This is a genomic window from Gemmatimonas sp. (genome assembly GCF_031426495.1).
Classification (GTDB): Bacteria; Gemmatimonadota; Gemmatimonadetes; order Gemmatimonadales; family Gemmatimonadaceae; genus Gemmatimonas.
Map to the genome: position 1 here is coordinate 1 of NZ_JANPLK010000001.1, position 57,671 is coordinate 57,671.

At 66.2% G+C, this 57,671-nt stretch carries 55 protein-coding genes and 1 other RNA gene (1 of these 56 running past the window's edge); 28 read left to right on the plus strand and 28 right to left on the minus strand.

From position 1 onward, the window contains the following. On the plus strand, positions 1–849 hold an 849-nt coding region (locus RMP10_RS00005), incomplete at its 5' end, for a Gfo/Idh/MocA family oxidoreductase (protein ID WP_310568488.1). Positions 850–915: 66 nt separating this feature from the next. On the opposite strand, the gene RMP10_RS00010 is transcribed toward RMP10_RS00005, so the two are convergent. From RMP10_RS00010 to RMP10_RS00020, 3 genes are read right to left on the minus strand one after another with little or no spacing between them, the layout of a single operon-like run. After that, positions 916–2,553: a beta-N-acetylhexosaminidase gene (locus tag RMP10_RS00010; protein WP_310568489.1), complete on the minus strand. Its 1,638-nt coding sequence runs from the start codon at positions 2,551–2,553 to the stop codon at positions 916–918. A 13-nt stretch (positions 2,554–2,566) separates the two neighbouring features. Continuing rightward, a complete protein-coding gene (locus RMP10_RS00015) occupies positions 2,567–3,226 on the minus strand; it encodes a copper homeostasis protein CutC (RefSeq protein WP_310568490.1) in 660 nt (219 codons plus the stop codon). A 9-nt stretch (positions 3,227–3,235) separates the two neighbouring features. Continuing rightward, positions 3,236–4,456, minus strand: coding sequence for a nucleoside permease (locus RMP10_RS00020; protein WP_310568491.1), 1,221 nt, complete (start codon positions 4,454–4,456; stop codon positions 3,236–3,238). Positions 4,457–4,594: 138 nt separating this feature from the next. On the opposite strand from RMP10_RS00020, the gene RMP10_RS00025 reads away from it, so the two are divergent. From RMP10_RS00025 to RMP10_RS00035, 3 genes are all read left to right on the plus strand, one after another. Continuing rightward, positions 4,595–4,981, plus strand: a complete 387-nt coding sequence (locus tag RMP10_RS00025; protein WP_310568492.1) for a rhodanese-like domain-containing protein — start codon at positions 4,595–4,597, stop codon at positions 4,979–4,981. A gap of 144 nt (positions 4,982–5,125) precedes the next feature. After that, positions 5,126–5,383, plus strand: a complete 258-nt coding sequence (locus RMP10_RS00030; RefSeq protein WP_309670430.1) for a GlsB/YeaQ/YmgE family stress response membrane protein — start codon at positions 5,126–5,128, stop codon at positions 5,381–5,383. A 121-nt stretch (positions 5,384–5,504) separates the two neighbouring features. Beyond that, positions 5,505–6,047, plus strand: a complete 543-nt coding sequence (locus tag RMP10_RS00035; protein ID WP_310568493.1) for a YfiT family bacillithiol transferase — start codon at positions 5,505–5,507, stop codon at positions 6,045–6,047. Positions 6,048–6,054: 7 nt separating this feature from the next. On the opposite strand, the gene RMP10_RS00040 is transcribed toward RMP10_RS00035, so the two are convergent. Continuing rightward, positions 6,055–8,130, minus strand: a complete 2,076-nt coding sequence (locus tag RMP10_RS00040) for an Ig-like domain-containing protein (RefSeq protein ID WP_310568494.1) — start codon at positions 8,128–8,130, stop codon at positions 6,055–6,057. A gap of 110 nt (positions 8,131–8,240) precedes the next feature. Here RMP10_RS00040 and RMP10_RS00045 point away from each other — a divergent pair, with 110 nt between their 5' ends. Together RMP10_RS00045 and RMP10_RS00050 are read left to right on the plus strand one after the other, a co-directional pair. Continuing rightward, positions 8,241–10,244 carry a M28 family peptidase gene (locus tag RMP10_RS00045; protein ID WP_310568495.1) on the plus strand — a complete coding sequence of 668 codons (2,004 nt, stop codon included), beginning with the start codon at positions 8,241–8,243 and terminating at the stop codon, positions 10,242–10,244. 26 nt (positions 10,245–10,270) lie between these two features. Continuing rightward, on the plus strand, positions 10,271–11,152 hold the full coding sequence (locus tag RMP10_RS00050) for an Ig-like domain-containing protein (RefSeq protein ID WP_310568496.1): 882 nt from the start codon (positions 10,271–10,273) through the stop codon (positions 11,150–11,152). 81 nt (positions 11,153–11,233) lie between these two features. On the opposite strand, the gene RMP10_RS00055 is transcribed toward RMP10_RS00050, so the two are convergent. The 14 genes from RMP10_RS00055 to RMP10_RS00120 all read right to left on the minus strand — a co-directional run bounded on the left by RMP10_RS00055 (position 11,234) and on the right by RMP10_RS00120 (position 25,588). After that, complete coding sequence (locus RMP10_RS00055) at positions 11,234–12,544, minus strand: DUF1501 domain-containing protein (protein WP_310568497.1); 1,311 nt, start codon at positions 12,542–12,544, stop codon at positions 11,234–11,236. 31 nt (positions 12,545–12,575) lie between these two features. Continuing rightward, positions 12,576–14,102: a DUF1800 domain-containing protein gene (locus RMP10_RS00060; RefSeq protein ID WP_310568498.1), complete on the minus strand. Its 1,527-nt coding sequence runs from the start codon at positions 14,100–14,102 to the stop codon at positions 12,576–12,578. A gap of 207 nt (positions 14,103–14,309) precedes the next feature. Continuing rightward, positions 14,310–15,599 (minus strand): type II secretion system F family protein, encoded by a 1,290-nt coding sequence (locus RMP10_RS00065; protein ID WP_310568499.1) that lies wholly within the window; start codon positions 15,597–15,599, stop codon positions 14,310–14,312. After that, positions 15,596–17,131 carry a GspE/PulE family protein gene (locus RMP10_RS00070; protein WP_310568500.1) on the minus strand — a complete coding sequence of 512 codons (1,536 nt, stop codon included), beginning with the start codon at positions 17,129–17,131 and terminating at the stop codon, positions 15,596–15,598. Before RMP10_RS00070 ends, RMP10_RS00065 begins: the two co-directional genes overlap by 4 nt. After that, entirely contained in the window at positions 17,128–18,933 is a 1,806-nt protein-coding gene (locus tag RMP10_RS00075; RefSeq protein ID WP_310568501.1) for a secretin N-terminal domain-containing protein, read from the minus strand. The genes RMP10_RS00070 and RMP10_RS00075 overlap by 4 nt, the downstream gene beginning before the upstream one ends. After that, the gene (locus RMP10_RS00080) at positions 18,930–19,505 is read right to left on the minus strand and encodes a hypothetical protein (protein WP_310568502.1); all 576 of its coding nucleotides are present in this window, start codon (positions 19,503–19,505) and stop codon (positions 18,930–18,932) included. The genes RMP10_RS00075 and RMP10_RS00080 overlap by 4 nt, the downstream gene beginning before the upstream one ends. Beyond that, positions 19,502–20,062: a GspMb/PilO family protein gene (locus RMP10_RS00085; protein WP_310568503.1), complete on the minus strand. Its 561-nt coding sequence runs from the start codon at positions 20,060–20,062 to the stop codon at positions 19,502–19,504. Before RMP10_RS00085 ends, RMP10_RS00080 begins: the two co-directional genes overlap by 4 nt. Then, the gene (locus tag RMP10_RS00090; RefSeq protein ID WP_310568504.1) at positions 20,059–21,192 is read right to left on the minus strand and encodes a PilN domain-containing protein; all 1,134 of its coding nucleotides are present in this window, start codon (positions 21,190–21,192) and stop codon (positions 20,059–20,061) included. Before RMP10_RS00090 ends, RMP10_RS00085 begins: the two co-directional genes overlap by 4 nt. Beyond that, entirely contained in the window at positions 21,189–22,046 is an 858-nt protein-coding gene (locus RMP10_RS00095; RefSeq protein WP_310568505.1) for a type II secretion system protein GspK, read from the minus strand. Before RMP10_RS00095 ends, RMP10_RS00090 begins: the two co-directional genes overlap by 4 nt. Beyond that, complete coding sequence (locus RMP10_RS00100) at positions 22,043–22,651, minus strand: prepilin-type N-terminal cleavage/methylation domain-containing protein (protein ID WP_310568506.1); 609 nt, start codon at positions 22,649–22,651, stop codon at positions 22,043–22,045. Before RMP10_RS00100 ends, RMP10_RS00095 begins: the two co-directional genes overlap by 4 nt. Beyond that, entirely contained in the window at positions 22,648–22,941 is a 294-nt protein-coding gene (locus RMP10_RS00105; protein WP_310568507.1) for a hypothetical protein, read from the minus strand. Before RMP10_RS00105 ends, RMP10_RS00100 begins: the two co-directional genes overlap by 4 nt. Continuing rightward, positions 22,938–23,348: a hypothetical protein gene (locus tag RMP10_RS00110; RefSeq protein ID WP_310568508.1), complete on the minus strand. Its 411-nt coding sequence runs from the start codon at positions 23,346–23,348 to the stop codon at positions 22,938–22,940. Before RMP10_RS00110 ends, RMP10_RS00105 begins: the two co-directional genes overlap by 4 nt. A gap of 98 nt (positions 23,349–23,446) precedes the next feature. Beyond that, positions 23,447–24,202 (minus strand): hypothetical protein, encoded by a 756-nt coding sequence (locus RMP10_RS00115; RefSeq protein ID WP_310568509.1) that lies wholly within the window; start codon positions 24,200–24,202, stop codon positions 23,447–23,449. A 126-nt stretch (positions 24,203–24,328) separates the two neighbouring features. After that, complete coding sequence (locus RMP10_RS00120) at positions 24,329–25,588, minus strand: S41 family peptidase (RefSeq protein ID WP_310568510.1); 1,260 nt, start codon at positions 25,586–25,588, stop codon at positions 24,329–24,331. Between the two features lie 443 nt (positions 25,589–26,031). Between RMP10_RS00120 and tal the strand changes: the two genes are divergently transcribed. The 8 genes from tal (at position 26,032) to RMP10_RS00160 (ending at position 35,172) form a co-directional block, all read left to right on the plus strand. Beyond that, positions 26,032–27,192: a transaldolase gene (gene tal, locus RMP10_RS00125; RefSeq protein ID WP_310568511.1), complete on the plus strand. Its 1,161-nt coding sequence runs from the start codon at positions 26,032–26,034 to the stop codon at positions 27,190–27,192. Beyond that, a complete protein-coding gene (gene pyk / locus RMP10_RS00130; RefSeq protein ID WP_309670449.1) occupies positions 27,179–28,684 on the plus strand; it encodes a pyruvate kinase in 1,506 nt (501 codons plus the stop codon). Before tal ends, pyk begins: the two co-directional genes overlap by 14 nt. Before the next feature lie 46 nt (positions 28,685–28,730). Next, the gene (locus RMP10_RS00135; protein WP_310568512.1) at positions 28,731–29,522 is read left to right on the plus strand and encodes an MBL fold metallo-hydrolase; all 792 of its coding nucleotides are present in this window, start codon (positions 28,731–28,733) and stop codon (positions 29,520–29,522) included. 60 nt (positions 29,523–29,582) lie between these two features. Further along, complete coding sequence (locus RMP10_RS00140; RefSeq protein ID WP_310568513.1) at positions 29,583–30,971, plus strand: glucose-6-phosphate isomerase; 1,389 nt, start codon at positions 29,583–29,585, stop codon at positions 30,969–30,971. 184 nt (positions 30,972–31,155) lie between these two features. Then, on the plus strand, positions 31,156–32,574 hold the full coding sequence (locus RMP10_RS00145) for a class II fructose-bisphosphate aldolase (protein ID WP_310568514.1): 1,419 nt from the start codon (positions 31,156–31,158) through the stop codon (positions 32,572–32,574). Between the two features lie 90 nt (positions 32,575–32,664). Continuing rightward, positions 32,665–33,186, plus strand: coding sequence for a YtxH domain-containing protein (locus tag RMP10_RS00150; RefSeq protein ID WP_309670453.1), 522 nt, complete (start codon positions 32,665–32,667; stop codon positions 33,184–33,186). Continuing rightward, positions 33,104–34,129 (plus strand): YihY/virulence factor BrkB family protein, encoded by a 1,026-nt coding sequence (locus RMP10_RS00155; RefSeq protein WP_309670456.1) that lies wholly within the window; start codon positions 33,104–33,106, stop codon positions 34,127–34,129. The genes RMP10_RS00150 and RMP10_RS00155 overlap by 83 nt, the downstream gene beginning before the upstream one ends. Further along, entirely contained in the window at positions 34,126–35,172 is a 1,047-nt protein-coding gene (locus RMP10_RS00160; RefSeq protein WP_310568515.1) for a threonine aldolase family protein, read from the plus strand. The genes RMP10_RS00155 and RMP10_RS00160 overlap by 4 nt, the downstream gene beginning before the upstream one ends. 69 nt (positions 35,173–35,241) lie before the next feature. On the opposite strand, the gene ffs is transcribed toward RMP10_RS00160, so the two are convergent. After that, positions 35,242–35,338, minus strand: an RNA gene (ffs, locus tag RMP10_RS00165) — signal recognition particle sRNA small type. 66 nt (positions 35,339–35,404) lie between these two features. On the opposite strand from ffs, the gene dnaX reads away from it, so the two are divergent. The 12 genes from dnaX (at position 35,405) to RMP10_RS00225 (ending at position 46,622) form a co-directional block, all read left to right on the plus strand. Next, a complete protein-coding gene (dnaX, locus tag RMP10_RS00170) occupies positions 35,405–37,264 on the plus strand; it encodes a DNA polymerase III subunit gamma/tau (protein ID WP_310568516.1) in 1,860 nt (619 codons plus the stop codon). Positions 37,265–37,282: 18 nt separating this feature from the next. After that, the gene (locus RMP10_RS00175) at positions 37,283–37,597 is read left to right on the plus strand and encodes a YbaB/EbfC family nucleoid-associated protein (RefSeq protein ID WP_309673359.1); all 315 of its coding nucleotides are present in this window, start codon (positions 37,283–37,285) and stop codon (positions 37,595–37,597) included. 10 nt (positions 37,598–37,607) lie between these two features. After that, positions 37,608–38,198: a recombination mediator RecR gene (recR, locus tag RMP10_RS00180; protein WP_309673358.1), complete on the plus strand. Its 591-nt coding sequence runs from the start codon at positions 37,608–37,610 to the stop codon at positions 38,196–38,198. Between the two features lie 353 nt (positions 38,199–38,551). Next, complete coding sequence (locus RMP10_RS00185; protein ID WP_171225074.1) at positions 38,552–39,040, plus strand: roadblock/LC7 domain-containing protein; 489 nt, start codon at positions 38,552–38,554, stop codon at positions 39,038–39,040. Between the two features lie 13 nt (positions 39,041–39,053). Beyond that, positions 39,054–39,731, plus strand: coding sequence for an ADP-ribosylation factor-like protein (locus RMP10_RS00190; RefSeq protein WP_309673357.1), 678 nt, complete (start codon positions 39,054–39,056; stop codon positions 39,729–39,731). A gap of 45 nt (positions 39,732–39,776) precedes the next feature. Further along, the gene (locus RMP10_RS00195) at positions 39,777–40,451 is read left to right on the plus strand and encodes a CDP-alcohol phosphatidyltransferase family protein (protein ID WP_310568517.1); all 675 of its coding nucleotides are present in this window, start codon (positions 39,777–39,779) and stop codon (positions 40,449–40,451) included. 302 nt (positions 40,452–40,753) lie between these two features. Next, positions 40,754–41,560, plus strand: coding sequence for a PEP-CTERM sorting domain-containing protein (locus RMP10_RS00200; RefSeq protein WP_310568518.1), 807 nt, complete (start codon positions 40,754–40,756; stop codon positions 41,558–41,560). 87 nt (positions 41,561–41,647) lie between these two features. Then, positions 41,648–42,928 carry a competence/damage-inducible protein A gene (locus tag RMP10_RS00205; RefSeq protein WP_310568519.1) on the plus strand — a complete coding sequence of 427 codons (1,281 nt, stop codon included), beginning with the start codon at positions 41,648–41,650 and terminating at the stop codon, positions 42,926–42,928. An 86-nt stretch (positions 42,929–43,014) separates the two neighbouring features. Then, a complete protein-coding gene (locus tag RMP10_RS00210; protein WP_310568520.1) occupies positions 43,015–43,569 on the plus strand; it encodes a nucleotide exchange factor GrpE in 555 nt (184 codons plus the stop codon). A gap of 13 nt (positions 43,570–43,582) precedes the next feature. Beyond that, positions 43,583–44,725 carry a DnaJ C-terminal domain-containing protein gene (locus RMP10_RS00215; protein ID WP_310568613.1) on the plus strand — a complete coding sequence of 381 codons (1,143 nt, stop codon included), beginning with the start codon at positions 43,583–43,585 and terminating at the stop codon, positions 44,723–44,725. Beyond that, a complete protein-coding gene (locus tag RMP10_RS00220) occupies positions 44,725–45,267 on the plus strand; it encodes a hypothetical protein (protein WP_310568521.1) in 543 nt (180 codons plus the stop codon). Before RMP10_RS00215 ends, RMP10_RS00220 begins: the two co-directional genes overlap by 1 nt. A gap of 47 nt (positions 45,268–45,314) precedes the next feature. After that, positions 45,315–46,622 carry a dicarboxylate/amino acid:cation symporter gene (locus RMP10_RS00225; protein ID WP_310568522.1) on the plus strand — a complete coding sequence of 436 codons (1,308 nt, stop codon included), beginning with the start codon at positions 45,315–45,317 and terminating at the stop codon, positions 46,620–46,622. 135 nt (positions 46,623–46,757) lie between these two features. Here RMP10_RS00225 and mnmA read toward each other — a convergent pair whose 3' ends face one another. Together mnmA and RMP10_RS00235 are read right to left on the minus strand one after the other, a co-directional pair. Continuing rightward, positions 46,758–47,918, minus strand: a complete 1,161-nt coding sequence (gene mnmA / locus RMP10_RS00230) for a tRNA 2-thiouridine(34) synthase MnmA (protein ID WP_310568523.1) — start codon at positions 47,916–47,918, stop codon at positions 46,758–46,760. Positions 47,919–47,926: 8 nt separating this feature from the next. Further along, complete coding sequence (locus tag RMP10_RS00235) at positions 47,927–49,117, minus strand: cysteine desulfurase family protein (RefSeq protein WP_310568524.1); 1,191 nt, start codon at positions 49,115–49,117, stop codon at positions 47,927–47,929. A 19-nt stretch (positions 49,118–49,136) separates the two neighbouring features. Here RMP10_RS00235 and RMP10_RS00240 point away from each other — a divergent pair, with 19 nt between their 5' ends. After that, entirely contained in the window at positions 49,137–50,207 is a 1,071-nt protein-coding gene (locus RMP10_RS00240) for a hypothetical protein (protein ID WP_310568525.1), read from the plus strand. A gap of 14 nt (positions 50,208–50,221) precedes the next feature. Beyond that, the gene (locus RMP10_RS00245) at positions 50,222–51,289 is read left to right on the plus strand and encodes a hypothetical protein (protein ID WP_310568526.1); all 1,068 of its coding nucleotides are present in this window, start codon (positions 50,222–50,224) and stop codon (positions 51,287–51,289) included. 10 nt (positions 51,290–51,299) lie between these two features. Here the strand turns inward: RMP10_RS00245 and RMP10_RS00250 are convergent, their stop codons facing one another. The 7 genes in view from RMP10_RS00250 to hemA are tightly spaced (at most 50 nt apart) and all read right to left on the minus strand, a layout consistent with a single transcriptional unit that may run on beyond the window. After that, positions 51,300–51,941: a cyclase family protein gene (locus tag RMP10_RS00250; protein WP_310568527.1), complete on the minus strand. Its 642-nt coding sequence runs from the start codon at positions 51,939–51,941 to the stop codon at positions 51,300–51,302. A 31-nt stretch (positions 51,942–51,972) separates the two neighbouring features. Next, on the minus strand, positions 51,973–52,737 hold the full coding sequence (locus RMP10_RS00255) for a tryptophan 2,3-dioxygenase family protein (RefSeq protein WP_310568528.1): 765 nt from the start codon (positions 52,735–52,737) through the stop codon (positions 51,973–51,975). 29 nt (positions 52,738–52,766) lie between these two features. Beyond that, a complete protein-coding gene (gene bshB1, locus RMP10_RS00260) occupies positions 52,767–53,489 on the minus strand; it encodes a bacillithiol biosynthesis deacetylase BshB1 (RefSeq protein ID WP_310568529.1) in 723 nt (240 codons plus the stop codon). Positions 53,490–53,539: 50 nt separating this feature from the next. Next, positions 53,540–55,024 (minus strand): protoporphyrinogen oxidase, encoded by a 1,485-nt coding sequence (gene hemG, locus RMP10_RS00265; RefSeq protein ID WP_310568530.1) that lies wholly within the window; start codon positions 55,022–55,024, stop codon positions 53,540–53,542. 3 nt (positions 55,025–55,027) lie between these two features. Continuing rightward, positions 55,028–56,056, minus strand: coding sequence for an oxygen-dependent coproporphyrinogen oxidase (hemF, locus tag RMP10_RS00270; protein WP_310568531.1), 1,029 nt, complete (start codon positions 56,054–56,056; stop codon positions 55,028–55,030). Beyond that, positions 56,026–57,153: a uroporphyrinogen decarboxylase gene (gene hemE, locus RMP10_RS00275; RefSeq protein WP_310568532.1), complete on the minus strand. Its 1,128-nt coding sequence runs from the start codon at positions 57,151–57,153 to the stop codon at positions 56,026–56,028. The genes hemF and hemE overlap by 31 nt, the downstream gene beginning before the upstream one ends. Continuing rightward, a protein-coding gene (hemA, locus tag RMP10_RS00280; RefSeq protein WP_310568533.1) for a glutamyl-tRNA reductase crosses the window boundary here: on the minus strand, positions 57,150–57,671 show its end. Its footprint extends 867 nt past the window's final position; the window shows 522 of its 1,389 coding nt (coding positions 868–1,389); its start codon lies beyond the right edge, outside the window; it ends in the stop codon at positions 57,150–57,152. The genes hemE and hemA overlap by 4 nt, the downstream gene beginning before the upstream one ends.

Sequence of the window (57,671 nt, forward strand, 5' to 3'; positions counted from 1 at the left end):
ACCGGCTACCTCGAGAATCAGGTCTTCGCTCCGCAGGTAGAAGCCGGGCACGCCTTGCTCTGGGCCCGCGGCGCCGCAACCACCGGGCGTCCGTACCTCGCCCGCGCCGGCGAAGAGCACAGCGGCCCGCACATGCCGTGGTTCTGGCGGGGGGAGCTTCAGGGCGGCGGCGTCCTCAATGACATGATGTGCCACTCGGCCCTGCTCATACAGCATCTGCTCACGAAACCGGGCGAGCCGCTGTCGTCGGTGAAACCCAGACGCGTCACGGCGCACATCGCGAGTCTCAAGTGGTCGCGCCCCGAGTACGCGAAGCGCCTTCAGAAGATGATGGGCAAGGAAGTGAACTACTCGAAGCATCCGTCCGAGGATTACGCCAGCCTCCACGTGGAGTACGAGACGGCCGATGGCCATACGGTTCACGGCGAGGCATCGACCTCCTGGAGTTTCATTGGCGCCGGGCTTCGTCTTTCCGCCGAGCTCCTTGGCCCGGAGTATTCGATGCAGTGGAATTCGCTCGATGCCGGGCTGCGGCTCTTCTTCAGCCGCGAAGTGAAGGGGCGCGCCGGAGAGGATCTCGTTGAAAAACAGAACGCCGAGATGGGACTCATGCCGGTGGTCGCGAACGAGGCAATGGCCTATGGCTACGAAGCCGAAGACCGCCACTTCGTGCGCGCGTTCCTGGGCAAGGAGAAGCCGGCGCTCACGTGGCACGATGGACTCGATGTCGTGAAGCTGCTCATGACCGCGTACATGAGCGCGGAGCAGGGCAAGACCATCGAGTTCCCGCCCCGCAATATCGACAAGTTCGTGCCGCAGGTGGCACAAGGCACTTGGAAACCGCGATGAAAACGACGAAGTAGGGAGTAAGAAGTAAGGGGTATGGGGTACTCCCTACCCCTTACTCCGTACCCCTTACTGCCTTCGGTAGTTCACGTCCAGCGCATCCAGCCGCGCAAGGTGAGTCGGTAAACGCGATTTGAAGTTCGCAAAATCCCGTCGCACCTTCGCGCTCCAGAGCACTTCCGACAACGCCACCATGCGCGGGTAGGCCATGTACTCCACATGCTTGGCATTCGGCATGTACTCGGCCCACAGCTGCGCCTGCGCGCCCAGAACATGCTTGGCTTCGTCGGCGGTGAGCTGCGGTGGCACTGGCTCGAAGGCATACACGCTATCAATCGGCGTGAAGCCGCCGATCGCGAGCGGCTCCTTGGCTTTATCGCGCGACTGATAGTGATCGAAGTACGTGTGACTGCCCGGCGCCATCACGACATCGTGATTCGCCTTGGCCGCCGCGATACCACCGGCCATGCCGCGCCATGACATCACCGTGGCGTTCTCGGCGAGACCGCCCTCGAGAATTTCATCCCAGCCGATCATGCGTCGGCCGCGCGCGGTGAGGAAGGTGTCCATCTGTCGGATGAACCAACTCTGCATCTCGTGCTCATCCTTGAGACCGAGTGCTTTGATGCGGGCCTGAATCTGCGGATTCGCCTTCCACTGTGCCTTGCCCGCTTCGTCGCCACCGATGTGGATGTACGGGCCAGGGAACAGCGCCAGCACCTCGGTAAGCACGTCCTGCATGAAGGCGACGGTGCTGTCGGTGGGGTTGAGGATGAAATCACTTACGCCCCACACCTGCATCACGCCGGGGCTCGAGTCGGGGCGGCTGGAGAGTTGCGGATACGCGTGGATCGCCGCCTGGGCGTGCCCCGGCATTTCGATCTCCGGCACCACGGTGATCATGCGATCGGCGGCGTACGCCACGACTTCACGCACGTCGTCCTGCGTGTAGAAGCCACAGTGCCGCTTACCGTCGAAGTTGCTCGGCTTCGGATTCGTGATGTACGGACCGACCAGCGTCTGCTCCCGGCAGGAGCCAAGCTCAGTGAGCAGCGGATACTTCTTGATCTCGATGCGCCAGCCCTGATCTTCCGTAAGATGCCAGTGAAAGCGATTCATCTTGTGACGCGCCAGCAGATCGATGTACTTCTTGACGAACTCCTTCGACTCGAAATGCCTCGCGACATCGAGGTGCGACCCACGCCACGCGAAACGCGGCGCGTCTTCTACGTGCACCGCGGCGGCGCGCCACATGGTGTTGCCGAGCGGTGCCTCACGGTAGATCGCGGCAGGCAGCAGCTGCTTGAGCGTTTCAAGACCATAGAACGCGCCGGCCGGTGCGCTGGCTTTGATCACTACACCCGCGGGCGTCACATCGAGCGTGTACGCTTCGGGGCCGAGCGCCGGCGTGCGGATCAGTGCGATGCCACCGGCCACGGCGCTCCCTGCCGTGGCGCGACGGACGACCGTGAGATCGAAACCCGTGGGGTCCGCGACATCCCGTGCGAATCGGCGCGCGACGCCGGTGAACGCGGGGTCGGCGTGCACGACCGTGCGCGCCGTGAGCGTGAATGCGCCCGACTTCGGTGTCAGGACGACCGGTCGCGGAATGATCGCGTACGTACTGCTGTCGGCTGGCATCGCGCGGGCGGTGGCCGCTCCCGTGGTGGGAAGCGCGACGAGCGCGGCCAGGATCAGATGACGCATGTCGTTCCTTTGGCTAACGGGTGGCCAATGCCTGCACGACGTCACGGACAATCGTGGGATCGGTGGCGCGGGCGTGCACCTCACGCACGTGGCTCAGCTCAATAATGCGATGCACGTTCTCGGCGCGCACGTGGCCGCCGGCCAGCACGACGAGCTGATCGCCGGCCCGTGCTTGAAGCGCCTGCAGCGTCGCCGCGCCATCCAACGCCGTGCGGCCATGCCCCGACGTGAGGATGTAGTCGACATCGAGTCTCAACAGCTGCTCAAGCGTTTCCAGCGCGTCGGGTGTGCGATCAAACGCCCGGTGAAAGGCGACCTTCATCGGGCGGGCCAGCGTCACGAACGCGGCGAGCTGGCGGGTGTCGACCGTGAGGTCACTGTGGAGCGGCCCGAGCACGATGCCGTCCACGCCGAGCGTCTTCGCGGCCACGATGTCGTTGCACATCACGTCCATGTCGTCTTCGTCGTACAGAAAGCTGTTCGTGTGCGGGCGGATCATCACGTGCAGCGGGATCGTGATCTCATTCCGGCATCGCGCGATCAGTCCGAGCGACGGCGTCGTGCCGCCTTCGCCCGGACCACACAGTTCCACCCGACCGGCGCCGTACAGCTGTGCGGCGCGCGCCGTGCGCACGGAATCGCAGCACGCTTCCACCAACGTGGGCGGAGTCATACGCAGGCCTCAGTGTGCGGCAACCGCCGCGCGGTCCGCGCTGGCGGACGGACGGAAGAGAAAGAGAAATACCGCGAAAACGGCCACGGCTCCGATCGCAGCCGTTTGCCAGACTTGCAGCCAGTCGTGAGAGACCACGCCGGCCGTCTTGGTGGCGTACCGGTTCACCACGCTACCCGACACCGACGCACCGACGAAGTAACCCACGCCGTTCGTCACGAGATTGAGAAAGCCCTGCGCCGCGGCGCGCACCTTGGGGCCGGCTATGTCGTCGGTGTAGATCTGCCCCGCTACGAAGAAGAAGTCGTAGCATACGCCGTGAAGGAGAATGCCGGCGTAGATGAGCCACATACCGGCGCCCGCGTCGCCGCGGCTGAAGGCGAAGTAGCGCAGTCCCCACGCCAACATGCCGACCAGCATGATCCACTTGATCCCGAGCTTCCGCAACGCGAAGGGCAGGAGGAGCATGAAGCCCACTTCCGACGCTTGGCCGAAGGACATGATGCCGGCGGCGTTCGGCACGCCGATCTCGTTCATAAAGGGATTCGCGAACGCATAGTAGAACTGCAACGGGATGCACAGAAAGAACGAGCCGACCAGGAACACGACGAAGTCGCGACGCCCGAGCAGCTTCAGGGCATCGAGGCCGATGGCATCGCGCACGCTGAAGGGTGCACCGGCAGCGCGTGGGGGCGTATGCGGCAGCAGAAATGCGAAGAGTCCGAGGGCGACCGAGCCGGCCGCCGAGATCTGCATGGGCACCGCGAGCTTATCGGCGTGCAGGACGAAGCCAACGAGGAGGCCGGCAACGATCCACCCCACGGTGCCGAACACGCGGATAACGGGGAAGTCGGTCGTGGAATCCGTGACGTTGTGCAATGCAATCGAGTTGGTGAGCGACAGCGTCGGCATGTAGCACAACGCGTACGCCAGCAACAGCGGATAGAAACCGCTCCACTCAGATTGCTGCGACATCAGGTACATCAGCGCCGCGCCGACGAGATGCAGCACCGCCAACAGCTTCTCGCTCGGGAAAAACCGGTCGGCGATGATACCCATGAAGAACGGTGACACGATCGCCGCGATCGCCGTCGCGCCGTACGCCGCGCCGATCTGGGTGTCCGTGACGTGGAGCGTCTGACCGAGATACGTGCCCATGGTCACGAACCAGGACCCCCACACGAAATACTGGAGGAACATCATAATCGACAGGCGTCCCTTCGTTCCCATTACGGCAGCTCCCGGAGGCGGATGTTTCGGAATGCGATGCGGTGGCCGTCATCCTGCCCGGCGCTGCTGTCCCGCCTAGCGCGACCAAATTGTAGGTCCCATGCTGGATATGCGGAAGGTACGAGGCCAGCTTGAAGCATGGACCATTCCCCTGGATTTCTCGCCCACGTAGAGGGCCGTCGCCCGAACGTGCATGAAGTGTCGATTCCGGATACGCTCGCGACGCTGCAGGCCGACCGTGCCGCCGTGTTGATTGATGTTCGTGAAGACCGCGAATGGAACGCTGGACATGCGTCACAGGCAATCCATGTCGCGCGCGGCGTGATCGAGCGGGATATCGAGAAGCTCGTCCCCGATCCTGCGACGCCGTTGTACCTGTATTGCGGCGGTGGATTTCGCTCCATTCTGTCGGCCGACTCGCTGCAGCAGATGGGCTACACTAACGTGCACTCGGTCATCGGCGGCTGGCGCGGGTGGCAGGAGCAGGGCGCACCGGTCACGATGCCGGGTTCCGACACGCCGTAACGCGATTTCCGGTCGCCGTAGGCGCGGTCCCAGCACCGGCTGACCGCAGCGGCGCATCGCCGTGGCACCGGACATGCAAGTGTACGAGGGCAGCGCGGCGTAGTCGCGCGACGTCCCTACGTATCCTGTTTCGGAGCCATCATTATGTCACTACTTTGGACTGCTATCATCGGCCTTATCGCCGGCGCGCTTGCCAAGGCGATCATGCCCGGCCGTGATCCCGGCGGACTTATCATCACCATGGTCCTCGGCGTGGCCGGTGCGATGCTCGGCACGTTCCTCGGCCGTACGGTGGGTTGGTATCAGCCCGGCGAAGCGGCCGGATTGATCGCTGCGGTTGTGGGTGCCATCGTCCTGCTATTCATCTATCGTAGCATTGTCGGCCGGCGCTCCGTCAGCTGAGGCGTACGTGATGTCGATGTAGGCAGGGGATAAACGCGCCGACGCTGCACTGTGGATAGTTTCACACTGTCCACGGTGTGGACGCGCTGTTCCCGTATCCGCCTTCCATTGGAGTCTTGATATGCCCGGCACGCCTGACGTCGCCACCGACGCACAACGCTATCCCATCGGTCGCTTTCAGCGACAGGCGGCGTTCTCCGCCGAACAGCGTTCCGAACACATTGCACGGATCGCGGCGCAGCCCGCCAATTTGTCGGCGGCTATGAGCGGGCTGGGCGCGGATGACTACGCGGCGCCGTATCGTCCGGGCGGCTGGAGCGTACGGCAGCTCGTGCACCACATGGCCGACAGTCATGCCAATGCGTACATCCGCCTGAAGCTGGCGCTGACCGAGCAGGATCCGACAATCAAGCCGTACGATCAGGATGCCTGGGTCGCGCTCGCCGACAGCGAACTCGTGTCGCCGCTCGTGTCGCTCACGATGTTCACGGCGATCCATGAACGGCTCGTCGCGGTGCTCCAATCGCTGGAATCTGCCCAGTTCGCGCGCACGCTGGTGCATCCGGAAAACGGCCCGATGACGATTGACCAGTTGGTCGGGCTCTATGCGTGGCACGGCGATCACCATGTGCGGCACATCCAGCTTTTTCGCGAATCGCGCTAGGCGCGTCTCACGGCTGGCCTTCCACGATGCGTGCCCCTTCGCCTACAAGTGCGAGCCCGGCGGAGTTGGGGATGCCGAACATCGCGTAGATGAATCCGCGCGCGGGGGTGGTCAGCGTTTGCCACCCCGCGCCGGTAAATCGCAACACGGTGCCGCTATCGCCCGCCGCGTACACTTCGGTGGGGCCGCGCCCCCAGAGCGTGCGTAAGTCTCGTGTGGTCGGGGCGGTGAATTTTTCCCACGCCACGCCGTCATAGCGAAGCGCGGTGCCCGAGTCGCCTACCACGAAGACGTCGTTCGCGCTCGTGCCCCACACTGCGCGGAGTCGGTTGGTGGACGGCACGATCAACGACTGCCATCGGCCGCCGTCGAAGCGAAGCACCGTCCCGCCGTCGCCGACGGCGTACACATTCGCTGGATCGGTGCCCCAGACTCCGCGCAGGAACTGCTGTGTGCCACTTTGCTGTGGTGACCAGCCGGCGCCGTTCGAGCGCAGAATCGTGCCGCGTTCGCCCACGATCACGTGCTGCCCACCACCACTCCACACGGCACGCAACAGCCCCGTGGTCGGCGCGGTCTCTCGCGTCCACGCGCTCCCATCAAAGCGCAACACCGAGCCGGTGTCGCCCACGGCGACGATGTCCGACGGACCGTTGCCGCTGATGCCGTACAGATCGTTCACCGACGGCACCGCGTCCTGAAGCCACGAGGCTCCGACACGACGATACACCGCCCCACCCAAGCCCACCGCGAACATCGTGCTGTTCCCCGCGCCGTACACCGAGAGCAGGGCAGGATCGGAAAGCTCGGTCGTGGCGGTCGCGGTGGCGGCGGCTCCGCGCAACGTGACGACGGTGCCCCACCATCCCGCCAGTCGCAACGTCCCGTCACCGCGCGGCGCAATGGCCCGCAGGTTCTGCCCCGAGCCGATCGATAGCGCACGCCAGGTCAAACCGTCGAAGTGATACGTCGCCCCGCCATTGCCGACGGCATAGACGTCGTTGAACGCACGACCGCGCATCGCGAAGAGATTGGCGCGCCCCGGTGCCGGCATCGTGCTCCACTGCACGCCGTCGAAGCGAAGAATCGTGCCGAAGATCCCGACGGCGAACACGTTGCCCACACTCGTGCCCCACACGTCGAAGAGCGGATTCCCGTTTGGTGTCGTCATGCGCTGCCATGTGGTGCCGTTCGAGCGCAAAATCACACCGTTGTTGCCGACCACGAATACGTTCGTGCCGTTCGCTCCCCAGATACCCCAGAGATCTTCGGTCACCGGTGTGGGCTGCGGGCTCCACGCGGTCCCGTCAAAGTGCAGAATCGTGCCGCGATCACCGGCGATAAACACGTCGTTGGCGGCGAGTCCCCACACTTCGAGCAGCGTGGTCGTCGTGCCGCTCGACACCGGCGTGAAGCGCACGCCGTCGCCGTGGTACAGCACGCCACCGGCCCCGACGATCCAGAGATCGGTGGGCGACGAGCCCCACACGCCGGTCAACGTTTCGGTCGTGTTGAGCGAGATCACTTCCCACGGACCATTCGCCCGCGACCGCAGCATGATGCCGCCCTGACCGACGGCGTAACTGCTCCCGGCACCGTCGTCCCATAGGCCAAGTATAGTGACGTCGGAAACACCCGGACGCGCGATTCGCCACTGTGCGATGCCGGGTGCGGCGCCGCTCACGGCAACCTGCACCAGCGCGCTGATCGATCCCGACGTCGCGGTAATCCGGGCGATGCCCGGCGCGACGGCACGTATCCCCCCCGACGCATCGACCGTCGCGGTGGCGGGTGCATCACTGCGCCAGACGATCGGTGGGTTCGCGACGAGCTGTCCGGTGCTGTCGCGCGCGATCAGGTCGATGCTGCGCTGCTGTCCCGCTTGCAGGTTCAGCGATGCCGGTGATGCGATCAGGCTGCTGATCCGCGGTCCACCGGTTGGTGGCGTCACGGCCATCGGGCCGTCGTCGCGGCAAGCACCCAAGACGGGCCACGCCGCGCCGAGCGCGACCAGCACCATGCTGCGCTGCGCCGCGCGAATCAGCGTGCGGAAGACATCCGAGCAAGACAGGAAAGGCCCCATGGTACCGATGACGCTAGCCGCCCGCGCTATGCGGACGCAACGGCCAGTCCGTAGCTTTCACTAATCTCTCCGTGGTCCGTGATGCGCGCACGCCTGTCCTGTGGCTCTCTATGACTTTTGTCACACTGTTCCGCCGCTCGTCCCTCGTGTCGACACTGCTGGTCGGGGTCGGGGTGGGGGTCGGGCTCACCCCGTCGTCCCTCACGCACGCGCAGGGTGCACCATCGCGGCCAGCCGACCGATCGGCGGCACGATCGGCGCCGGCCGATCCCGACGTCTATCTGCTGCCGCTCATTGGCCGCGGGGCCGCGCTCAAGATCGGCGTGCCGGCCAACGTGTCGCGCCGTGCCGGCTACGACAATCAGCCGGCGTTCCAACGCGACTCGCGCGCGCTGTACTTCACATCGAACCGCGGCGACGGGCAGAGCGACATCTACCGCCATGACTTCAGTACGGGGCTCACCGCCCCGCTGCGCGCCACGAAGCCGGAGAGCGAGTACTCGGCCATGCCGACGTTCGATGGCAAATCGGTCACGGTCATTCGCGTGGAGGCCGACTCTACGCAACGGCTGGCCCAGTTCCCGGTAGATGGCTCGGCGCCGACGGTGCTCTTTCCGGCCATCAAGCCCGTCGGGTATTTCGCGCAAGCCGATGACAGCACATGGACCATGTTCGTGCTGGGCTCACCCGCCACGCTGCAGCTGGCGCGCACCGGCGCCGGGCGAGAACAGACCACCGGCGAGGTGATCGCGAGCAATGTGGGGCGGTCACTGCATCGCATTCCAGGTACCGCGCATGTGAGCTACGTGCAGAAGGGTGGGGCGTCGTGGTACGTGATGCGGCTCGACCCGGTCTCACGTCGGATCGATACGCTGATCGCGTTGCCGAAGGGCAGCGAAGATGTGGCCTGGGTGGACAGCGCCACGTTGGTCGTGGGCAGCGGTACGCAGCTGCTGCAGTGGCGTCGTGGCACCACGGCGTGGAAGTCGCTCGGCGATCTCGCGTTCGCGCATCTCGCAAACATTACGCGCCTGGCGGTGAGTCCGAATGGACAATGGCTCGCGCTCGTAGCCGAGCCGCAAGCGCGCACGGCGGCGCCGTCGGCGGCCGCCGCGAAGCTGCCGGTCGACCGCATCGATGCGGCGTCGGTGAAACGCAACATCGAAATTCTCGCCGCCGATTCGATGGAAGGACGCATGACCGGGTCTCGTGGCCAGGAGCGCGCCGCGATCTGGCTCGAGCGGCAGTATCGCGCGGCGGGGCTCACGCCGGCGGGAGACTCCGGCACGTTCCGCCAGCACATCCCGCTGCGTCTCGCGCAGGGACCAGCCAATGCGCCGGGGCGCACGCGTCCGGCCCCCGTCGCCTCGTGGGCGGCGTGGGATTCGATCCCCGCCGATGAGAGAATGCGCACGTCGAACGTCGCGGCCATGATCCGTGGCAGCGATCCGGTGCTGCGCGACGAAGTGGTGCTGGTGACCGCGCACTATGATCACATCGGGATCCGCGAGCCGGTCGATGGCGACTCGATCAACAACGGCGCCGACGACGATGCGTCGGGCAACGTGGCGCTCATCGAGATGGCGAAGGCGCTTATGAAGGGACCGCGCCCCAAGCGCACGATTCTGTTCATGTCGATCACCGGTGAAGAAGTGGGTGGGTTCGGCACCAGTTGGTACATCCGCCACCCGTTGTTGCCCCTCGAACAGACGGTAGTCGATCTCAACGTGGAGATGATCGCGCACGTTGACTCGCTCGCTGGCGGCTTCGGGAAAGCATGGCTCACCGGCTACGAGCGGTCTACGTTGGGGGACCTGCTGGCGGACAACGGCATCCCGCTCGTGCCGGATCCGCGGCCGGGCCAGAACTTCTTCTCACGCAGTGACAATGCGGCGTTTGCGCGCATCGGCATCCCCGCGCATTCGTTGTCATCGTACAACCTCGTGACTCCGTACCATTCTCCGAAGGATGAGGCATCGATCGTGAACGTCGAGCATATGGTGCAGGTGATCACCGCCACCACGAAGGCGGTGCGACTCTTGTCGGACGGTCCCTCGCCCACGTGGCATCCGGGCGGCCGCCCTGATGCACCCGCGCCGCGGCCTCCACGATGAAGACCGTTACGTGGTCGCTTTCGAGTATGGTCGCGGGCGCCGGCGTCGCGCTACTGGCGGCGTGCGGTGACGGTTCGTCCGGCGTGACGCCGCCCGCCGTACCCGTGGTCTCTCGCGTCGATGTGTCGGCCGCCACCACGGCGCTCACGCCGCAGCAGACCGTGCAGCTCTCCGCCGTGGCGCGGACCTCGAGCGGCACCGTGGTGGGCAGTGCGCAGCCAGTTTGGAGTTCGACGGCGCCGACGATCGCCACCGTGAACGCCTCCGGCCTCGTGACCGGCGTTGCGGCTGGTTCCGCCACGATTCGCGCCACCGTGGGATCGGTCAATGGCACGCTCGATGTCACGGTCACTTCAGGGGCTGGCGTGCTCGCGACGGTCGTGGTGAATGCGCAGGATCTCTCCATCCAGCTCGGCCAACTCACTCAGGCCACGGTGAGCGGTCGCGACGCGACGGGGGGAGCCGCCGCACTCGGTACGCGCACGGTCACCTGGAGCACCAGCAACGCATCGATCGCGACGATCAATTCGGCCGGCGTCGTCACGGGGGTCGGCGTGGGCACGGTCAGTGTGCAAGCGTCCGTCGCCGACGGCGCCGCGCCGAAGACCGCCACCGTGCCGTTGACCGTGACCGGCATCCCCAATGCACCAACGACCGCCGACGTGGTGATGCCGGGACTGCTCTTCAGCCCGACGGAAACGGTGGTGAAGCAGGGAGGAACGGTGCGTTTCGTCTTCCCCCCGTTGGCGCACAACGTGATCTGGGACCCGCGACTCGCCGGCTCTCCGGCCGACATCAACACCACCAGCAGTGTGACCGTGTCCCGCGCATTTCCCGCCGTCGGCGTGTTTCCGTTCAAGTGCACGCTGCACCCCGGCATGGACGGCACCGTCATCGTGAGTCCGTAACGCTGACACGATGCGGCACGATGCACAAAGGGCGCACCGCGGTGTCGGGTGCGCCCTTCGTATATCGTGCCGTGCGCACTGCTACGCTTTCGTGACGTTCCGGAAGCGCGGTGTGTAGTCGGGAAATACGACTGACAGATTGTTGTTGCCGAGCCGGTTCTGCACGATCTCGGCAAAGATGTCGCGATGGTCGAGCGTGACGCGGAGATCCTGTCCGTTTTCGAGATTCTCCCGCGCCAGTCCTGGCCAGCCGTTGGTGAGCACGCGGCCGCCATTGATCTTCTTGCCCATCGCGAACGCGACATTGCCGCGGCCGTGATCAGTGCCGCGATTGCCGTTCTCACGGGCGTTGCGGCCGAACTCGGAAACGATCATGACGGTTACGCCATACGGTGTGGTCCCCTGAATGACGTCGGCATGAAACGCGGCCAGCGCACTGGCGAGGTCGAACATGCGGTTATGCATGCCGCCGCCGTCCAGCGTGATGACCGGGCCCTGATTGGCGTGCGTGTCCCAACCACCGTTGAACGCGTGGATCGCCTCGATGCCCACATCCGCCTTGATGAGCGCAGCCGATGAGCGCAACGCCTGCCCGAATCCGCTGTTGGGGTACACCGCACCGTTCGCGGCCGCGTAGCCCGTAAAGTTGATCCGCTGCAGCAACGCGATGGTGTTGGTCGCGTCGAGCGCATTCGCCGCCACCGGATTGACCGTGCCAGCATGATTGGCGGCCAGCCACTGCGCACGATCCGTCGCCGTCGTGCCACTGCCACCGATCGTGAAGTTGGCAGGATTCGGAATGGGCAAGGTTTTCGGGCCCTCCGCCAACGTTCGCGGCAGGCCGGCGGTAAAGCTCATTCCGCGCAGCGGCGCGTTGGCCCGCATCGGCGTGCTGGTCGCCAGATGTCGGCCGAGCCAGCCCCCGCTGATACGTGCGTCGCGCGGCTTGCCCACTTCCATGTACCGTTGCGCATCGAAGTGCGAACGGGAATTGTCGACCGATCCCGTGGCGTGCGCCACCAGCAGGTCGCCGTTCGTGTACGCGGGCATCAACGGCGCCATGCCTGGCGAAAAACCGAAGAAGTTGTCGAGTGCGACCGCCTTCGGTCCGGTGCCCGCCGCATCAGGACGGGCGATCGCGATGTTCGGACGCCCCGTGTAGTAGTCGGGATCGCCGAACGGCACGACTAACGACAGACCATCGGTTCCACCGCTCAGGAACACCGAAACGATGATGTCGCGGCTGCCGTTGGACGTTTGCGCCAGCACGACTTTGGGCAGCCATGTGGGCAGCAACGCGCTCACGCCCACACCACCCGCCAACGTCAGGAAATCACGGCGCGCCAGCTGCTGATATTCCTGGCACCCACCTTCGGTCGATTCATCACTCATGCGGCGACTCGGCTCATGTGGAAAGAGGGCATCAGAACCACTGGTACTCCTGCGCGCTGCCGGCCAACGAAATGGTCTCGCGAACGCGGGCATCGCTGTAGGTACCGGCGCGCAGGTAGGTAAGCAGCTGCGTCCGGAGCGCCGGTGAGAGTTCCCCACCGAACATGCGGGTGGCAATCTGCGCCACGACGCCGTCTGCGGTGTCTGGCACGCGGAATGCCGCCGAATCCACTCGCGTCGTGGTCGCGCTGTTCTGCGTCGACAGATACTGCATGTACGACCAGCGTGTGATCACCAGGCCGCTCCACCAGTCCACGCGATCGGGATAGCCGTTCGGCTGTTCCCACATGAACACGGGCATGCCCATCTGATCGGCGCGCTGGCGGGCGGCGCGAATGTTTACCACCTCCGCACCCATGCCGCGCAACGACGAGACGGCAAGGTGGAACGGTCGCTTGTACTTGGCCGGCGCGGCCATGAGGTTCTTGCCCGACAGGATCGTGCGGATCATCGCCTTGATGTCGCCGCCGGTCGCGACATACGTCGCAGCGGTCGCGTCCACGACAGCCTGAGGCGGCTCGTATGCCAACAGCCAGCGTGCCATCTTGAGGGCGATGTACGCGGCCGTACTGGGGTGTTCCACCAGCATCTGAATCGCCGCCTCTCCTTCCGCCTTCATCTGCGTGTCCGTCGCGGTCGCCAGCATGGCTGGGAACGAGCGACCCAGGAACGTCTTCGCGTTGCGATCGTGAAAATTGCGATTGAACGCAAACGTGCCGGCGCCCGCGGTGGTCCATCCCGTAAGAATCCGCGACAGCTCCGCGACGTCGGTCTGCGAGTAACCGCCATCCACGCCCAGTGTATGGAGCTCCATGATCTCGCGGGCGTAGTTCTGGTTCGGCGTCGGAGTACGACTCAGGTTCTGGTCGAGATACCGAAGCATCGCGGCGCTTTGCGATGTCGCGCGCAACAGCTCGGGAAACGTCCCCAGCGCATTCGCACGGATCACATCACGGTCGTCGACCAGCTTGAGGTAGCCGACTTTGTTGAGACTGATCGTGAAGTGGTCGGTCCAGAATTCCACCATCCGCTCGCGGAGCTGTGCCTTCGAAAACGCGGCGCGATACCACGTCGCGTCGGCCAGCTGATTGTTGACCTCATTCCCATCCTGGGTCGCCAGCATCGCCAGCGGCATCTGCGTCATCGGCAGTCGCGATGCCACGAGCGTCTCAATGGCACTGTCGTCGATGACCGACGCCCGGAGCTGATAGTCGAGGTAGCCGGCGTATCCCAGCTGACGGGCGAGGACCACTTCCGACGGACTGACCCCCATCGTGATGCGCCGCACCAGGCGGAGCACCGGGTCGCTCCACGCCGCCGAGGGATCGGGAGCGTTGCTCGTCGGTTGACCGTTGGGAAAGGGGCCGGCGCCACGGCTCTTCGGGCGTTGGGCTTCGAGCGTCTGCGACGCAGCCAGTCCGACCGCCGCCGACGCGCCAAGCGCAAAGAAGCGTCGGCGAGAGGAACGAGGCTCGTCGAGCGTAACGGGTTCGCTCACAGGTTCCGGATGATCAGCGTTCGTCGACATGTCGGTCTTCGGAAGGGGCGACTGGGAGGAAACGGCTGCCGAGCCGCGTACGTGCACGTGAGCCAGACTGAATGCTCGGGATTCGCGGCGCCGCTGTCAATGCAAATTCCGGCTGAGACTGCATCCCGTTTGTACCGACTGCAGCCAATGTGCGACACCGGGCCCAGAATGTGACGGTCAGAAGCTGCTGGCGTTAATCCCGTAGATCGCCTGGAGTAGTGCCAGGGCCACGAATCCCACCACCCCGCCGAAGCCCAGAATCATGATCGGCTCGATCAACGCCACGGCGCTCGTGATCACCCGCTGCACCTGGTCCGCGGCCGCCGTCGCGGCGCGGCGGGCCAACGGAGCCAGCGCGCCGCCCTGCTCACCGGCTTCGAGCAGCCGCGTCGCGAGCGGCGTGAGCGAGCCGGCCAGCGCCAGCGAGACTGAGCCACCATCACGCACCGCAGTTTCCGCACCAGCCAACCGCTCCGACAGCGCCTCGTTCCCCACGGTCCCGCGCGCCAGCGCCATCGCGCGCAGCAGCGGCACCCCCGATTCGAGCGCCACTGCCAACGTGCTGAGGTAGCCGGCCGCCGCCTGCTCGCGCTCGAAGCGACCCACCAACGGCCAGCGCAGACGGGCGGCGTGCCAGCGTCGCCGCCGTGCGGCATCTTGCAGCGCCTGACGCACCGCGGTGCCCGCGAGAAGCACCGCCACCACTGCCAGCCACCCGAAGCGCGAGAGCAGGGCACTGAGGCCGATCAGCAGCCGGGTGCTGGCTGGTACCGCTCCGCCCGCGCCGGCAATCAGATCGGCGAAGCGCGGCACCACCACCACCAGAATGACCAGGGTGCCCACCGTTGACGCCAGCGCCAACAGTGTGGGGTAGACCAGTGCGGCACGCACACGGGCACGCAGCTGACTCCGCGCCTCGAGATCATCGGCGAGCCGGGCAAACGTGGCCGCCATGTTGCCCGAAGCCTCGGCCGCGGCCAGAAGCGGGGCGTAGGCGCGCGGAAGCGCCTCGGTGCGACCCGAAGCCTCGGAAAGTGATTCGCCGCGTGTGACGGCCGCCTGGAGCCCGGCAAAGATCTGTTGCCATCGTGCGTCCGTCTCGCCGCTTGCCGCGAACGCCAGCGCGCGCTCCAGCGGGACGCCCGCCTCCAGCAAGGTGGCGACCGACCGCGTCAGGATCGCCAGCGACTCGCCGCCGTCGGTGGTCCAGCGTGACACCCGATCGAACACGCCGGCCGCCGTCGGCGAGACGGTCGACGCAGCGGACGACGCGGCGGACGACGCGGCGGACGACGCCCCGGCCGTCGGCTCGAGATCGATCACCCACAACGCGCGCCGGCGGAGCAGGTCAACGGCCTCCGCCGCCGAGACCGCCTCGAGCTCACCGCGCGACATCGCCCCCTGCGCATCGGCTGCCTGATAGCGCCACCGGGTCGTTCCCGCTGATGCGGCCGGGCGCTCGCTCACGCGTCGTCGTCCTCGCTCACCATGCGCACCACTTCGTCGATCGTGGTCTCGCCCGCGACCACACACCGCCAGCCATCTTCGCGCAACGACGGCACGCCACGCGCACGGACCATGGCCCGCAACGCCACGAGCGACGCGCCCTGCGTGAACGCACTGCGCAGCGCGTCGTCAAGCACGAGCAACTCGGCAATCGCGACGCGGCCGCGATACCCGGTACCGGCGCACGACGCGCACCCGGCGCCGGCACGGAGCTCCGTAATCGGTACGCGCGCTTCCGCGACGCGAACCTGCTCGTGCGGCGTCAGCGCGCGCCACACTCCGCACTGCGTGCACACGCGACGCACCAGCCGCTGCGCCAGCACGCCCTGCAGGGTCGCACTCAACAAGTACGGCGGCACGCCCATTTCCTGCAATCGCGCCAACGCCGCCGTGGCATCGGTGGTGTGCACGGTGCTCAGCACCAAGTGGCCCGTGAGCGCGGCCTGCACGGCGATGTCGGCCGTTTCTGCATCGCGCATTTCGCCGACCAGAATCACGTCGGGGTCGTGTCGGAGTATCGCCCGCAGCGCATTCGGAAAGCCGAAACCCGTGCGCGCGTTCACCGGCAACTGCACGATGCCGTCGAGTCGATACTCCACCGGGTCTTCCACCGTGACCACCTTCACGCCGGGCGTGCTGCGCTCACGGAGCGCGGCGTATAGCGTCGTGGTCTTGCCCGAGCCCGTCGGACCGCTCACCAGCAGCAGGCCCGACGCACGCTGCAGCAGCGCGCGCCATCGCGTCAGTGCGTCGGCGCTGAAGCCCAGCGACTCGAGCGACGATGGCTGCTCGGCATGGCCGCCATCGAGCAGTCGCAACACCACGCTCTCACCATGCAGCGCGGGTAACGTAGACACACGCACGTCGAGCTCACGATCGCCAACTCGCACGCGGGCGCGGCCGTCCTGCGGCAGACGCCGTTCGGCGATATCGAGACCGGCCAGCACCTTGAGCCGCGAGATCACCGCCGAGCGGAACTCGGTGTCCAACTGCTGCGCGTCGCGCAACACGCCGTCGAGGCGCATACGCACCCGCAGCCCGTCGGGGCGCGATTCCACATGCACATCGCTGGCACCGGCACGCGACGCCTCGGCCAGCATCGCGTTCACCACCTGAATGACCGGCTCGCGCGAGGCGAGTGCGCGCAGATCGTCCAATGATTCCGTGAGCTCGCCACGCAGGAGATCGCCGCCACTCATTCCCGTGTTCGAGGCGTGCAGCGCCTCGCGCGGCACCGAGAGGATCGCGGCGCGAATGTCTCCGGCGCCGTGCGGCACGACCCGCACCTCGGCGCTGAAGGCGCGCTCTAGCGCATCCTGCACGATGGGCGCCATCACGCCGTCGGCGGCAACCACGAGTGTGTCGCCGTCGAGTTCGAGCGGCAATACGGCATGCTCTTCCAGCCACCGCGCCGGCAGGCGCGCCGCCAGTACACCGGCTGCCGCCGCCCGCAGGTCACGGGCATCCCCGCTGTGGCGGGCATCCCCGCTCATGCGGGCGGCTTCCGGGTGAGCGGCGTGCCGTCGAGCGCGCCCGGCGAACGGTCTTCCAAGCGCATCTTCACGCGTTCGCGGATCGCATCGGCATCGGCGTCGGAGCGCACGAGATATGGCGTCACGAAGATCGCCAGCTCCGTGCGCTGCCGCGTGGTGGATTGCCGCTTGAACAGCGCGCCGAAAAACGGGATGTCCTTGAGCAGCGGAATCCCCTGCTCGAGCGTCTGGCGCGTCTCGCCGATCAGGCCGGCGATCACCACCGTCTGGCCGTCACGAAGAATCGCCCGCGTCGACGCCTCGCGCGTGGAAATCACCGGCGCGCTCTGCGCCGCGGCGACGGTCTGCGAGGTGAGTGAACTCACTTCCTGTAGCAGCTGCACCGAGATGTAGCCGTCGTCGTTGATCGTCGGAATGATCGACAGCTTCGTGCCGACATCCTGATACTGAATCGCGCGGTCGATCGAGATGTCGTTGCCGAGTCGCGTCGACGCCACGAACGGCACCTTGCTGCCCACCAGGATCGACGCTTCGCGGTTGTTGGCGGCGATGATCTCCGGCGTGGACAGGACCCGCACATCACTGGTAGAAGCGATCGTGCGGAGCATCGCGCGGACCCCGGTGCCATCCAGTCGCACCAACCGTAGCAGCGCCGACGTCGATCCGGTGTCGGGAATCTCGGGGTTGCCGAACTGCGCCTGCACATCCCCGCCGCGGTTCACGGCCGACCAGTCGACACCGAACTCCGATCCGCGCCCCAGCGCGATCTCCGCCACGGTGACTTCGAACAAGACCTGCGACGGACGCGTGTCGAGCGCGTCGATCGTTTCACGCAACAACGGATAGTTCGGCGGCGCCGTCCGGATGACCAGCGCATTCGTAGGCGCGTTGGCCACGATGGTGGTGCGCCCCACCAGCAGTCCCGAGGCCGAGTCGCGTGGCGTGCCTGCCGACGTGACGTTGTTCTGCGGCGTCATGCCATTCGCGCTGCTCATGCCCCCCGAATTCCGTGACCGGAACGTCTCGGCCTCGCGGGCGCGGAACGAATCGAGCGCGCGCGACAGCGACCGGTCGGCCAACGAACCGCCGCCGCTGTTCGCCACTTGCGCGCCATACAACTGACCCAAGGCACCCGCGAGATCGTCGGCGGAGGCATACTTGAGATTCACCACATACGTGCGAAGCCCCGATTCACCGGCCGGTGCGGCGTCGAGCGTGCGGAGCAACTCGAGATAGCGCGCCACGTTGGCGCCGCGATCGGTGATCAGCAGGGCATTCGATCGCGTGACCGTCTCGATGCGCGCCCCTTTGCCCATCAACGCCCGCAGCGCGTCGGCCCCCTCGTCGGCGCGAATGGATTGCAGCGGCACGAGCTGTGTCACCAATCCCAGCGGCGGCGGATCGGGAAACGCGAATCCGGTGCGCAGCGATCCGGTGGCCGGCGCCTTCGCCGTGGGCAGTACCTGCGCCACCGTGCCACTCGGCACCAGCATCAGCTCGTGCGATTCCAACAGCGACTCGAGAATACGTTCGAGCTCCGCGGTGTTCAGCGGCGTCGGCGTGGCGAACGTGACGCGTACATCGGGAATGTCACTCATCAACACCGTGCGGCCCAGCATCGTGGCCAGCGTCCGAATCACGTCGGCGAGCTTCGCGTTCGCGAAATCGAGCGTGTTGGTGCGCGACGTGGACATCGGCGTCTGCGCCTGCAGCGCGTGGCTGTTGAGCGACAACGCGACTGGGCCAAGCAATACGCCGAGCGCAGCGCAGCGCCAGCGACGTGGAAGCGGTAGGACGATCACGGCACGTTCTCGCTGGAATCCGACACGACGCGGGACAGGCGCAGAGTGCGCGTCCCGCTGGAACTTGAAATCACGACGCGATCACCGGTGATACGCCGCACGCGTACACCGCCGAACGATTCTCCCTCACCAAGCAGACGTGGCGGATCAGCCGACGTACGCAGTTGCAGCAACGCCCGCTGGGTACCACCAACCGACACGATGCCGAACAGTATGGGTCCGTCGTCGAGGTCCGACGGGCCGAACGCGTTGACTCCCGGCTCAGACAGCGGGGCTGCTGGCGCGGGCTCCGATCCCGGGGCCACAAAGCGCGCCCGTGGCTCCTGCCGGCTCGCACTGAACGCGTTGGTGCGGACGATCGCGCGGGCGAGGGAATCGACCGCCGCTTGCATCGCGGCCGTCTGGCCCATCGAGTTCTCGGCGGGTCCGCCGGTGGTGCGGGCGACGCGCAGCGTCACTGGTGCCACGGTTGGTGATACGGGCAACAGCAGCAGCACCAACGCGATCGCGGCGCACGCCGTCGAGCACACGTCCAGCGCCTGATACCCGCGCCATCGGGTCGCCGTACTCATTCCATCACCATCGGTGCGCGTACACCCAACGTGACGCGCAGTACGTCCGGCGCGCCGCGCAGCGCGGGATTGATCTGTACGGTGAGGCGCTCGACCGCCGTGATGCGCGGTGCGCTGGTGAGCTGGGCCAGCAAGGCAGCCAGTCCGTGAATGTCGCCGTAGGCCGACAGCGTGGCCGTCAGATCGCCCTCGCTCGTGAGATCGGGACTGACATCGACCCGATCGACCACGAGTCCACTGGCGTCGGCCGCACCTTGCAGCAACGTCTGCAGCGCGCTCGCTCCCAGCGCACTGGACCGCGCGTGTATCACGCGCCGTGCGCCACCGGCCAGTCGCCCTTCCGCGAACGCGGCGGCCGCTTCCAGTTCACTCGCCTGCAGTTGCAGGCTTTTCAGGTGCGCGACCTGCTCCCGGGCGCGATCGAGCTGAATCTCCCGTTCCCGCCACCGCGTCACAGCGGGAACCGCACCGTAGGTGACCAGCAGCGACAGCGCGAGCACGAGGATGCCGCCGATCACGACACGACGCTCCCGCGACAGGGCTGGTGCGATCGTCACTGGCCACCTCGCGTCGGTGCCGGCGAGCCCGTCGTGTGGAAGACGATCGAGAACGAGCTGCGCGAGCGACCGTTCTCGAGATAACGCGTGCTCGGGGCGGCCGCGCGCACGCCGACGAGTTGCGCATCGGCATCGAGGAGCGGCACCAAGGCCGCGGCGTCGGTCGCGCTGCCGTCGATACGCCACTCGGTGCCATTCCACTCGAGTCGCTGCATGAAGGCATCGCGGGGCAGGAGTGCACCCAGCCGCGCCAGTACCGCTGGTGGTGCGTCGCCCAGCGCGGCGCGACGATCCGCGACGGCGATCGCTGCCTGTTCGCCCTGCGCGCGCTGCAGTCGCTCCTGCGCGGCGCGCGCGCTGGCGGTGGTCCGCTCCAGCGTCTGCGCCTCCTGCTGGAGTGCGTGCAGCTGCCGTTCGCGCCAACGATCGACGCTCCACCCCAAGAGCAGCAATGCCCCCGCAGCCATGGCGGCCGATTGCCACCAGCGCCGCGCGCGTTGCCGATGCCGGCGCTCGCGCATATCCGCATCGAGCAGCTGCAGATCGAGTGCACCGGTCGATGCCCGCCACGCGCCCCCCGACAGTTCGGCAATCGTAAGCGTTCGCTCGGCCGCCTCACGACTCGCACGCCGACGACGGGCACGTTGCACGCGCCCCTCGCGAATCGTGAGCTGTCCGGTCGATCCCGCACCGGCGTCCACTGCCCATTCGCCGTCGAGCCCGTTCAGGACGGCCGCCGTCGCCACGGTCACCACCGCGCGCACTGGACTCCACGCCGAAAGCGCCTCGAGCCACGACGCCAACAGCGCGCTCGACATCGCAAACGCGACGCTGCCGTCACTAGCCACCGCCGCCGACTCCCGCAGGGCGAAGTAGCGATCGCTGTCACGCTGCAGCATGCGCACGCGCACGTCGTTCGGGACCGGCGGCAGCTGCGGCTCGGCGATCTCTAAAAACGCGAGACCGACGATGATAACCAGCGACGCGGGGGCCCCGAACTCCGCGCGCAGTGCCTCCACCATCGGCCCCGGTGCCTCGGGACGCCACGCCACGCGCGTCGCTGTCGCCCCGTCACGGGGCAGCGCGGACACGAACGCGCCATCCAGGAGCAGGCACAAGGGGCGGCTCATCGATCCTGCTCCCGCCACCGCACGAGTCGCAGCTCGGCGCCGTTCACGTCGAAGACCGCCTGAATCTCGCGGGTGAGCACGTGATCGCGGCGCCAACCGCGCGAGACCACCAACAATCGTGACGGACGATCCACCAGCGCACCCGCGGCCGCCGCGAGCACGCGACGCGAGGCCGTGCGGCGATTCACGCGGCCGTCACCATCGACCGTGAGATCGGCGGCGAGTGCGTCGAGCCACGCCGCCTGCATGCCGGGCACCGTGAGCAGTTCGTCGAGCGACGTGAACGGTTGCATGGCGCGCAGGGTCTCCTCGCGCCCGAGCAGCGCCACGGCCACGGAATCGCGTTGACGGCGCTGTTGCATCGCCTCGCGGTTCGCGTTCGTCGTCTGAACCGCATCGCCGCGCACGTGCGCCTCGATCGCGTCGGCCACCCGGCGGGCGTCGCTGGGCGGCGCCACCGTCTCCAACAGTTGCTGGAGGCCGTCTGCACCCGCCGTGTTCACGTCGAGACGTGCACTGACATCGATCACCGCCGTCGCGAAGATACCGTCGCCCACGGTGTCCTGCACCGGAGCACCACCATCAGCCGTGAGCGCGTCGAAGACACCGTCGACCCGCGCCGAGTCCGTACCGGCTTCACGAAGACTCGATTCGAGGCGTGCGCGCATCGCCAGGACACCGCTCTCCGCCATCGCGCGGGCCGTGATCTGCGAACGCCGATTGTCGACGACCGACGCGGCGCGTCGCGCGTGGCTGCTGGCGATGGCGGTCACGCTGGCCAGCACGGCAATGGTGACAAGCGCGACCACCAGCGCGGCGCCGCGTCGCGCTCGATGCACTCGTGCGGTCGTCATGAACGCGGCCGATCCAACGGCGCCAGCACCACGCGCAGCGGCATGGCGCTCCGGTCAGATTCGTGGTTCCACGTGAGTTCGATGGCGCGAGGACGGTCCTGCGCAATCGGCCAGTCGGCGCGCCACGTGGGTGACGACATGGCGGTGCCATGTTCGAGCACGCGCACGTCCAACCGCGTGACCGGCGACAGCGTCGCGACGAGCGGTGACGCGCCGATATCACGCCCCGTCGGCGTCGCGCGCACCTCGAGGGTTGAATCGCGCAGGGCGACCTCGACCTGCCACACGGCGCCGGTGCCATACGGCTCACGAACGCCGGTGGAGAGAAAACGGAGCGACGGCGCACCGTTCGCGCGATCCACCACCAGCAGCGGCGCATCGACCTGTTCGGTCAGCGGCGCGTGACGCAACATGTCGGTCAGGAGCGCCCGCACGCGACTGTCGGCTTCGGTGCGCACCTCATGTGTCTGAATGCGCGCGGCCGTATGGCAGGCGGCCGACAACGCCATGCCGGCCGTCGTGAGCGCGAGGCCCGTCACCGTGATCGCCACGATCACTTCAAGCAGGGTGAAGCCGCTGCGCGAGCGACTCTGCGCCCGCATCACGGCGCACGCTCCACGAGTCGCGTGAGCCGGAAGGTCGCCCCTCCCGCCATCGGCACCTCGACCTCGAGCCGATCCAATCCGTCGCGCCACGGACGGCGCGCGACGCGCGTGCCGCTCGAGGGCAGACCTCCGCTGCTCACCGTCGCCAGTTCGGCCTCCGCCTGCGCCACGGCCTGTGTCCACGCCACGCTTCGCTGCTGCAAGGCGGCCGCTCCGCGGGTCGCATCAAGGCAGACGACGGCAGTGACCGCCAGCAGCAGGCTGGCGATGATCGACTCGAGCAACGTCACGGCGTCGCCCCCGTGGGAGAGGCGCCGGGAGCGGCGATGGAGAGAAATCGGCAGCCGAGCATATCGAACGATACGCCGGAAGCCGCATGGCCGGTGGCTGCGATGTCGCCACCAGGGCGACAGGTCCCAAGGGCGTCGACTCGTAGCGACACGGGCGCCGTGGGTGCGGCGATCCGCCCCGTCTCGAGCACGTCGGTGCCCTCGCGGGCCGCTAGCACCCAGGCGCCATCGGCGTCCACGCGCAAGCGCAATTCCTCGCCGCGGCGGATGGCTGCACGCCGCGCCGTCTGCGTCAGGCCGTCGAGCGCGCTCTCACCGGTGGCGCGCGGCGACCGCCACGCCAACGGCACAATGGCGGTGGTGATCGCGAGAATCACGAGCACCACCAGGAGTTCGAGCAATGTCAAACCCGCTCGGGGATGGGGCAGGAGGGCACGCACAGTGCCTCAATCTCGGAGGCGATCGGGGGAAGTCAACAAAAACCACCTCCCCCGGGCGCGTTCCGTCACTTCTTGATCAACGGCTTGACGGCATCAGGGATGTCGAACGCCGTCGCCGGCGCGCCGTTGATCACGACGTTCGTGATCGTCATGAGCAACTTGTTGGCACCCATGTTCACTTCGGTCTTGGTCGGGAACTTCACGCCGCCGAACTCCTTGTAGTCGGAGAGCGTCGACGACACCTGCATCGTCCCCATCTGCGACTCCTGCACCGTTTCGGCGCCCACGATCAGCCCCGTCGCCACGGAGAAGTATTGCGTCGTCTCGCGCCCTGAATCCTTGCGGACGAGCTTGAGCTTATAGCTCTTCTCGCCGTTGAAATCGGCGACGCCCAGATTCTCCATCTTCGAGAAGCGGTCCGCCGGGTAGAGCATGTTGCCGTAGAAGTCCGCGCCTTCCAGCGTCTGGGCGAGTTCCTTGTCGCTCAGCAGCCGCGGGCCCTGCATCGGATTCGCATCCCATGCTATGACACCGTCGGTGCCCTGCAGCATCTCGCCGACACCGGGGATCGTGCTCTTCGTGGCCATCTTGTTCGGCGCGGCCTGATACGCCTCCACATCGGCCGTCAGCCCCATCGCCGGCACCTTCATGGTGGACGTCTGCTTGAGCGACGTGATCTTCATGATCGCATCCTTGCCGCCGATCGCGGTCACGTACTTCGCGAGCACCTCGGCGGCCGACGGCGTGGCCTGCGCAGAGAGCGAGGCCGATGACAACACCAGCGTCGCCGCAGCGACCGCAAACGAGCGTAAAGCCTTCATGTGCAACATCTCCAAACGAGGGAGGTGAATAGCGAACTGGTTGAGTCCAACGCGAGCGACATCGCCGTACTCCATACTTCGTACCCCATACTCCATACTCCGTACCCCCTACTCCCTACTCCGCCGTTACCGCCTACCCTTCTGCACGACCGCCCACGCGATCGCCGCATCCAGCGCCGGATCGCGACCCTGCAACAAGGCCTGACGCGTGAGCGGAACCACCCGGTCGGGCGTCACGCCCGCCCCCTCCAGCGGCTTGCCGAACGGATTCACAAAGTCGGCGATCGCGTGATACAAGATATCGCCGTTGGGCAGCCGCTCGGGCACCGACGGCAGCGCTTGTCCCGACGTTTGTACCCCGAACACCTGCGCGCGGCCGAGCGCCTGCATGCCGCCCGCAAAGATCTCTGTCGTGCTGATGGAGAGTTCGTCCACCACGATCGCGAGGGGGCCGGCGTACGGCGAGACGCCCTGCGATCGCGTGTTCACCCGGCGCGGGTTGGCTACGAACTTGAGCGTAGCCCCCCGCTGGATCATCGTGCCGATCGTCCGCGTGCTGTCGAAGAAGTGGCCGGCAATGCCCATCGACATGCCACCCACACCGCCGAAGTTCCCGCGGATATCCAGCACGATGGCGTCGGCATCGCGCAAGGCATCCACCGCCGCATCGAACTGGGGCGACAGGATCGGCATCCAGATGTTGAACCGGATGATGCCGACCGTCTTGCCGGCCGACGTGACCCGATCGAACGACAGCTGGGCGTTCATGGCGGGCAGATTTCCGAACTTGGCGACGACGCCTGGCTCCGGCGCCCGCGCCACGCGTATCGTCCGGTCGCGTCCGCGCTCGTCGGCGAATACCACCGTCGCGCTGTCGCCCACGGCGCCGGCGAGTGCCTGCGTGGCAATGGCGTACGCCGTGAGGGCCTCACGCCGCGCGTCAGGCTCCTTGGGCATCCGCGATAGTCGCGCGGACATCGGGCACCCATTCACCGATTGCACCCGCCAGCCGGTCTGGACGCCGGCTCGGGCCGCCGGTCCGTCGCGATCGATCTGCGCCATCACGATGCTGCCGTCGAGGTAACGCACCTCCGCGCCGATCGATCCGCTGCGGTCGGGAGCGGGCGCCCCGCCGGAGCCAGTTCCGGAGCCAGTCCCGGTCGCGTCGGCGATCTCACGCGGAATGATCGAGAAGTGGGACTGCTTCAGGCGCGCCACCATATCGGACAGCACCGCCCGTAACTCGCCGGTCGTCGTGGCTGCCGCCGCCTTGGGGCGCAGTTCAGCCCGAAGCGCCGCCCAGTTCACGCCGTTGTAGGTCGTGTCCCAGTGTGTGCGCCCGATAATGCTCCAGGCGCTATCAAAGGTCACGAGCGGATCGGACACCGGAGACGAGGCCAATGATGTCGAAACGGCTCCCGCCACTGGGCCGCAGGCCGCCGGCATGGGAATACGTGTCGTCGAACTCGCTACCGACCCGCCTGGCGCGGGACTTTGCATGGCAGGCGCGACCGTACCCCGGCATGCCCCGAGCAGTGCGGCGGCCATCAGGAGCAGCGGCACGTCGCGCCGGAGGGGCGGGAGTAGGCGATCGAAAGCGATGAGTCGCACAGTCTCGGGAACAGGGTGGTCAGGCACTCTGGACGAATACGACCAGAGGTGAGCGGCGTTTCATGAAAATGAGTTTTCTGAAAGTGGGAATGCGACCGCAGGCACACGAAATCGTGACGAACCAACATCCGGCGTCCCGCGGCCTCGCCGGGGAGCGGTGTAGCACATTACCATGAACGGTTGTGCGGTCACTCTATGTTCGCGCCTCATACAATACCATGTCTACTCGTCTCCACGCGTTGCACGCGGCCGGGCAGTCGCCCTGGCTTGACTATATCGATCGGGCCATGCTGTCCAACGGCGATCTGTCGCGACGTATCCGCGAAGACGCCCTCACCGGGCAGACGTCCAACCCGACGATTTTCGAGAAGGCGCTCGCGGAAGGCGCCGCATACGATGCGCAGCTGGCCACGCTCGACGGGTCCCGCTCGGATCGCGAGGCCTTCGAACTGGTCGCCACGACCGACGTGCGCGACGCCTGCGACGCCTTCCGCGTCGTGTACGAGCACACCGACGCCATCGACGGCTATGTGTCGCTTGAGGTCTCTCCGGATCTGGCGCGCGACTCCCATGGCACCGTCGCCGAGGCCCGACGTCTCTGGCAGATCGTCGATCGGCCCAATCTGATGATCAAGGTGCCCGGCACACCCGAGGGCGCCGAAGCCATCCGGCAGCTCATCGCCGACGGCATCAACGTCAATGTCACGCTGCTCTTCTCGATCGACGCGCACGCCCGCGTCATCGAAGCTTTCATTGCCGGTCTCGAAGACCGTGCCACGGCCGGCCAGCCGGTCGCGCGCATCGCGTCGGTCGCCAGCTTCTTCATCAGCCGCGTCGACTCCGCGATCGACAAGCAGCTCACCGCCATGGCCGCCGCGAATCCGTCCGCCGCCGAAACGCTCAACGGGCTGCAGGGTCGCGCCGCGATCGCCAACGCCAAGCTCGCGTACCGGCTGTTCACGGCCAGCTTCGCCAGTGCTCGCTGGGCCGCGCTCGCCGCGCAGGGCGCGCAGGTGCAGCGTCCGCTGTGGGCCAGCACCAGCACCAAGAACCCGGCCTACCGCGACGTGATCTACGTCGAGGAATTGATCGGCACCAACACCGTGAACACGCTGCCGCCGGCCACGCTCGAAGCGTTCCGCGATCATGGGGACGTGCGCGCCTCCGTCACCGAGAACGTCGCGGATGCCGAGCGTGTGTTGTCGGCGCTGGAGTCGCAGGGCGTGTCGGTGCAAGCGGTGACCGATACGCTGCTGGCAGAAGGGCTGGCCTCGTTCGAGCATTCCTTCGTCACGCTGTTGTCCGGCTTGAATCGTAAGCGCGCCGCGCTCGCGAACATTGCGTCCTCCACCGGAGCACCCGCTGTTGCCAGCCTCTGATGATGTCCTGACCATCCCGCGCACGGGACCTGAGCGCGCTGCCGCGACGACGTCCGAAGGGTCTGCTCCGTCGGCGTTCCGACGCGTGCACGTGCCGCGCACGAAGATCGTCGGTACGCTCGGACCGGCCAGCAATTCGGCCGAGGGCGTGCGGGCGCTGATCGAGGCGGGTCTCGATGTCGCACGTATCAACTTCTCGCACGGCACGCACGAGCAGCATGCACGAACAATCGCGACGGTGCGCGAAGTCGCCGAGCAGCTCGGCCGTCCCGTCGCGATTCTCGGCGACTTGCAGGGCCCGCGTATTCGCATCGGTGTCCTTCCCGAGAAGCGTGAGCTCGAACCCGGTACGTCGGTCGTCTTGGTGCCTGAAGAGATCGCCGCTGGCGACGAAATCCCGATCACGTACGCTGATCTTTGCCACGACGTGTCGCCGGGGAATCGCGTGTTGATCAACGACGGCCTTTTCGAGCTCGTCGTCACCAAGGTCGAAGCGCCGCGCGTCACGGCCACGGTGGTCCACGGCGGATTGCTGTCCAGCAACAAGGGGATGAACCTCCCCGGCATCGCCGTGTCGGCCCCGTCGCTCACCGAGAAGGATCGTGCCGATCTCACGTTCGCGGTGGAGCACGAGCTCGACGCCGTCGCGCTCAGCTTCGTGCGCAAGGCGCAGGACATCGAGGAACTCCGTGAGCTGATCCCGAAGTCGATGCTCATCTGCGCGAAGATCGAGAAGGACATCGCGCTGCAGAACATCGAAGAGATCATGAAGGCTACCGACGCCGTTATGGTGGCGCGCGGCGATCTCGGCGTGGAACTGCCGTACGAGCAGGTGCCGAATGCGCAGAAGGACATCATCGCGCTCGCCAATCGCATGGGCCGTCCCGTCATCACGGCCACGCAGATGCTCGAGTCGATGATCGACAATCCGCGCCCCACGCGCGCCGAAGCCAGCGACGTCGCCAACGCGATTCTCGACGGCACCGATGCCGTGATGCTCTCCGCCGAAACGGCGGCGGGGCACTACCCGCGCCTCGCGGTCGAAGCGATGCGCCGCATCATCACCGAAATCGAGACCCACCCGCGTCCCGGGATCGCCAATCGCGCCGACCGTCGCACCACCAGCGGCGTGAATACCGAAGAAGCCATTGCTGCCGCGACCGTCGCCGCCGTGCGCATGCTCGAATCGCCGCTGGTGGTCGTCTTTACGAAGAGTGGTTTCACGGCGCGCATCGTGTCGTCGCACCGTCCCAGTGTGCCCATCCTGGCGCTCACTGATGAGCCGCGGGTCTGCCGCCAGCTGTCGCTGGTGTGGGGCGTCGTGCCGCGCCTGGTGCCCACCGCACGCGGGTATGATCACATGGTGGCCATGGCGTTGCGGGAGGCCCTCGACATGGGTCTCGTCACGAAGGGTGATCGCGTATTGGTCACCGCTGGCGTGCCGTTCGACGTACCGGGCACCACCAACTTGCTCAAGGTCGAAACGGTGTGATCCGGCGTTCCGACGTCTCGCACGGGTGCCGTTGCTGAACGCATCAGTGAGCACATCCGCGCGCCTCACCTTTCTGGGAACCGGCACAAGTTTCGGTGTGCCGCAGATCGGCTGCGTCTGCGCGGTATGTCGCTCCACCGATCCGCGCGACAAGCGCACCCGGTGCGGTGCCGTGATCGAGACCGCGAGCGGTACGCGACTGCTTATCGATACCCCGCCCGAGTTGCGCCTGCAGCTCGTGGCGGCCGGTATCGGCGACATCGATGCCGTGTTGTACACGCATGAGCATGCGGATCACATTCACGGCATCGACGACCTGCGCGCCTTTACCATCCGTCGCGCCACGTCGCTGCCGTTGTACGGCGAAGCAGCCACCCTGCACACGTTGCGCGAGCGCTTTCCGTACATCATGGACGAGCAATTTCGTCCGTTGCCCGGCACGACCCGCCCGGAAGGCACGTTGATGCCGATTCAGGCAGGCGTGCCGTTCACGGTGAAGGATACCGACGTCCTTCCGATCGCGGTGCCGCACGGACGGGCCTCGGTGGTCGGGTACCGCGTCGGCGACATCGCGTACATCACCGACGCCAAGCTGCTGCCCGACACCGCGCGCGCCGCACTCGTTGGCGTGCGCGTGCTGGTGCTCAACGCCCTGTTGCGCCATCCGCATCCTACGCATCTCTCGATCGCCGAGGCCGTGGCGGTGGCGCAGGAGATCGGCGCTGAGCGCACCCTGCTGACGCACCTTACGCACGACAACGCGCACGCCGCGCTTGCCGCCGAGTTGCCTGCTGGTGTCGAGCCCGCGTACGACGGTCTGGTCGTGACCTGTTCATAAGTCCGTCGCACGCTTCGTTCGTTTCGTTGTAGCTCTCACGCGTTGTCGGAGTGACTTGCCATGTCGTTGTCGCTTGATTTCACGAACATGATGGGTGCGGCGCTGCCGCACGGCGCCGGTATCACCGCCGCGCAGCTCACCGACGCGGCCGGTGCGTTTGCCAAGGCGCACGCGCGCGTGCACGCGATGCAGGCCGAACTCGGCTTCCTCACGCTCCCGGTGAACGACGCGCTGCGCGACGCTACGCTGGCCGCGGCCGAGCATGCCCGCGGCCGGTTCGACGACGTATTGCTGCTGGGTATCGGCGGCTCGGCGCTCGGTCCGATCGCGCTGCGTACCGCGCTGCGCCCGCCGGCGTGGAATACGCTGAGCACCGAGGCGCGTGGTGGCCATCCCCGCCTGCACGTGCTCGACAATGTCGACCCGGCCACCATCGCGGCCACGCTCGCCCGGCTCGAGCTGTCTCGCACACTGGTGCTGGTGATCTCGAAGTCCGGCGGGACGGTGGAAACGATGGCGCAGTATCTCATCGTGCGGGACGCGTTGGCGCGCGCGGTGGGAGAGGAGGCGGCGCGTCAGCACCTCATCTTCATCACCGATCCCGAGGTCGGCGCGCTCCGCAAGATCGCGCGCGCCGAGGGCATCACGACACTCGAGGTGCCGCCAAACGTGGGTGGCCGCTTCTCGGTGCTGTCGCCCGTCGGTATGCTGCCGGCGGCGCTGATCGGGATCGATGTCAAGGCGCTCCTCGCTGGTGCGGCCGACGTCATGACGCGCGCCGCGAGCGCCGATCTCGCCACGAATCTGCCCGGCACCTTCGCCGTGCTGCAGCACATCGCTGACACCGCTCACGGACGGTCGGTGCAGGTGCTCATGCCGTACGCCGACCCGCTGCGCGACCTCGCCCTCTGGTTCGTGCAGCTCTGGGCCGAGTCCCTCGGGAAGCTGCGCAGCGATGGCACGCCGGTCGGGCCGACCCCGCTGCCGGCCGTCGGCGCCACCGATCAGCACTCCCAGGTGCAGCTCTTCATGGAAGGGCCGCTCGACAAGACGGTCACCTTCATCACGGTGAAGGGGCGCGAGCAGGAAGGACCGATCCCGGCGCGCCATGCGGACATTCCCGAGTTGAGCTACCTCGCTGGACACACGCTGGGTGAGCTCATTGACATCGAGCAGCGCGCCACGGCCGGTGCGCTCGCGGCGCGTGGCCGGCTTAACGCCACGCTCGCCATCGACACGGTCGACGCGTTTCACCTCGGTGCGCTCATGCAGACCTTCGCACTCGCCACTGCCTACGCCGGCGTACTGTACGACGTGAACGCCTTCAACCAGCCAGGCGTGGAGCTGGGTAAGAACTTCGCCTACGCCATGCTCGGCCGCGCTGGCAGCGAGCAGGCGCGCGCCGAATGGGACGCCCTGCCCAAGCCGGATCCACGCTTTCGCGTGTGATCCATTGCCCGACCACGCAGCGACGCGCGACGCCAACCGGCCTGAAGGGGAATTCCGGACTTGCCGCACCCGTCCCCGGAGTGGGAACTTTCACTGACAGACGCGGCGGGCTCCGGTAGGCCGGAGTCGTCGCTCATTCACCCTGACCCGCTCCGGCTCGCGCTGGGCAGGATTCACCACACGAATGTCCGATACCACGAAGCCCACGACGTCCTTGTTTGGCGGTGCCGTTACGGTGGACGGAGGGCGCGTTCAGCTGCATGACGCTGCCGTCCTCACCTCCGCGCACATGGATGCGCTGGTTCATCAGGCTGTCTTCGGGAACGAAGGCGAGCGCACCTTCGCCCGCTGGCTCGTGTGGGAGCTGGGTCAGACGGTCGGTGTTCGTGCCGCGTCGATCCACGAGCTGTACCTCGCGCGTGGAGCAGGCAAATGCAGCGGTTTCACCGTGCCCGCGATGAACATCCGCGCGCTCACGTACGACACGACCCGCGCCGTCTTCCGCACCGCCAACACGCTCAAGGCCGGCGCATTCATTCTCGAGATTGCGCGCTCCGAGATCGCCTACACCGAGCAGCGCCCCGACGAGTATGTGTCGGTGATTCTCGCCGCCGCATTGCGTGAAGGCTATCGCGGACCGGTGTTCATTCAGGGTGACCACTTCCAGGTCAACCACAAGAAGTTCGCGGTCGATCCGATCACGGAAGTCAACGCAGTCAAGGCGCTCGTGACCGAAGCGGTCGCGGCCGGCTTCTACAACATCGACGTCGACACCTCAACGTTGGTCGACCTCTCCAAGGAGACCCTCGCGGAGCAACAGCGGCTCAACTACGAAGTGTGCGTGGATATCACCCGCTTCGTGCGCGCAGCGGAACCGGCCGGCGTCACGATTTCCATTGGCGGAGAAATCGGGGAGGTTGGCACCGAGAATAGCACACCAGCCGAGCTCGAAGCGTTCATGGATGGCTTCAACGCCACGCTCGAGTCGCAGACGCCGGGTACGGCTGGGCTCTCCAAGATCTCGGTACAGTCGGGCACGTCGCATGGTGGTATCGTGCTCGCCGACGGGTCGATCGCCGACGTGGCTCTCGATTTCGACACGCTCGAGAAGCTCTCGAAGGTCGGTCGTGATCGGTATGGCATGGCGGGTGCAGTACAGCACGGCGCGTCCACGCTGCCAGACGCCGCGTTCAGCAACTTCCCGCGGCTCGAGACAGCGGAAATCCATCTCGCGACGAACTTTCAGACCATGATGTTCGATCACATCCCGGCCGCACTGCGGGCCGATATGTATGCGTGGCTGGACACGAACGCGAAGGACGAACGCAAGGCGACCGATACCGACGAGCAGTTCTACTACAAGGCGCGCAAGAAGGCGATCGGACCGTTCAAGAAGCAGTTGTGGGCATTACCCGCCGATGTGCGTGGCACACTCGGCGCGGCGTACGACAAGAAGTTCACATTCCTGTTCGAACAGCTCGGCATTGCCGGAACGCGTGCGATCGTCGAGCAGTTCGTGACGATACCTGAGCAGCATCGCCCGTTTCCGACGGGAGCCAGCACCATCGTGGCCGCCCCGGACGACGCGGATCTTTCGGACTGAGTTGTCAGTATGGTGTCGTACGTGGGGCGCGTCGGAACGGCGCGACGCCCACGCTCGATCCGCAACTCATCACTGCGTGTGAGGTGTGATATGGCCCGGTACGACGAGTACGACGATGATCGCGTGGTCGTGATCGAACGTGAGAATGGCACGAATGGCATCGGTACCTTTCTGCTCGGTCTTGCGATCGGGGCGGGGGCCGCGCTGCTGTTCGCGCCGGCCAGTGGTGCCGAAACGCGGCAGCGCCTGCAGGACGAGGCGCGACGTGCCGGACGCAAGGTGAAGGACATGACTGATGAGTTCGGCGAAAAGGTGGCCGATTCCGTCGAGAAGACCCGCTTCCAGTTTGACGAACAGGTGGGCCGCGCACGCGATGCCGTGAGTTCACGGGTGCAGGCGGTCGGTGATGCCGTATCGGCCGGACGCGACGCGGCGGCGCAAGCGCGTAGCGAGCTCGAACGTGCCGTGGCCGACAGCAAGCGCGCGTATGCCGACAGCCGCCGCGCGTACCGGGATCATGGTCGTCGACATGGGCCGGACGACACCGCCGCGCCCGACGATATGGTCTCGAGCTCCGGGGAGGAGTCCGCTGGCGCTCCGAGCGAAGGCTGAAAGCTGGTGGGACATTGTCCGACGCGTCTGGAATCAGGGCGCTGAGGACAATGTGCTGTTTCTGGCGGGCGGGCTGGCCTTCAATGTCCTGCTCGCCCTTCTGCCGTTCGTGCTATTGCTGATCTCCGGTCTCTCCTTCCTTCTCGGGAGCGAGACCACCGAAGCCGCCAACACCGTGACGGCGCTCGTCGATCGCCTGCTCCCCAGCGGGGCGAACGCCGCCGGTGAACTGCTGCGGGGCGTCGTGGCCGACGTGCTCAATACGCGCGGAGCGGTCACGGCGTACTCCGCCATCGGCTTTGCGTGGTTCTCCACGCGCCTCTTCGGTTCACTACGCAGCGTCCTCGCGCTGATCTTCGACGGCACCGATCGCGGGATCGTCGCCGGCAAGGTCTTCGACTTCGTCGCTACGATTATCGCGACGGTCGCGATTGTGGTCTACGTCGTAATCTCCACGTACGTCGATCTCGCCACGACGCGCGGTCTGGCGCTCTTGCAGGAAACGGGACTGCGCGCCGAGGCGATGGGCTTCGTGGGCTATCTGCTTGGTCGGCTGATGGCGCTTACGGTCGTCTTCGTGCTCTTCTACGCCATGTATCGCGGACTGCCACGTCGTCGCCCCAGCATGCGCACGGCGGCGGTCGGCGCACTCACCGCCTCCATCCTGTTCGAGATCGCACGACACCTCTTCGTGCTTTTTGTCGCGCGCTTCGATCCGAGTTCGCTGTACACGGGCACGATTGCCGCCATCGTCGCGATTGTCTTTTGGACATATTACGGTGCGCTGTTGTTTCTGATCGGCGGCGAAGTCGCGCAGGCGTTCGACCTGCGGCGAAACGAGCTCGCGGCCCTGCAGCAGGCTGAGGACGCAGCGCGCGCCGCTGCCGCCGCCACGCCGACACGCGCCAAACCGAACAAACGTCCTCCCACCAAACGTCCGTGACCCAATTCGCCGCTCCGTTGCTCGATGTGCGCAGTGATACCGTGACCCGGCCTACCGCCGCGATGCGACGCGCGATGGCCGACGCGGAAGTCGGTGACGATGTGCTCGACGGTGATCCCACCACACGCCGGCTCGAAGCCGTGGTGGCCGAACGGCTTGGCAAAGAGCGCGCGCTGTTCTTCCCGAGCGGCTCGATGGCCAACCAAGCCGCCATCTGGGTGCAGAGCACGCCGGGCACTGAGATTCTCCTCGACGCGGAGGCACACATCATCCACTCGGAGGTCGCCGCGACCGCCGCGCTGTGCGGCGTGCAGGTGCGCCCGTTGCGCGGATCGGCGCTGGTGTTTCGGGCCGCCGATCTGGCGGCAGGAATGCGTTCGCCGTCCAGTGATGGCATCGAGCCCTCGATGGTGTGTCTCGAGAACACGCACAATGGGGCTGGTGGCGTCGTGACGACGCGCGACGAATTGCACGCCCTCACCTCGGTCGCGCGCCGCTTCCACCTCGCGGTGCACCTCGACGGCGCACGCCTGTGGAACGCGGCCGCCGCCACCGGGACAGCACTCGCCGACTTCGCCGCCTGTGCCGACACCGTCATGGTGTCGTTCTCCAAAGGACTTGGCGCCCCGGTCGGGGCGTGCCTTGCCGGTCCGGCTGACCTCATCACGCGTGCCCATCGCGCCCGAAAACGCTTTGGTGGCGGCATGCGTCAGAGCGGCATCCTCGCGGCCGGCGCGCTGTACGGGCTCGAGCACCATCTCGACCGGTTGGCTGAGGACCATGAATCGGCGAAATATCTCGCGCATCTCGTCGACGGCGCCGGCGGGGCCAAGGTCGTTATGCCGGACACCAACATCGTCATGATCGACTTGCCCAGCCCCCGCGCCGATCAGGTTATCGCGCAGGCGGCCGCGCTCGGCGTGCGGATCTACAAGTGGCACGACACGAGGGTGCGCGCGGTGACCCACCTCGATGCGCCGATCGGGCTCATCGCCGAGCACGGACCGAAGATCGCGCAGGCGCTCTCGGAGGCCTTGGCGTAGCGGCGCTTCGTAGATAACAAAAAAGCGCACGGGAGGTCCGCTCTTTCGAGCGAATCCTCCCGTGCGCAGTGCTCCGGGCCTGACGAAGCGACGCCAGACTCCACGTGCCGCTGCTACCTTCGGGGTCCTGACGGATTTGGCGGGCTGTCGCCCTCCGGGACCCGGAGCAACTGGAAGTTAACCAGCCGCGGGGTGAAGTGGTACCCGCTCCTCCGCCGTGTAGATTGGACGCATGTCGCTCGCTCTCGCCCGCAAATACCGCCCCCGGAACTTCGCGACCGTGGCGGTACAGTCACATGTCGCCAACACGCTGAAGGGTGCCATCGCCAGTGGGCGAGTCGCGCACGGCTATTTGCTGTGCGGTCCCCGGGGGACCGGCAAGACCACGCTGGCCCGGGTGCTGGCCATGGCGCTCAACTGTGAGGAGCTCGCCGATGCCCGACGGATGAGCGGGACGGCCGCCGCCACTGAGTTCAGCGAAGCGATGGCCGCCGCCGGTGAACCGTGCGGCCGCTGCACCAGCTGTCAGCGTATCTGGAGTGGCAGCGCGTCGCTCGACGTCGTGGAAATCGACGCCGCGTCGAATGGTGGTGTGGCCGATGCCCGCGAACTGCGCGAACGTGCCATGTATGCGCCATCCGGTGATGACCGCTACAAGGTCTACATCATCGACGAAGCGCACATGCTGTCCCGCGATGCGTGGAACGCGCTGCTCAAGGTGCTCGAGGAACCGCCCCCGCGCGTGGTGTTTGTGTTCGCCACGACCGAAGCGCAGAAGGTGCTTCCGACGGTGATCTCGCGACTGCAGCGTTTCGATCTGAAGCGCATCGGCCCGGCCGAGATCCGTGAACGGCTGGCCGCGGTGCTCACCGAAGAGGGGGTGCGTTTCGAGCCCGATGCCTTGGGCATGATCGCCGGCGCGGCAGATGGTGGCCTGCGCGATGCGTTGTCGCTCACCGATCAGGTGCTGTCGCTCGGAGAGACGGCCGAGGTCACGGCGGAGCGCGTGCGCACGGCGTTGGGGCTCGTGCCCGAAGAGGAGTACCTGTTGCTGCTCGACATCATTGCCCAGCGTCGGGCCGTTGATGTGTTCGGCGCGGTGCAGCGACAGGCGGACGGCGGGGTTGATCTCATGCTGTTGCTGGCCGGCATCGGCCGCATGTTGCGGGCGCAACTCACGATCGCGCTCGGGGGCGTGCCGCCCGAGCTTTCGGAGCGCATGCGCGTGGCGCTCAACGAGCGAAAGGGACAAGTCTCCGCCGGCGACCTGTTGCGCATGCTGCACGCCCTGCTCGAGATCGAGCCGATGTATCGGCGCAGTGGCCAGCCGCAGCTGTTGCTCGAAACGTTGCTCGTCCGCTTCGCCTTGCTCGATCGCACGGTGGAACTCGAAGAGGTGATCAAGGGCTTCGGCGCCGGTGGTCACGACGATCCACCGCCGCGTCGTGTCGCGCATGAGCCGCGCGTCGCCTCGGCGCATGCGATCCCGCCCACGCCGCCGCCGGCCGTTGCGCCCGCGATCCCACAGGCGCCGCCGGCGTTTGTGGCATCGCCCTTGGTGGCGCCGCCGCGCTCGGCCACGCAGCAGGTGGCGGAAGCCGCCGCCGCGGTGCAAATGGCCGAGCAGCGCCCAACGCCGAAGGCCGCCGCCTCGGTACCACGGGTCGGCCCGCCGCCCTCGGTTGAGCAGCTCAAGGCGCGCTGGCAGAGTGTGAGTGACGCCATCAAAACGGCGGGACGCGGCATGCTGGCACAAGCCGTCGCGCGGTTGGTCCCCGCCTCCGTCTCGGCTCACGGCAGCGTAGCGCTCACCTACGATCCGGCCGACGATACCTTCGCCCGCGCCGCCGACGGCGCCCGCCCGGATATTCTCGCCGCGCTCCAAGCGTGCTTTGACGGTGTCACCGGGGTAACAGTGGTGTCCTCCGTGCATGCCGGCGCCCAGGCGCAGGCCCAGTCCCGCGCACCTCGCGATACGACGATACGATTGACCGCCCACGACGTGCAGCAGCAACGCACCGAGCAGCTCTCGTCGAAAGACCCGCTGCTCGAAGCCGCCGTGCGCGCCCTCGACCTCGAATTACTCGACTAACGCTTTTAAGGAACAGTCATGGATTTGTTCAAGATGATGGGCCAGTTCAAGGACATGCAGTCGCGCATGCAGACCATGCAGGACGAGATGTCGCAGCGCACCTTCTCGGCCCTGGCCGGCGGCGGCATGGTGGCGGCCGATGTGGACGGCAAGATGCAGCTCAAGCGCATCAAGCTCGATCCGACGGTCGTGAACGGCCATGACATCGAGATGCTCGAAGATCTCATTGTCGTCGCCGTCGCGGAGGCGCAGAAGAAGGCGGCCGAAGCCATGCAGATGGAGCTCAGTAAAGTCACCGGCGGCATCGATCTGCCGTTCAAGCTGCCGTTTTGATCGCCCCCCGTTGAGCGTCATCGACGATCTCACGAGTGAGCTGGCGCGGCTCCCCGGTATCGGCCGGAAGACCGCGCTCCGTCTCACCTATCACCTGCTGCGGCAGCCACACTCGCAGAGTCGTCGGCTCGCCGAGGCGCTCGTGCAGCTCACCGAGCGGGTGCGGGCCTGCGACCGGTGCCACAACCTCACCGAGTCGCCGCTGTGCGCACTCTGTGCCGATCCGCGGCGCGACCCGGCCATCGTCTGCGTGGTCGAGGAAGCGTCCGACATCGCCTCGATCGAGCGGGCGGGCGAGTTTCGCGGACTCTATCACGTGCTGGGTGGGCGCCTGTCGCCCCTGGATGGCGTCGGGCCTGACGATCTGGCCATCGGCGACCTCCTCGCCCGGATCGAACCCGAAGGGGTCAAGGAGGTCATTCTGGCTACGAATCCATCGCTCGAAGGCGAAGCGACCGCATTGTACGTCCAACGGCAGCTGCTGCCACGAGGTGTGCGTATTACCCGTATCGCCCGCGGTCTGCCCGTCGGCGGCGATCTCGAATATGCCGATGGCGTGACGATCGCTCAGGCCCTGTCCGCCCGTCGGGAGATGCTCTGATGCGGCGCCAGGACGCGAGGTGGAGCCTGGTCGGCATGCTCGCCACCGGGCTCGTGACCGGACTTGCCGTTGGCCTCATGGGCTGGAGCGCGCACCAGCATCGGCACCGTCGGTCCCTCTTTCACCCAGACGCCACGAGCCGTCTGGCGGCGCTCGGTTACCTTCGGGCGCATCCAAGCGTTGATAGTGCGCGGCTCCTTCGTGACTATCTGCAGTGGGAACCGCTTCCGTTGCTGCGTCGCAAGGCCCGAGGGGTTCTGCGGCGCACGGAACGGCTATTACGTTCGTAATGGACCCGCATGCCGGCCACGTGACGCTGGCCTGCGGAACCTGATCCCTTCGACCCACCGTTCATGTCTGTCGGCGCCGCCACCTGGTCGTTCACCGAGGACGACTTCGGGGCCATCACCATTACGCTGCAGCGGTTCCTCTACGACGCAAAGGCGCGTTGCGCCCTCCTCGTGGACCGGAGCGGACAGCTGGTCGCCACGGTCGGCGAGCCGCCAAACTTCGACGCGACCGCCTTCGCGACGCTTACGGCGGCCGATTTCAGTGCCAACGACCAGTTGGCGCGGCTGATCGGCGAAAGCGACTTCAACGTCCTGTTCCATCAGGGCGAGAAGGAGTCGATGTATCTCGCCGATATCGCACGACGCGTCATCCTCGTCGTGCTCTTCGACAATCGCACCACGCTCGGTCTCGTCCGGCTGCGTATGAAGTCGGCCGTCGACGAGCTCACGAAGACGTTCGAAGGCGTCTTCTCCCGCGGCGGGTCCGCATCCACGCCGCCGCCGGGATTCCTGGCCGGCGCCGAGGATGAGATCGATCGGCTTTTTCAGTAAGGGGCCGTAATCGATGTCGATGATCAACTATGCGTCCCGAGAGATCAACTGCAAGATCGTGTTTTACGGTCCGGGGCTCGGTGGGAAGACGACCAATCTCGAGTATGTCTATGGCAAGGTGTCGCCGAATACCCGCGGCAAGCTGATCTCGCTGGCCACGGAAACCGAACGCACCCTGTTTTTTGATTTCCTGCCGGTCGATCTGGGCACGATTCGCGGCTTCCGGACGCGATTTCATTTGTACACCGTGCCCGGTCAGGTCTATTACAATGCCAGCCGCAAGCTCATCTTGAAGGGCGTGGATGGTGTGGTGTTCGTGGCCGACTCACAGGTGGAGCGCGCCGAGGCCAACCTCGAGTCCATGCAGAACCTGTATGACAACATGGCGGCGTATGGCTACGATCTTACGCGCATGCCGTTCGTGATTCAGTACAACAAGCGTGATCTGCCGAATGCGGCGCCGCTCGCGGAGCTGCAGGCCATGCTCAATCCAGGCTGGGAAGTGACCGACCCGACGCGCATGCGCGCAGTGGCGGATCCCTTCAAGCCGGGCGAGCTTCTGGTTAGCCAGTTGCCGACCGGTGAGTGGGTGGAGCGCGTTCCGACCTTCGAAGCCGTCGCCGTCACGGGCGACGGCGTGTTCGACACCCTGAAAGCCGTTTCCAAGCTGGTGCTCAAAACGCTCGCATAACCGCGGGCGCGGCGGGCACCGGTCCTCCCGCCTCTCGATACTCCTGTGAACCTTCCGAACGCAATCACGCTGGGCCGCATCGCCCTGACGCCGCTGATTGCGTGGTTGCCGTTCACCACGTCGTGGACCGCTCGCCTCATCGCGTTCCTGCTGTTCACGATTGCCGCCGTCACCGACTACTGGGACGGCCATCTCGCCCGGTCGCGCAATCTCGTCACCGACCTCGGACGTCTGCTCGATCCGCTGGCCGATAAGCTGCTCCTCGTGGCCACGCTGATTCCGATGTATTGGCTGCAGAAGCACTACACGCTGCTGGTGCCCGACGGCACGATGCCGCAACCCACGCCGCTGCTGTTTCAAACGCCGTTCGGCGCCGTCTCCCTGCCGCTGTGGATCGTGATCGTCGTGCTCGGGCGCGAAGCCTTCATGACCGTGTTCCGGCAGGTCGCCGCGCATCGGGGTCTGGTCATTGCCGCGATTGGCCCCGCCAAATGGAAAACGACGTTTCAGAGTATTTGGCTGGGCGCCGCGTACTTCTGGTTTTTCGCGGCCACGTTGGCGACGCGGCGGGGCTGGGAAGGGGACGGCGCGTGGCAGGCGTTCGCGTACTTCAATGGGTTCGTCGGCGTCACCAGCATGATCGGCGCGGTGGTGCTGACGCTGTGGAGCCTGTGGCTGTACCTGCGCCGCTACGGCAAGCAGGTCGCGCGGCTGGCCTGAGGGCAGCCAGGCTCATGGGTGCCGTTCGTGTAACGGCGCGCTGGGGCACGGCGACCTGAGCCGTACATCCGAGGTGACAGCGCCACACAAGGTGTGACTCGGGAACCACACAAAGTTGCTCTCGGCAATTGAGCCGCTCCGCTGGTAGGAGGGCGGGGGACAAGGCGTATTCCATCACAGATATGGTATTTCAATTGCTGAAGAATGCTTCACCTGGCCTATGTGGCGACCCGTATTGGTCGCGTACGACACGCCGACAGTCGTCCGTGTCAATTGGTCCTGACCCCTCCACGGAAAACCGAATGAAGAAAGTGTTGTTCACCGCCGCGATGATCGCGGTCGCCGCGTCGAATGTCGGCGCGCAAACGCCTGTCACCGCCATTGATGGCTCTCAGGGTTGGGCGCCGGTCAACCGATTCGGCAGCGCTGAAGCAGTGCGAGGCTCGCAAACGATCGACGGGGCGTATAATCGCGGAACCAATCCTGGATCGCTCCACTTTTCGGGGGCGGCCGATGTTTCCGGCGGCCTTCGCAATCGCGTTGCGCTCCTGAATCCCACGGGCTTTGGGTTGTTGGCCAATCTGGAGTCAGTTGGTTTTGATTGGTATCGAAGTGCCGCTTCTACAACTGGCGCAATCCAATCCCCCGCACTCCGGCTTTTCGTGTCGTCCGGAGAGCGTAACGCGACGCTCAGCGAACTGATTTGGGAGTGGGCGTATAACGGAACCGGGGATGCCCCGACAGGCGCTTGGCAGACCGTGTCGAATTCGCTCGCGACAGGCACCTGGTGGCGGTTTTCGGGCGGGCAGCAATCCTGTTCTGTGAACAATGACCAGCAGCTCTATACCGCGCTCGGAAACTGGAGCAACTGTCTCGGCGCAGGGGCTGTTGTGTACGGCATCAGTGTGGGGCTTGGATCGCTTCCGGATGCGGGTAGCTTCGACGGTGCGGTCGATCTTCCAACGCTCAAGTTCGCGCAGCAGAGCGCGACATCATGGGACTTCGGAACTTCCTCCACCGTTGTCCCCGAGCCGTCCACCTACGCCCTCATGGCCGCCGGCCTCGCCGGCCTCTTCGCCGTCCAGCGTCGTCGGCGCCAGTCGGTCTGACCCGCACCACGCGGTCGTAGAGCAGTCCCGCGGCGCCGGTCGAGCTCAGCTCACCGGCGCCGTTGTCATTAGTGGTATTGTTCCTCCATGAACATCGAAATCGTCACGATCGGCGACGAGCTCCTGCTCGGCTTCACGATCGACACGAACGCCGCGCATCTCGCGCGAGAATTGGCGGCCCTGGGGGTGCGGATCGTGCGCCGCGCCACGTGCGGCGATGATGCCGATTCCATCGCCACCGCCGTGCGCGAAGCGCTCGAGCGCACCGGCGCGGTGATCACCACCGGCGGGCTCGGCCCCACCGCCGACGACATGACGAAGCCGGCCATCGCCTCGATCTTCGGGCGCGGCATGGTCATGGACGCCGCGATTCTCTCCAGCCTCGAAGAACGGTGGCTCAAGCGCTTCGGCCACGAGCTGCCCGCCAGCAACCGCCAGCAGGCCATGGTACCGGAAGCCTGCACGATTCTCCCCAATCGTCATGGCTCCGCCCCCGGCATCTGGCTGGAAGACGCGCAGCAGCAATGGGTCGCCATGCTCCCGGGCGTGCCCCGCGAAATGCGCGGGATGCTGGCCGACACGGTCATCCCCCATCTGCGCGACCGGCTGCCCACTGGTGGCCCGGTGATCCGTGCGCGCACGCTCCGCACCGCGAACATCGCCGAGTCGGCGCTGGCCGATAAGCTCGGTGACTTGGCCCGCGGCGTGAACGGGCTCTCGCTGGCCTACCTCCCCGGCAACGACGGGGTCGACCTACGCCTCACGTCGTATACGCTGCCGGCCCGCGAAACCGAAGCGGCGCTCACCGCGGCCGCGCTGCTCGTGCGCGAGAGGGTGGGTCGCTTCATCTACGGCGAAGGCGATGATGATCTGGCCATGCTCATGCTCACCGAGTGCGCGACACGCGGCGCCACGCTCGCGGTGGCGGAAAGCTGCACCGGCGGAATGCTGGGGATGCGGTTGACCGCCGTCCCGGGCTCCAGCAGGGTCGTGCAAGGCGGAACGATCGCGTATGCGAATGCGGTCAAGGTCCGCGAGCTCGGGGTCGCACAGGGCGATCTGGACGAACACGGCGCCGTCAGTGAACCGGTGGCGCGCGCGATGGCCACCGGGGCGCGTCTCCGCTTCGGTACCAACATCGGCATTGGCATCACCGGCATTGCCGGCCCCGACGGCGGCACTCCCGAGAAGCCGGTGGGTACCGTCTGGGTGGCGATCGACCTCGATGGCGAGGTCCGTGCAGTACGGGCCATCCTGCCCGGGGACCGTTCGGAAATCCGGTATCGGGCAGCCCAGTTGGCGCTCGATCGCTTGCGTCGCGCGTTCGAACGCGACCCGGATCCCGTCGCATGGACGGCCCGGGGCTGACGCTCGTACCCTTCCGTCCTTTTCTTTCAGCATGGCGCCACGCGACGCCATGCAAACTTTACGTTGACGATTCCCGTACGCACATCATGACCGACCCGATGTCTGACGCTCCGGTGGACAACATGGATCCGATGGAAACGCAGGAAACCGCTACCGTGCAGCCACCGATCGAAGACGGTGACGACCTGCAGCAGGCGCAGCGCGAACTCGACTCGCAGAAGGACAAGTATCTGCGTCTCGCCGCCGAGTACGACAACTTCCGTCGTCGTGCCGTAAAGGAACGGCAGGAAGCGGGCTGGCGCGCCCAGGGGGAACTGGTGCGCGGCCTGCTCGACGGCCTCGATGATATCACGCGCTTCGCCGCCGTCGATCCGGCCACGGTCGATGCGAAGTCGGTGATCGACGGCATGCAGCTGGTCGAGAAGAAGCTGTTCAAGTCCCTTTCCGGGCACGGCTTCGAAGTCATCGACCCCACCGGCCATCCGTTCGATCCGGCAAAGCATGAAGCGGTCAGCACCGCCCCGGCCGCGCAACCCGAAGAAGACGGCATGGTCGCCGTCTGTTTTCAGGTCGGCTACGTCATCAATGGCCACGTGCTCCGTCCGGCGCGCGTGGTGGTGAAGCAGTGGACCGGCGCCTGAGGGCGCCGTGAGCATGGCCAACGCGAAGGACTTCTATCAAGTGCTTGGGGTCTCGTCGACGGCCACCGCCGACGAGATCAAGAAGCAGTACCGCCGATTGGCGAAGCAGCATCATCCCGACGCAAATCAGAACGACCCCAAGGCCGCTGAACGCTTCAAGGAAATCTCCGAGGCGCACAACGTGCTCGGCGATGCCGACAAGCGGAAGGAATACGACGACATGCGGCGCATGGGGGCCTTTGGCGGAATGAGCGGCTTCGGCGGCGCGCGTCCGTCATCGCGCCCAGGTTCGTCGGGCACCGCACGTCCGGGGCAGCCTGGTGCGGGCACCTTCAACGACTTTGATGTCGGTGGCATCGGTGGACTCGGCGACCTGTTCTCGTCGATGTTCGGCGGCGCCGCCGGCGCTGGGCGTCCGCGGGCCAAGGGTCCTGAGCGCGGGCAGTCGATCGAGCAGACGGTGGAAGTGCCGTTCCGGGTGGCGGCGGTCGGCGGCAAAGTGCCCGTCGACATCGAGGTGAACGAGGAGTGCGCCACCTGCCACGGCAACGGGGCGGCGCCCGGCGCACAGGTGCGTCCGTGCGGCGAGTGCAGCGGCCGAGGGGTGATCTCATTCGGACAGGGCAGCTTCGCGGTGAATCGCCCGTGCCCGGTGTGCTCCGGTCGTGGCAGTGTGCCGACGGAACGTTGTCCCACCTGTCGTGGTACCGGAGACACACGGGTATCACGCAAAGTGCTCATCGCCGTGCCATCTGGTGCAGAAACAGGCGCCAAGGTCCGGCTGCGCGGGCAGGGTGGAAAAGGCGCCGCTGGCGGTCAGGCGGGCGATCTCGTGATCACCTTTACCGTGACGCCCGATCGCTTCTACAAACGCGATGGGCTCGATCTCATCGCGACCGTGCCGATCAACATCGCGCAGGCCACACTCGGTTCGCGCATCAGCGTGAAGACGCTCGACGACAAGAAGGTCGCCATTCGCATTCCGGCCGGCACCTCGGCCGGCAAGCGCTTCAAGATCACCGGACAAGGCATCGAGAAGGACGGCAAGAAGGGTGACCTGCTGGTCGAAGTCACCATCACCGTCCCCGAGACCTTGACCGAAGCACAGGAGAAGGCGATGCGCGAGTTCGCGGAAGCTGGTGGGATGAAGTTCTGATGCGCACGTCGCGTCGGGTCGCCACGGCAATGGCCTTCGCGTCTGCGTGCACGTCTGCGAGTGCCTCGGTGGCGCAGGCGCAGGTAACGCCCACTCCGGCCGGCGCGACGGCACCGGCCACGCCGAGCACACCGGAGATGCGCTGGCGCTTCGATCAGTGCATGGGTGGTGTGACCTACGGGGCCCCGTTCAAGTGGGCGCTCTCGTACGGCGGCGGCATGGTGTACGAAGGGGACCGCATTGATTTGTGCGCGCTCGCCGTGGCCAAGGTTGGACTCGGCGGAGCAGGCGCCTCGATCGGGCTGGCGAAATCGTATGGATCGATGGGCACCGGCAGCGCCATCACCGGCGGCATCATTCGCACCTTTGGCGATCCGCTCAATGCAACGGCGCGTCGGACCTATGTGGGAGGGGCTGTCCATTTCTGGCCACTGCTCGCCCTTGGCGGCGAAATCGGCTACTACGTACGTCTTGGTGACGAGGCCGGTGCGTCTTCGCACGGCAAGAAAGTGATCACCTGGTCGGCAGGCTTCGGCTTCTAGCCCCGTGCTGCTCGCGGAGTCGTGCGCGCTGAAGTAGGTTCGCGCGCATGTCTGCTGCTCCAGCCCCCGCTAGCACTTCCCGCCGCAATCCCCTGAGATCGCAAGCCGTTCAGGTCACGCTTGGCCTCCTGCTAGGCCTCGCGTTCGGCATGTGGCTGTCTCACGAAGCGTCACCGTCCGCGTTCACCCGCGGCGTGATCGGTGTGCTGGACGTCGTCGGCACCGCCTGGATCAACGCCGTTCGCATGACGGTCATTCCGCTGGTGGTGCCGCTGCTGATTGTGGGCGTGGCGGGTGGCGGCGATACGAGCATGACGGGCCGCGTCGGGGCCAAGGCCTTCGGCTGGATGCTGGGACTCGCGATTGCTTGCGCGATTTTCACGGTCGTCGTGGCGCCCCCGTGGTTCAGTACGCTGTCGCTCGACTCCGAGGCCACCGCGCGCCTGCGCGCGACGGCGTCGATCGATATTCCGCCCGTCGATGCGCTCTCGCTGCGCACGTGGATCCTTGGATTGATTCCGCTCAATCCGATCAAGGCCGCTGCCGACGGCACGCTGCTACCCGTCGTGTTGTTCACGCTGTTGTACGCGTTTGCACTTGGCAAAGTGAGCGACGGACCGCGAGCGGCGCAGCTGGCATTCTTTCGTGGTATGGCCGACACCATGCTCGTGGTCGTGCGCTGGATGCTGGCGATCGCACCGATCGGCATTCTGGCGTTGGCGACGGTGTTGGGTCAGAAGCTCGGCACGTCGGTACTCGGCGCCATCGGCTTCTACTTCATGGTGGTGATTGTCCTGCACCTTATCGCGACGGCCGCATTGTACGGGGTGATGGGCGTGAGTCGCCGCGTGCCCCTGCGCGATTTCGTGCGTGCGCTGATTCCGTCGCAGGTGGTCGGCATGGGCACGCGCAGTTCACTGGCGTCGTTGCCGGCAATGGTGAAAGGCGCCACTGACGTGCTGCACCTACCGGCCACCGCCACCGGCTTCGTGCTGCCGTTGTGTGCGTCGGTGTTCAAACTCACCAGTGCGATCTACTGGGTGGTTGGCGCCTTGTTCGTGGCCAAGCTGTATGGCATCGACCTGCCCTTCTCGAGCATCGCGCTGGTGGCCGCGAGTAGTGTCGTGTTGAACTTCAGTACGCCCGGCATCCCCAGCGGTGGCATGCTATTGCAGGTACCGCTCTACACCAGCATCGGCCTGCCGGTCGAAGGCATCGGCATCCTGATTGCGCTCGACACGCTGCCCGACATGTTCAAGACCCTGCTGAACGTGACCGCTGATATGCTCGTGGCCGTGATGACGGTGCCGGCGGGGGAGCTTTCGGCGAGGGCGGAGTCGCTCGTGAGTTTGTGAACTGATCACACAGAGCAAAAGGGCAAAAGAGAAAAAGAGAAAAGCGAGCTTGAGGCAACGGGCCTCTTTGTCTCCTTTTCTCCTTGTCTCTGTGTGATCAGTTCAACGATCTAGCCGAAGCACGAGCCACCGACGCTACGCCGCGAGAATCGGCAGTCGTCGACTCGGTGCCGTGCGCATGCTGCGCTCGATCACGCCACCGCCCAGCACGATGTCGCCGTCGTAAATCACGAGAGACTGGCCTGGTGATATCGCGTGCACCGGTTCTTCGAGCGCGAGCTCAATCGCCTCGCCGGACAACCGCACGATCGTAGCCGGCGCCGCAGCCGCGCGGTTACGCACCTGCACCTGCACCTGCGCGCCAACCACCGGCGGCTCTACCAACCAGTTGAGCTCACGCGCTTCGAGGCCGCGTCCGAGCAATGCGTCGCGTGGACCGATCACCACCGCACGTTCACCGGGTACGATCTCCACCACGAACATCGGTTCCGCGAATCCACCCGGCAGCCCCTTTCGCTGGCCAATGGTGTAGCGCGCAAACCCCTGATGCTCGCCGATCACTTCGCCGCTCACCAAACGCAACGGGCCGGCCGAGAGGGCAGGGGCGTCGGCGCCAAGCTGTTCCTCGAGCACGCGCACGTGATTGCCGTCGGGCACAAAGCAGATATCCTGACTCTCCGGCTTTTCCGCCGTGCGCAATCCAAAGCGTCGCGCAATCTCACGCGTTTCCGCTTTGGTTTGATTGCCCACTGGCAGCACGAGGCGCGACAGCACCGGGCGCTCGATGCCCCACAGGAAGTAGCTCTGATCCTTGGCCGGATCGAGTCCGCGCATCATCACGCGTGAGCTGTCGCTGCCGGACAACGCACCCATGCGCGCGTAGTGACCGGTCGCGAGCCATGGGGCGTCGATGTCATCGGCTTTGTGCAGCAGGTCGCGGAACTTCGTGAACGTGTTGCAGCGTACGCACGGAATCGGTGTGCGCCCACGCGCGTACTCGTGCACGAAGTCGTCGAGCACATCGTGTCCGAAGCGATCTACCAGGTTGGTCACGTAGTGCGGAATGCCGAGCTTCTCGCACACGCGTCGCGCATCACTGGTGCTGTCGAGCGAGCAGCAGGGCCGGTCGGGGATGTCCTTGCCGTCTTCGTGCAGCTTCATGGTCACGCCGACGACGTCGCAGCCTGCTTCCACCAGCACCGCCGCCGCCACCGACGAATCCACGCCGCCGCTCATGGCCACGAGCACGCGCTCGCCCTTCAGCGGCAACAGGCCGTGCACCGATGCGTTCGACATTATTCGCCCTAAAACTCGACGGGCTCGAACGCGCACGCCGCGCTCGAGGCCTTACCGATACGCGACTTCTCGGCGAGCCTGGCGAGCACGTCGACCGTGCGCTGCACGCACGCCTCGGTACTCAGGCAGCCGAACGAGAGACGCAACGCGGCGTTCGCCACGTCAGGCGCCACGCCCATCGCGCTCAACACGTGCGACGCCGAGACGCTCCCGCTCTGACACGCCGAGCCCGCACTGCAGGCGATGCCACGGAGGTCGAGCGCCATCAGCATCGACTCGCTGCTGGTGCCGGGGATCGACATGTTGGTGATGTGCGGCGCACGCGGTGCATTCGCGGCGTGAATGATCACGTCGGGAATGCGCTCGCGCAGTCCGCGCTCGAACATCGCCTGCAGCTTCTGCATGCGGGCATGCTCGTCGTCGTGCTCGGCCACGAGCAGCTCGGCTGCTGTGGCGAGGCCCACGGCGAAGGCGACGTTCTCCGTGCCGGGACGGCGGCCGCGATCCTGCGAGCCGCCATGAAACATCGGCTCGAGCGGCGTGTCGCGGCGAATGAACAGGGCACCGATGCCCTTCGGGGCCCCGATCTTGTGCCCCGAAATCGTGAGCAAATCAAACGGCGTCTGTTTCGCGTCGATCGGCACCTTGCCGAACGCTTGCACCGCATCGGTGTGAAACATCGCGCCGGCAGCTTTGGCGTTCGCCGCCAAGGCGGGTACGTCCTGCATTACGCCGACTTCGTTGTTCACCCACATGACACTGGCCACGGCCACCCGCTCGTCGAGCAGCTCGGCGAAATGCGCCATCTCCACGAGGCCGTCAGGCGAGACGCGAACAAGGCGCTCTTCGCCCCCCTCATGCGCCACTTGATGCACCGCGGCGAGCACGGCCTTGTGCTCGATCGGCGTCGTGAGCGCCGCGTCACGCCCCTGGGCGCGAAGCGTGCGGAACGCACCGAGGATCGCGAAGTTGTCGCCCTCCGTGCCGCCCGAGGTGAAGCACACTTCGTCGGGGTGCGCGCCAAGCGTGGCGGCCAGTCGCTCGCGTGCCTCGTCGAGAGCGACCCGCGCTTCGCGGCCCCAGCGATGGACGCTGGAGGGATTTCCGAAGCGCGCGCCGAAGTAGGGCGCCATGGCGGCCATGACCTCGTCGCGCACCGGGGTGGTGGCGGCGTGATCCAGGTACACGGGCTGAGTCATCACTATAAATTACAGGAAAATGTTCGCCACCTGTATCCACTGTACGGCCGATTTGGGCCGGAACGAGGCCTTTGAGGTCTTTCCCGTAGGCTCCCGGCTGGCCTTCGACGCCGCCAAGGGACGCCTGTGGGTGGTGTGCCGGGCCTGTGACCGATGGAACCTCTCCCCCCTCGAGGAGCGCTGGGAGGCCATCGAGGCCATGGAGCGCCGCTTTCGCGACAGCCGCCTGCGCGTGAGCACCGACAACGTGGGCTTGGCGCGGCTGAAGGAAGGCGTCGATCTGATTCGCATTGGTGTGCCGCAGCGTCCCGAGATGGCCGCCTGGCGCTACGGCGACCAGTTCGGCCGGCGTCGGAAGCGGCAGATGCTGATCACCGGTACGATCGTGGGAAGCGCCGTGGCCGTCGTAGGCGGAATGATCGCCGTCGGCGCCAGCGTGGTCAGTTTTGCCGGTGTCTACGCGAACGGGGGCATCTGGGACGCCTTGATCAATGGGCGGCAGAGCGTGTCGATCGGCAAGATCGCGCTTCCCGATGGTCGCGTGGTCGATGTGCAACGCAAGCACGCGCGCATGAGTGCACTCGAGCGCGGCACGGACGAGGGGCCGCTGCGGTTGCGGTTGGAGTCCGTCATCGGCACGCACGTGCTAGTTGGCGATGACGCCATGAAAGCCGCGGCTCGACTGCTGCCAGCGGTGAATCGTTTCGGCGGATCACGCGTGCAGGTGCAAGACGCGGTCGCGTTGCTCGAGGAGGCGGGCGATCCATTGCGCGTGCTCGCGAGTGTGCAGCAACGCGTGGGCGCCACGAATATGGACGCGCGCTGGGGTGTCGGCGCGAAGGATTGGATCGGCAGCCACAAGCGCAACGTCGTGAAGAAGCTTCCCGGCACGCTGCACACGCTCGCGCCGCGCGATCGCCTTGCGCTCGAGATGGCACTCCACGAGGAAAGCGAGCGGCGCGCGATGGACGGCGAACTGGCCGCCCTCGAACTCGCGTGGGCCGAAGCCGAGCAGATCGCCAAGATCGCCGACGACATGTTCCTGCCGGCGTCGATGGACGAGCAGCTCGACAAACTCCGCGATCGCTGATGTACTCCACGTGCATGCACTGTCGGAAGTCGCTCGGCGCCAACGAGGCCATCGAAGCGCTTCCCATCGGCCGGCGCATTGCCTTCGATGCCCGTCAAGGTCGACTCTGGGTGGTCTGTCGCAGCTGTGAACGATGGAATCTCACGCCGTTCGACGAACGATGGGAAGCGATCGAGCAGAGCGAGCGGGCGTTTCGCGATACGCGGGTGCGCGTCAGCACGGAGAACATCGGACTCGCCCGGCTCGCTGATGGCACAGAGCTCGTCTGCATCGGCGCGCCGCAGCGCCCGGAGTTCGCGGCGTGGCGCTACGGCGATCAATTCGGACGAAGACGCGTCAAGGCGATTGCCACGGGCGTCGGTATCACCGCGGCCGCGGGGTTGATCGTGAGTGGTGCCGTCGCCAGCGGGGTCGGGCTCGTTGCGCTCACGCCGTTCCTCCACATGCTGAACGTCGTTGGTTTCGTCTCCGCCGTGGGGATGGCGCAGAAGCCCATCGATCATCCCGACGGGGGCCGCTTCATGCCGATCGGCAACCCCCGCATCATCCCGAGCGATCGCGCTGCCGGATGGGCCATCGATATCGGCTACGCCGCGCACTATCACGGCCCTGATCCCACGGTGCGCAATGGTGGCTATTGGTCGATGGCGCGCAACCAGGAAGGCAAGAACGAGCTCGGTCGTGTGCAATTGCATGGCGCCGACGCCGTGCCGTTGTTGCGTCGTCTCATGCCGCTGATCAATCGTGGAGGGGCGCGACGCACCGTGATCAACGACGGCGTCTCGCTTATCGCGCAGGCCGGCGGCCCTGAACGCTTCGGCCAATGGGCCGTCGGCATGCGCCGCGAGTGGGCCGCCAAGAGCACCTTCGGCGACACCGGTGATCTCTCCGCCATTCCGGCTGCGGCCCGCCTCGCCTTTGAAATGGCCATCAACGAAGATGCCGAACGTCAGGCGCTCGCAGGTGAACTGGCGTCACTGGAACGCGCGTGGGCCGAAGCCGAGGGCATCGCGGTCATCGCCGATGCGTTGCTGGTACCCGATACGATCACCGCGCAGCTCGATCGGCTTAAACAACCGTAGGCCGCGCGCGTTACTGCTCGCGTATCGCGCGCAACAGCGCCCGTACCGGCGCCGCGTCGGCACCGTGTACCGCCAGCGGCTGCGCCAGCAACTCATAGCGTCCCACCGGCACTACGTCGAGCGCGAGATTCTCCAGTACGAACGCGCCGCCGCCGAAAATCGCGTTGTGCACCGGCAGCTCCGTGCTCGTGCGGCGGTCCACACTGGGGCTATCCACACCCCACAAGGTGAGCCCATGCTGCACCAGCCACTTCGCCGCATCTTCGCTCAGCGCCGGCCAGTTCGCGGGAAACACGCCGGACGCCACCGAGCACCCCGTGCGCACGATCACGCGCGTGGGCACATGCGCGCCCAATAACCGCTGCAGTACCGGAATCGTGATGTCGCCCGCCGCATCGTGATCGGCCGGCAGCGCGATGAGCTGCACCTCGCCCACGAACACCGACGCCGGTAACGACTCCGACGCCGGCCACGACGACTGCACGTGCAACGGCGCGTCCGCATGCGTGCCCACATGCGCACTCGAATGCAACACACCCAAATTCACGCTGCTACCGTCCTCGCGTCGGCACGTCCACCCACAAGAAAACCCCACGTCGTCCGGCCAAGGCGGCGTAGCAGCAGCAAACGGCACACTGATATCAAAGAACACGAAAGTCTCCTTACCCCGTACTCCCTACCCCTTACTTCGCCGTTCCATAGAACTTCGACCGCACCGCCCACAGCTCGGGAAAGAACCGGTGACTTACCGTGCGCGATAAATACTTGGCCCCAAGTGTGCCGCCAGTGCCGAACGTGCCCGGGCCGATGATGCGCTCCACCAGCTGCACATGCAGGAAGCGCCAGCGCGCGAACCGCTGCTCGAACTCCAGCAACCCTTCGACCAGCAGGAACAGCGGCGTCGGTCCCGGGCCCATATACAGCTCGGCCAGATCCATCTGCTCGTGCTCGATCAGCGCCAACACCAGCGACTGCAGCACCGGACGGGCCAGTGCATCCTTGACCACCGCGGGCGGCTCGCCATGCTCGGTGATCGCCGCCAGGAAATGCGGGTCTCGCAAACCAGCGGTCGCTTCGATCGCGCGGAACTGCGCGCTCTGTGAACCGCTGCTCGACCCCAGATAGCCGCGGAACTGCGCGAAACGCTGCGGCGGCAAAGTGTCGAGCGCCGTGAGCTGCTGGGCGATGATCTCCGTGAGTACGTTCACGCGCTGGACGGCCAGCAGCGCCCGCATGGTATCGAATGATTCGAGCGCCGTGATCATCGTGTCCATTTCGTGCCGCAGCACCTTGAACCACAGTTCACTGGCCTGATGGACCACGATGAACAGCAATTCGTCGGGATGCTCGGGCGAGGACTGTAGCGTCTGGAGCTCCAGCAGCTCCGGCAGGCGCAGGTAGCTGCCGTAGTCGATGCTCGACGTGTGTCCGTGCGCGGTTTCACTCATGGAAATGGTCTGCGAAAAGGGGAGTACGCTCAGAACGTGGAGACGCCCAGGGTGGTGACGTCGTCGATCTGCAGCGTTTCGTCGGTGTAGAAGGGCTCGCCGTATTGCACGCGAATGAGCGAGCCATAATGTGCCGCATGATGCGTGACAATGTCGTAGAGCGGCTCGCCATTCGGATACACTTCTCCCGCCTGCGTCGTCCCGTCGAACTGGGAGCCGTAACACTTGATCGCCTCGAGCTTGCGCGCAAACTGCGCGCTGATGTCCACCACGAATGACGGCTTCACGGCGTCTTCACGGTACGTCACCACATGCAGCAGCTTGAATGGGCGAAAGGCCGGATGATCGCCGGGCTGGTACTTCGCGAGGCCGCTCAGAAAGCAGGCGTCGCGCGCGAGTTCGGTGGTGCGGCGATGATCGGGATGGCGGCCGCGCGGCGCCGGAATAATCACGACCCGGGGCCGCAGTCGTCGTAGCACCTGCACGAGGTGGCCGCGCGTCTCGTCGGTATTACTGATCCCGGCGTCAGGGAGCCCGAGATTCTCCCGCGCGTGCAACCCCAACACACGGGCTCCGGCGGCGGCCTCGGCGGCACGCAGCTCCGCTGAGCCCTTGGTGCCCATCTCGCCTTGGGTCAGGTCGAGCACGCCCACGCGATGTCCGGTATCGACCGCCTTGATGAGCGTGCCGCCACAGGTGAGTTCAGCGTCGTCGCGATGGGGCGCAATGCAGAGAAGATCGAGTGCGGTCATGCAGGGACGCTACGCACTCGCCGAGCGGTCGGCAACCGTGCCGCGTGCCCTCAGCCGGCGCGGGTGAGGTAGGTGGCCACGCGTTGCGCGATCTGCTGCCCACTCGCCACGCAGTCGCCCACGGATACGCCGTTGCGGTAGTTGCCCGCGAGGTAGAGCCCCGGGTTGGCCAGCTCGGTTTCGTCGGCGGCGTCCTTCACGGCTTGATAGCCCACTGTGTACTGCGGAATCGCGCGCGGCCAATACACGTGCTTGGCGAAAATCGGCTCACCGCGCACACCCAGCAGCTGACGCAGGTCGATCAGCACGCGTTCAACCAGCAGGTCCGTGTCTTCGCGCGCGCGCTCCGGCATACGGGCACCGCCCACGAAGCAGGTGATCGCCACGTGACCGTCCGGTGCGCGGTCGGGGAAGAGCGACGAACTAAAGAGGGCACCGAGAATGCTGCGCTTTTCCTTCGACGGAATCAGCATGCCGAATCCGTCGAGCGCGTGCGCGACATCGGCCCGCTCGAAGCCGAGCGTGAGCGTGCTCATCGGCGGATACTCTACGCGCTCCACCAACGCGGCATGCTTGCGCAGCGCAGCCGGCAACTCCATCGCGGCCAACACGTGCGCCGGTGTGGCCATGACCACCGCGTCGACCGTGCGCGCGCGCGAGGCGCCGTCTTGCCCTGCATCAACCACCCAGCGGCCTTCATTCCGATGCAGCAGGCGCACAGGGCATCCCAAGCGAAGCGTACCCACCAGCGACGCTTCCAACGCGTCGGTAAGGGTCTGCATGCCGTCCACGAACGAAATCAGTCTGGCGCGCGTGGGCGGACCAGCCAGGGCACGCTCCACGTCGACATCGGCGCCGTCCGACGCGTCGGCTGGTGCGGGCGGCATTTTCCCACGCGTGGCCATGAGACCGGCCGACAGCGATCCATACCTCCGCTCGAGGTCGAACACACGCGGGAAGGCGTGCATCATGCTCAGCGTTTCGGTATCGCCGGCGAAGATGCCGGAGATGAACGGGTCCACGGCGTAGTCGAGTACTTCGGGACCGAGCCGACGGCGCACGAACGACGCCACGGATTCGTCCGCATCGGTGGCGCGCGTGCGCACCAGCGGCTCCAGCAGCACGCGCAACTTCGCCTTGAGGGAGAAGAGGCGCGTGGCCAGCATGGCCGGCGGGTTCATCGGAAACGACTGCAGCGTTCCGTTCCGCACGATATAGCGACGGTTGGCTTTGGGGTTCGCTTCCACCACATCGTCGGCGAGGTCGAGCTGCGCGATCAGGGCTTCGACCGGCGCCGACGTCACGAACGAATTGGGGCCGTGCTCGGCGAGAAAGCCGTCCGTGTGCGACGTGCGAATGGCGCCGCCTGCATGCCCGCTCGCTTCGTACAACGTGACGTTGACCCCGCGCCGGCGTAATTCATACGCGGCGACGAGTCCCGTAATGCCGGCGCCGACGACCGCGACCGAACGGTGTTCGCCAGCGTCGTGTTCGGAAGGTGGCACGATGTCGCGATGGTCAGCGAGGGCACGCATCGGTCATTCTCCTGTCGCGTCCGTTACCCAGTCGCGGGGCTCGAGCATACGCACCAGTCGAGCCTCGAAGGAATCAGGGGTGTAACGCGGGGCGTACTGCCACATCGCCAGTGGCGGTAAGCTCATGAGAACGCTCTCGACCCGCGCGTTGGTCTGCAGGCCGAAGATCGTCCCGCGGTCATGCACGAGATTGAACTCCACATACCGACCACGACGCACGAGCTGGAACTCCCGCTCCGCCTCGTTGAACGCTTCATCCCGTCGACGTTCGACGATCGGCTCATACGCATGTCGCAACACGCGGGCCACGTCGCTCACGAACGCCTGCACGTGCTCGTGAGCGAGACCGTGCGCGAGGTCGTCGGGGCGCAGATGGTCGAAGAAGATGCCGCCGATGCCGCGTGCCTCGTTTTCGCGATGCACGTTCACGAAGTACTCGTCGCACCACTGCTTGTAGTCCGGATAGAACCGCGCGTGATGCCGCTCGGCCATATCGCGCAGGGCGCGGTGGAACGTCACGCCGTCATCGTAATGCGGGTAGAACGGTGTCAGATCGGTGCCGCCGCCGAACCAGCTGTCGGTGAGATGGCCGTGCTCGTCGGTGAGCTCGAAATAGCGCACGTTGAGATGCACCGTCGGCACCTTCGGGCTGCGCGGGTGCACCACCAGGCTGACGCCCGTCGCAAAGAAGTGCGTCGCACCGGCTGCCGCACCGTTGCCACCCAGCCGCCGGGCGGCGAGTTCCGGCAATTCGCCCATCACGGCCGAGCGATTGATGCCTGCCTTCTCGAAGGTCACGCCATCGGTCATCACGCGCGCCACACCACCGCCACCGCCCGGACGTTCCCAGCGGTCTTCGGCGAACGTGCCACCGCGATCGAGACGGCCGAAGAACGACGTCAGTTCATCATGCAGGCCGGCGATCCAGCGAGTGGCTTCCGCACGGCGCGTGGCCACCGACGGGGCCGGGCTCGGCGCCTCCGTCGGGAACACGGCGGCGCTCACCGCGCCCCCGCCAGCTCGCTCGTCCATGCTGCCGTCTGATGCTGCGCCGCGGCGATCTCTTCCTCCGTCCATTTCCACTCCTTCACGGCTTCGATGAAGGCGCGCGCGTGATCCGGGGAGACATCCGGCAGAATCCCATGTCCGAGATTCGCGATATGGCCGATCGGACCGAACGCCCGGATCATGGCATGCGTGCGGCGACGAATGTCGGCGGGTGGGCCATACAGCGCGCAGGGATCGAGGTTGCCTTGCATCGCCACGCGGAACGGATCGAGCTGACGACGCGCATCGTGCGGCGATGTGTGCCAGTCGACACCGATCGCATCGGCATTGGTCGCCGCCGCGATTTCCGCGAGGGCCCAGCCGGCCCCCGGCGCGAACACGATCACCGGCACGCCGGCTTCACGGGCTTTCTGCGCACACCGTGCGAGATACGGCAGGGCGAACGTGCGGAACTCTTCGGGCCCGAGGGCACCGGCCCACGACTCGAACAGCTGCACCACCTGCGCGCCGGCACCGACCTGTGCCACGAGATACTCACCCACGGCGTCGGCAATCTTGCCGAGCAACGCATGGGCCATCTCGGGATTTTCGTACAGCATGCGCTTGGCGACCGCAAACTGCTTCGTGCCTTTGCCTTCCACCATGTAGGCGGCGAGCGTCCACGGCGAGCCGGCGAATCCAATGAGCGGCACTTTGCCATCGATTTCGCGGCGGGCCAGCGTGAGCGCGTCGAGCACGTACTTGAGATGCTCCTGCGGATCGACGGCGTGCAGCTGGTCGAGATCCTTCAGCGAGCGAAGCGGGGAGGGGAACTGCGGGCCGATCCCTTCATCGAGCGTGAGGTGCATCCCCATCGCTTCCGGAATCACCAGGATGTCACTGAAGATGATGGCGGCGTCCACCCCGACCAGATCGAGCGGCTGCAGCGTTACTTCGACGGCCAGCTCGGGCGTGCGGCACATCGTCAGGAAGTCTGACTTCGCGCGCACAGCACGGTACTGCGGCAGATACCGTCCCGCCTGGCGCATCATCCACACCGGCGGGCGCTCGACGGCTTCACGCCGGAGCGCACGCAGGAGCAGATCATTCGCAGGCGACGACGGGGCGGGCGTAGAACTCACGTGAACTGCTCCGGTGAAAGAACCATCGACGGACGACGCTCACGGGGCGCGACATGCGGCGCCGGCGCGTGCTCCACGACGGGCTTGGGGGCGGCCGCGCGCGGCGCCCGCACGGCGCGGGGCTCGGGAGCGGCAGCCGGTGAGAACATTTCGAGCAACATCATCGCCTGTGCATCGAGCGGCTCGCCACGCTGAACGGCGCGACGCAGCGCAGCCATGGGGCCAGCCAGTAGCTTGGCCACGATGCGCGATGCCGTACGCTCGGCCACACCGGCGTCCTTCGAGGCAAACGCGACTTCGCGACGGGCCACATCCTCGAGCGCTTCGCGCAGCGGCTTGATCGCGTCGCGGGCCGGCATATTGGCGATCCACTGCATGAACGAATTGATCTCGTCCTCGCAGATGCCATTCGCGATAGGTACCGCATCCCGTCGCATCGTCTCAGCGGTCAAGATCGGCTGGTGCAGCGTGTCGAGATCCACCAGCGTGATGCCCGTCTGTTCGGTCACGCGTGGGTC

Coding starts and splice junctions, on each gene's coding strand:
- hemF (WP_310568531.1), bottom strand. CDS start 56,056: ATGGACGAGCGAGCTGGCGGGGGCGCGGTGAGCGCCGCCGTGTTCCCG.
- RMP10_RS00210 (WP_310568520.1), top strand. CDS start 43,015: ATGACCGACCCGATGTCTGACGCTCCGGTGGACAACATGGATCCGATG.
- RMP10_RS00080 (WP_310568502.1), bottom strand. CDS start 19,505: ATGAGTACGGCGACCCGATGGCGCGGGTATCAGGCGCTGGACGTGTGC.
- RMP10_RS00245 (WP_310568526.1), top strand. CDS start 50,222: ATGCACTGTCGGAAGTCGCTCGGCGCCAACGAGGCCATCGAAGCGCTT.
- RMP10_RS00145 (WP_310568514.1), top strand. CDS start 31,156: ATGTCCGATACCACGAAGCCCACGACGTCCTTGTTTGGCGGTGCCGTT.
- RMP10_RS00255 (WP_310568528.1), bottom strand. CDS start 52,737: ATGAGTGAAACCGCGCACGGACACACGTCGAGCATCGACTACGGCAGC.
- hemG (WP_310568530.1), bottom strand. CDS start 55,024: ATGCGTGCCCTCGCTGACCATCGCGACATCGTGCCACCTTCCGAACAC.
- RMP10_RS00090 (WP_310568504.1), bottom strand. CDS start 21,192: ATGAGCCGCCCCTTGTGCCTGCTCCTGGATGGCGCGTTCGTGTCCGCG.
- RMP10_RS00050 (WP_310568496.1), top strand. CDS start 10,271: ATGGTCGCGGGCGCCGGCGTCGCGCTACTGGCGGCGTGCGGTGACGGT.
- tal (WP_310568511.1), top strand. CDS start 26,032: ATGTCTACTCGTCTCCACGCGTTGCACGCGGCCGGGCAGTCGCCCTGG.
- RMP10_RS00190 (WP_309673357.1), top strand. CDS start 39,054: ATGTCGATGATCAACTATGCGTCCCGAGAGATCAACTGCAAGATCGTG.
- RMP10_RS00055 (WP_310568497.1), bottom strand. CDS start 12,544: ATGAGTGATGAATCGACCGAAGGTGGGTGCCAGGAATATCAGCAGCTG.
- RMP10_RS00215 (WP_310568613.1), top strand. CDS start 43,583: ATGGCCAACGCGAAGGACTTCTATCAAGTGCTTGGGGTCTCGTCGACG.
- RMP10_RS00150 (WP_309670453.1), top strand. CDS start 32,665: ATGGCCCGGTACGACGAGTACGACGATGATCGCGTGGTCGTGATCGAA.
- RMP10_RS00140 (WP_310568513.1), top strand. CDS start 29,583: ATGTCGTTGTCGCTTGATTTCACGAACATGATGGGTGCGGCGCTGCCG.
- RMP10_RS00220 (WP_310568521.1), top strand. CDS start 44,725: ATGCGCACGTCGCGTCGGGTCGCCACGGCAATGGCCTTCGCGTCTGCG.
- RMP10_RS00010 (WP_310568489.1), bottom strand. CDS start 2,553: ATGCGTCATCTGATCCTGGCCGCGCTCGTCGCGCTTCCCACCACGGGA.
- RMP10_RS00200 (WP_310568518.1), top strand. CDS start 40,754: ATGAAGAAAGTGTTGTTCACCGCCGCGATGATCGCGGTCGCCGCGTCG.
- RMP10_RS00015 (WP_310568490.1), bottom strand. CDS start 3,226: ATGACTCCGCCCACGTTGGTGGAAGCGTGCTGCGATTCCGTGCGCACG.
- RMP10_RS00045 (WP_310568495.1), top strand. CDS start 8,241: ATGACTTTTGTCACACTGTTCCGCCGCTCGTCCCTCGTGTCGACACTG.
- RMP10_RS00030 (WP_309670430.1), top strand. CDS start 5,126: ATGTCACTACTTTGGACTGCTATCATCGGCCTTATCGCCGGCGCGCTT.
- bshB1 (WP_310568529.1), bottom strand. CDS start 53,489: ATGACCGCACTCGATCTTCTCTGCATTGCGCCCCATCGCGACGACGCT.
- mnmA (WP_310568523.1), bottom strand. CDS start 47,918: ATGTCGAACGCATCGGTGCACGGCCTGTTGCCGCTGAAGGGCGAGCGC.
- RMP10_RS00115 (WP_310568509.1), bottom strand. CDS start 24,202: ATGAAGGCTTTACGCTCGTTTGCGGTCGCTGCGGCGACGCTGGTGTTG.
- RMP10_RS00040 (WP_310568494.1), bottom strand. CDS start 8,130: ATGGGGCCTTTCCTGTCTTGCTCGGATGTCTTCCGCACGCTGATTCGC.
- RMP10_RS00185 (WP_171225074.1), top strand. CDS start 38,552: ATGTCTGTCGGCGCCGCCACCTGGTCGTTCACCGAGGACGACTTCGGG.
- RMP10_RS00020 (WP_310568491.1), bottom strand. CDS start 4,456: ATGGGAACGAAGGGACGCCTGTCGATTATGATGTTCCTCCAGTATTTC.
- RMP10_RS00070 (WP_310568500.1), bottom strand. CDS start 17,131: ATGAGCGGGGATGCCCGCCACAGCGGGGATGCCCGTGACCTGCGGGCG.
- RMP10_RS00175 (WP_309673359.1), top strand. CDS start 37,283: ATGGATTTGTTCAAGATGATGGGCCAGTTCAAGGACATGCAGTCGCGC.
- RMP10_RS00025 (WP_310568492.1), top strand. CDS start 4,595: ATGGACCATTCCCCTGGATTTCTCGCCCACGTAGAGGGCCGTCGCCCG.
- RMP10_RS00155 (WP_309670456.1), top strand. CDS start 33,104: ATGGGCCGGACGACACCGCCGCGCCCGACGATATGGTCTCGAGCTCCG.
- RMP10_RS00225 (WP_310568522.1), top strand. CDS start 45,315: ATGTCTGCTGCTCCAGCCCCCGCTAGCACTTCCCGCCGCAATCCCCTG.
- RMP10_RS00205 (WP_310568519.1), top strand. CDS start 41,648: ATGAACATCGAAATCGTCACGATCGGCGACGAGCTCCTGCTCGGCTTC.
- RMP10_RS00095 (WP_310568505.1), bottom strand. CDS start 22,046: ATGACGACCGCACGAGTGCATCGAGCGCGACGCGGCGCCGCGCTGGTG.
- RMP10_RS00240 (WP_310568525.1), top strand. CDS start 49,137: ATGTTCGCCACCTGTATCCACTGTACGGCCGATTTGGGCCGGAACGAG.
- RMP10_RS00035 (WP_310568493.1), top strand. CDS start 5,505: ATGCCCGGCACGCCTGACGTCGCCACCGACGCACAACGCTATCCCATC.
- dnaX (WP_310568516.1), top strand. CDS start 35,405: ATGTCGCTCGCTCTCGCCCGCAAATACCGCCCCCGGAACTTCGCGACC.
- RMP10_RS00235 (WP_310568524.1), bottom strand. CDS start 49,117: ATGACTCAGCCCGTGTACCTGGATCACGCCGCCACCACCCCGGTGCGC.